This window comes from Histophilus somni (genome assembly GCF_014202395.1).
GTDB classification, from domain to species: Bacteria; Pseudomonadota; Gammaproteobacteria; order Enterobacterales; family Pasteurellaceae; genus Histophilus; species Histophilus somni.
On the sequence record NZ_JACHGQ010000007.1, the window covers coordinates 57,672 to 112,664 of the forward strand.

Here is a 54,993-nt window from a genome sequence, read left to right on the forward strand (position 1 = left end):
CACTGACTTAAAAGCAGGTATGATTTTAGAAGGATCTGTAACTAACGTAACGAATTTTGGGGCATTTGTTGATATCGGTGTGCATCAAGACGGTTTAGTTCATATTTCATCTCTTTCCGACAAATTTGTGGAGAACCCTCATGAAGTTGTGAAAACAGGCGATATTGTGAAAGTCAAAGTGTTGGAAGTTGATGTTGCCCGTAAGCGTATTGGACTAACCATGCGTTTAGATGAGAATCCGCCCAAAACCGACCGCACTTCAGTCAAAACGACCTCAGTCCATGTAAAAGAAGTGAATAAAAATCGGAAAAGTAGCAATAATGTTATGGGAAATGCGTTTGCCGATGCGTTAAAAAATTGGAAAAAATAGTTTTAGTACAGGGTATTTGGGTATTAAGTTATGATGGGTTTAATTGTATAACACAGGAAATTTTATATGAATAAAAACACTTTTTTTGTAGGCTTTATGCTGTTTGCTATCTTTTTTGGTGCAGGGAACTTAATTTTTCCTCCCAAGTTGGGATTTGATAGCGGATCTGAATTTATTCCTTCTATTTTAGGCTTTGTATTAACAGGGGTTGGCTTACCGCTATTGGGCATCGTTGTTAGTGCATTTTATAATGGGGGATACAAAGAGGCACTTAAACAAATTCATCCTGCATTTTCATTAATTTTTTTAATTGCGATTTATTTATCTATCGGCCCTTTTTTTGCCGGACCAAGAACCGGTGCAACAGCTTACGAATTTGTGATTCTACCTTTTATGGGGGAAGCAACATCAATTTCTAAACTGGTATTCTTTGCGGTCTATTTTTCATTGACTTTATGGCTAAGTTTAAATCCGACGAAATTAGTCGATCGTATCGGCTCTATTTTAACGCCTATTTTATTGGTAGCGATTATCGCATTAGTTATCCGTTCTGTTTTTTTATTAAGCGGACATGATATTCCAAGTGTAACGGTGAATACATCAGGTAGCTTTTTTAATGGCGTGATTGAGGGCTACTTTACTATGGATGCCCTAGCATCCGTTGCTTTTTCTGTGGTTGTGTTAAATGCTATACGAAATAAAACCGACCTAAGTGTTTCATTAAAACAGCAAACAATTTTTGCTGCATTTATTGCTGCCATTGCCTTGGGTTTAATTTATGTAGCATTAGGATGGATTGGTAACAATATTTCAATTAATGCGGATGTATTAGCTGATTTGCAAGCGAAAAAACAAGACCTTGGTACTTACATTCTAAACGATGTAACTACATTAGCTTTTGGTGAGTTAGGTCGTACGTTGTTAGGAATTATCGTTTCTCTTGCTTGTTTAACAACTGCGGTAGGATTAGCGGTTGCTGTGAGCGAATATTTTAATGAGATTTATCCGAAGATTTCTTACAAAACCTATGTTGTTTTATTTTGTTTAGTGAGTTTTGTAATTGCAAATTTAGGCTTAAAAGAAGTTATTAGTTTATCATTACCTGTATTGCTAATCCTTTATCCTATTGCAATGACAGTGATTTTGTTGCTTTTTGTTAATATTATTTTCCCGACGCCAATTTTAGCTCATCGCTTATCTTTAGGATTGGTGACTGTCGTGTCTGTTTTATCGGTATTTGGGGTTGGAAAAATTGAGTTTATCGAGCAACTTCCACTAAAACCTTACTCTATGGAATGGCTACCTTTTGCATTGGTTGGATTTATTTTAGGATGTTTTTTACACATATTCTTCAGTAAAGAAAAATCAGTGTTAAAAAGATAAGATATAAAAATGAGGGCATATTCAATGCCCTTATTTTCTAGTAGTAAGAGTGTTCACCCCGCTGGTGTTCAGTTACGTCTTTTACACCTGTCAATTCATCGGCAAACATTGCTAATAATTGTTTTTCAATGCCGTCTTTTAGGGTGACATCTACCATTGAACAGCCATTACACCCCCCGCCAAATTGTAAAATAGCCTTGCCATCTTTGGTAATTTCAATCAAGGTAATATGCCCGCCATGTCCTGCCAATTGAGGATTGATTTGCGTTTGGATAGCATATTCCACACGTTCAATCAATGGTGCATCATCAGCTACTTTACGCATTTTAGCATTAGGTGCTTTTAAGGTTAATTGAGACCCCATTTCTTCAGTTATATAATCAATTTCAGCATCTTCTAAAAAAGGGAAACTGACTTCATCTATGAAAGCAGAAAACTCACTGTATTTTATTTCATGATCTGTTGTTTCTACGGCATTTTTAGGGCAATAAGACACACCGCATTCTGCATTAGGAGAGCCTGGATTAACGACAAAAATTCGGATATTTGTACCTTCTTCTTGTTGATCTAAAAGACGACGAAAATGTGCTTGTGCAGCCTCTGAAATGGTAATTTGCATAAATTAATATTCCTAGCAATACTTGAGTAAAATTATCAGGAATGATACTCCTAGACCGCTCTTTTTTCCAGTAATATTACTTAGTTTTTATGTTAAGTTTTTGCCAGTCCCCATACATGAATAACGTTAATTCCTGCTTGTTTTAATAGTTTTGCTATTTCATTTAATGTTGAGCCTGTTGTAATAACATCATCAATTAAAGCGATGGAATGATATTGTTTTGCTCGCTTAATATTCACGCTAAAAGCGTTGTGTAAATTAGATCGTCTTGCTTTTTCATTTAGTCCTCGTTGCATTTTTGTGTATTTTTGGCGGACAACCAGTTTATTATCCAGTGGAATCGAAAGTTGGCGTGAAAGTTGTTTAGCAATTAAGTACGCTTGATTATACCCCCTGTACCATTGACGAAAATGATGTAACGGAACAGGAATGATGACTTCAGGCAAACTGAATAAATACTCTCTTCTTGCATCGTAAATTGCTAACAACATTAACTGTGCCAAAGTGCGGTCTAAATAATAGCGATTTTGAAATTTGAATTGATGAATAAGTGTGGATAAAGGTGGTTGGTAGCGTCCAATGACTACCATTTGTTGCCAATTCGGTGGTTGTTTTGCACAATTACCGCAAAACATCTGCCCTCTAAAGGCTTGATTTTTTGATAAAACAGCACCACAACGTCCACAATAATTTAAGCGAGAAATTTGCTTATCACATTGATAACACAAATAACGGTGTGCAAAATTTAACGGTTTTTGACAATGGACACAGCTAAAATTAAACCAGTTCACTTAAGTTATAACCTCCAGAGTGGAAAAAAGTGCAGTATTCCATTCAGGAAAATATAGATCAAAAGATTAGGGATAATTTCTCGATCTTAATCACAAAAATGCTAGAATTAGCCAAGCTAAACTAATCATTTTATGAAGGAAAATTTATGTCTTTAACTGACTATCGTGAAAAAATTAGCATGGTATTTTTTGATATTGACGAAACCTTATTTTCAAAAGAAAAAGATCATTTACCGGCAAGCACTTATTTTGCATTAAAATCTTTGCGTGAAAAAGGTGTTTTGGTAGGTATTGCGACAGGGCGTGCACGCTGTACTTTTCCTGCCAAAATCAATCAAATGATTGATGAATTAGGGATTGATATTTTTGTTACTGCCAATGGGCAACATGTTGAGTATCAGGGGCGGACATTAGCTCGTTATGCAATTGACAAAAATAAATTGTACAAACTGGTTGAGTTTTTTGATCAATATGGCATTGATTATGTTCAAGTAGCGAACACCGAGATTAAAATTTCCAGCCTCAATCCAATACTCACTGATGCTTTTAATCCAATTAGTACGAATTATCAAGTAGATCCTCGTTATTTTGAACGGCATGATGTATTACAAATTTTGTCATTCTATGAGGATAAAAGCTACGATGAATTAATTGCTCAATCTAATATTTTAGAAGGGTTAAAAACAGTGCGTTGGCATCCTAATTCAGTGGATATATTTGATAAAGACGGTTCAAAAGCACGGGGAATCCAAGTTGTTGTTGAGCATTTAGGGTTGAATATGGAAAATGTGATGGCATTTGGTGATGGGCTTAATGACATAGAAATGCTAAGTGCGGTCGGTGTTGGCGTTGCTATGGGAAATGGTCATGAATTGTTAAAACAACAAGCGAATTATGTTACTGATCATATTGAAGAAAATGGCATTTATAATTTTTTACATAAAGTTGGTTTGGTGTAATTTTAACAAGGTTAAATAACTTATAGGTCGCTTTTTATTTTCTCGGCATCATTATCCTCAGTAAGAATTCACCGCACTTTTCTATTAGCTATGATAAACTTATTGCCCTTTTAGGTTGATGATGAGTGTTTATGAAGAAAATTTTATTCATTGTATTGTTGTTTTTGTGTGGTGCAGGCGGTAGCGTTTTTTGGGCATATTGGCAAATAACTGACTTTGTAAAACAACCTGTTAAAGTCAAAGAAGAGCAACTTTTAACTGTTGTGCGAGGAACGACCGGCAATAAATTGGCAATATTATTAGAAAATGAAGGGTTAATCGAAAATGGGAAATGGTTGCCTTGGCTGCTTAAATTAAAACCCGAATTGAATAAAATTAAAGCCGGTACTTATTCCCTCGTTAATGTAGAAAATATTCAAGATCTTCTTGATGTACTTAATCAGGGCAAAGAGGTGCAATTTAATTTGCAATTGATTGAAGGGCAACGTTTTAAAACTTGGCGTAAAATTTTAGAAAATGCACCGCACTTGCGGCAAACATTACAAGGAAAATCGGAGAAAGAGATTTTTACTTTGCTGGAGTTACCGGCTTATTCAAAAGCTGTTTATGAATGGAAAACGATTGATGGTTGGTTATATCCGGATACTTATAGTTACACGCCTAACTCTAGCGATTTGGCACTGTTAAAACGTGCGGCTTCCCGTACCATAAAAGCGTTGGAGCGAGCTTGGCAACAAAGAAATGTAAATTTGCCATTGAAAAATCCCTATGAAATGTTAATTCTTGCTTCTATTGTGGAAAAGGAAACAGCATTGACTGAGGAGAGAGCGAAAGTAGCGGGTGTTTTTGTGAATCGTTTAAATAAGCAAATGAAATTACAAACAGATCCAACGGTGATCTATGGTATGGGTGATGATTATAAAGGTAATATTCGGAAAAAAGATTTATTGACACCAACCCCTTATAATACCTATGTGATTGATGGTTTACCGCCGACGCCGATTGCTATGGTAAGCGAGGAAAGTTTACAGGCTGTTGCTAAACCGGAACAGCATGATTATTTATATTTTGTCGCAGATGGAAGCGGTGGACACAAGTTTAGTAAAACATTGGCAGAACATAACCGTGCTGTGCAAGAATATTTGCGTTGGTACCGTTCTCAATCAAAATAGTGAAATAAAATGAAAACAGGAAAGTTTATTGTTATTGAAGGCTTAGAAGGTGCAGGTAAAAGTAGTACACATCAAGTTGTGGTAAATACATTGAAGGAGTTTGGTATTCATGAAGTTGTTTTTACTCGGGAGCCTGGCGGAACGCCTTTAGCGGAAAAATTACGTTATCTTATTAAACATGAAGCCGAGGAACTTGTCACGGCTAAAGCAGAATTGCTCATGTTGTATGCTGCTCGAGTTCAGCTCGTAGAGAATGTTATAAAGCCGGCTTTAGCAAGAGGCAAATGGGTAGTGGGAGATCGTCATGATTTATCTTCACAGGCTTATCAAGGAGGCGGTCGAGGTTTGGATCGGCATTTGATGACAACGTTAAAAAATGCTGTGTTGGGCGATTTTAAGCCCGATTTTACGTTGTATCTTGATATTGAACCAGAAATTGGTTTAGCAAGAGCAAAAGGAAGAGGGGAATTAGATCGTATTGAACAACAAAATTTAGATTTTTTTCACCGTACTCGAGCAAGGTATTTACAGTTAGTGCAACAAGATCCTAATGCAGTGCTAATTAATGCGGGGCAACCTATTGAGCTTGTGCAGCAAGATATTCGTAAAGCTGTGCAAAAATTTATTGAAGAAAATGTGTAATTTATATCCTTGGTTACAACCTTATTATCAACGAATTATCCAACCTTTTTTACAAGAGAAAGGGCATCATGCTTTGTTATTTAAAGCTGAACAAGGAATAGGTATCGAGCAATTGATTGAAAATATCGCAGGTTGGTTAATGTGCCGGCAAAAAGATGCCCTACAATCTTGCCGACAATGCCAAAGTTGTGCATTATTCAGAGCAGGAAATCATCCTGATTTTTATCGACTTGAATCTCTTGACAATAAGGATATTGGTGTCGAGCAAGTGCGAGAAATGAATGAAAAAGTTAGTCAGTTTGCAAAACAAGGCGGAAATAAAGTTGTGTTTATTAGTCAAGCTGAACGTTTAACTGAAAGTGCGGCGAATGCGTTACTAAAAACGTTGGAAGAGCCTAGACCGCATACTTATTTTTTATTACAAATGGACTTTTCGGCTGGGTTGTTAGCGACAATTTATAGTCGTTGTCAAGCTTGGGTTATTAATACGCCAACAGAGCAACAAGGTCTTGTATGGTTGCAACAGCAGCGTCAGGAAAAAATCGCAGATTTACAAACCGCACTTTGTATTAATTATAATCGTCCATTGCTGGCATTGGATTGTTTGGAAAAGGGGTTATTAGAACAACGAACGACATTTTTACGTCAGTTTTGGTTGTTTTATATTCGACGTTCTCCCTTGGAGTTATTACCGCACTTTACGAAAGAAAATGTTTTATTACAACTGGACTGGATGAGTGCATTTTTACATGATGCACTCAAAGAAAAATTAGGTGTTCGGCAAGGTTGGATCAGCCAAGATTTAGCTCGTGGCATTTTGCAATTTAATGAAAAGCAAAATGTGGAAGAGTTGTTAAAAGCAATTCAAATTATCCAAAAAATGCGTTTGAATCTAACGCAAATCAATGGGGTTAACCAAGAGTTAATTTTATTAGAGGGATTGACTCGTTTGGTAACCGATGTATTTGAAAGGAAAGAATAGGAAAAGAAATGTTTATTGTGGATAGTCATTGTCATCTTGATGCCTTGGATTATGAAAACTTACATACAGATATTGCCGATGTGGTGGATAAAGCAAAACAGCGTGATGTTAAACATTTATTGGCAGTAGGGGTAACTTTGAAGCGTTTTGAGCAGGCTTATGCACAATTAGCCTTATTTAAGGAAGTTTCCCTCGCTTGTGGTGTTCATCCTTTGGATTTGGCGGAAGAACCTTTTGATTATCAGCGTTTATTGAGGTTGGCACAAGATGAAAAGGTAGTTGCGATAGGCGAAACCGGATTGGATTATTATTACAGCATTGAAAATAAATCTTTGCAGCAATCTGTTTTTGCACAACAAATAGAGATTGCAAATCAACTGAGTAAGCCCGTGATTGTACACACTCGATCCGCCCGAGACGATACCATTGCCATTTTGCGAGAAAATAATGCACAAAAGTGCGGTGGTGTTTTACATTGTTTTACAGAAAATTGGGGAATGGCAAAACAAGCACTTGATTTAGGGTTTTATATTTCGATTTCAGGTATTATTACCTTTAAAAATGCACAAGAGTTACGTGATGTAGTACGTCAAGTACCATTAGAGCGTTTGTTAGTGGAAACTGATAGCCCTTATTTAGCACCAGTCCCGTATCGAGGTAAACAAAATCAGCCGGCTTATACACGTGAAGTTTGTGAATATGTTGCAACATTGAAGGGATTATCAGCGGAAGACTTTGCACAAATTACTACGCAAAATTTTGAGCGTTTATTTAAGATTAATGTACAATAAAGCAACAATTTACAGGGGGAGTTATTTATGAGAAAAATATTTAAAAAGGTAGTGTTGGGGTTACTATTCTTATTCCATGTTTTTTTATTTTCTGTGGTGCATTATGTTACGCCACATTATGATGTTACCAAAGTTACCGGTGTAGAAGTAAAGAGAGTTGATAAAGATGGACCTATTACTAAAGCTAATCCGGCTGACGGTCCGACTCGTGATGTGTATTATATTTACACGCAAAAACCGAATGAGGAAAACGTGATGGTGTATCGTAATGAAGATACACGTTGGAGTTTTCCATTTTATTTTAAATTCGGTTCCGCCGATTTACAGGCAAAAGCCCAAAGTTTTTCAGTGGATCATAAGTTAGTGGAAATTAAGTATTATGGTTGGCGTTTGGTTATGTTTGATGAATTCCGTAATGCAGTGTCAGTCAAAGAGGTGAGTGCGGATACAGAAGCTTCTCATTCCATTTTAGCTTATGTTTTTTACGCATTTTTATTGATTACGTTATTTTTCTCTATCCAATTTGTGCGTGGTTGGTTTGATAGTGAAGACTAACTTTTTGGTTTGATATGCTTCTATTCTCATCAGAAGCTACTTTGTTAGGCATTGAATATTATGAGTTTATTACAGGCAATATTAGTCATTATTGGCTTAATTATTATTAGTGCGGTCGTTTCTTCCGCTGAAATTTCGTTAGCCGGTTCACGTAAATTGAAATTGCAAATGTTAGCGAATGAGGGTGATAAACGAGCTGTGCAAGTATTAAAATTACAAGAGCAACCGGGACGTTTTATCACAGTTGTCCAAATTGGACTAAACATGGTGGCAATTTTTGGAGGGATTGTGGGTGAAAGTGCCATTCGCCCTTTTTTACAGGAGATTTTAAGTGCTTATACGCAATCTTTTTGGGTAGAAAGTGCAGCTTCTTGGCTGGCTTTTATTATTGTCACTGTTTCTTTTGTTCTCTTCGCTGATTTAATGCCCAAACGTTTAGCGATGACAAGTCCGGAAAAAGTAGCATTGTCAACAGTAGGAATAATGTCTTTTTGCATTGTTATTTTTAAACCAGTGGTCTTAATTTTTGATACTATTGCGAACGGAATTTTTCGCTTATTGGGAATTTCTACCATGCGGGAAGAGAGTATGACGCCAGCGGATATTGTTGCAATTGTAGATGCCGGTGCTGAAGCAGGCGTATTAAAAGCACAAGAGCATTATCTGATTGAAAATATTTTTGAAATGCAAGAGCGTACAGTTACGTCAACTATGACGACTCGTGAAAATATTGTGTTTTTAGACCGCTCTTTTGAGCGTGAGCAAGTCATCACCACAATTAAAAATAATCCACATTCAAAACTACTTATTTGTGATCACGGTTTAGATAAAATTTTGGGTTATGTGGAAAGTCATAATTTATTAACTTTATATTTGCAAGAACAACAAGTTTCTTTAACCGAGCCTAGAATTTTACGAAAGGCATTATTTATTCCTGATACGCTTTCCTTATATGAAGTATTGGAGTTGTTCAAGTCTTCCGGTGAAGATTTTGCTGTTATTGTAAATGAATATGCTCTTGTTGTGGGGATTGTAACTTTAAATGATGTAATGAGTATTGTAATGGGCGAATTAGTTTCTAATGAGGAAGAACAAATTGTTCGCCGTGATGAAACATCTTGGTTGATTGATGGTGCAACTCCCTTAGAGGATGTAGCACGGGCATTGGAAATTAATGAGTTTCCGGATGAAGAAAATTACGAAACCATAGGGGGATTTATGATGTATATGCTACGTAAAATTCCGAAAAAAACAGATTTCGTATTATATGATAGATATAAATTTGAGATTATTGATACCGAGAATTTTAAGATTGATCAGTTGATGGTATCCTTAAGAAAGGATATTTAGAGATTCAAAAGAGAGTAAACCACATCTTCGCTTTTTTTAGATATTATCAGTCAAATGCAATTAATGGGATTTTTCTTATAAAAATAGAAGGTTATGTAAAAGAGATAAAAAGCAATCCGAAGATTGCTTTTTTGTTCCGCTTATTGAGCAAGTGCACGTTTTAATTTTAGGATAGTCGCCTTCCCTTTATCTTCATCGACTTGTTTAAGATTGGCTCCGCCAACAAATGCACCGGGTTTAATATATTGGCGAATAAAATAATTTTTTCCGCCATCTGTCGTAATATCAAGGTGATTATCACTAAACTCTGATTCTGTTGAGAGCCTATGATTACCCGGGATTACACGCTTGTAAAAATATGTTTTGGGTGCGGATTCACCAATAAGTTTGCCATCGATATAAAGATTCTTCTTCAACGCAGCTCCAAATATTGAATCACGATAAATATAAATCCCTGATTCATCCTTTGATGGAAGCAAAAACTGTTTAGCCAAAGCATCATTTTCAGGGGTATCCATCACCGTTCTGGCACAACCGGTAAGTCCCAAAGTGATTGCCAGCAAGAGAGTTGAAAAAAATTTCATTTGATGTCTAGCCCATACGACTTAGAAGTAATAACTTGCACTCAATGACAAGCTTTGTGGCTTGAAGCGAATATCGCCTTCTATATTGCGGAGGAAGACTTTTTGATATTCAACACCCACATCAAATTTATCCGTTACGGCATATTTTACCCCTACAGCAGCACCAATACCGACAACAGAGTTTCCTTTTATGGTGCAACTATCACAAATTTTATTGGCATTAAGATCATAAAAATGACTATTTAAACTCACTTTAAGATACGGCATGAAATTGTTACTAATGCGATAGCCTTGAAGATAGCCAACACTGAAAGAAAATTTTTCTTTGGATAGTAGTTCGTTATTAGAAGTGATTTTTGAACCGCCGGTACGTAATTTTACTTCTGCCTGACCTACAAAATTACTGTCACCAAAATTAAAGCCGTAACCACCGAATAAACCAAAGCCTATTTTTCCTGATTTTTTTTGGGCTTCGTTTTTTGCTGCGTTATAAAGCGTACCCTTATAACCATGTTTTGAATGATGAACTTCTCCACCCATAAAAAAGCCAGTGAAAGTATCTTGTGCCATTGCACCACTTGCCATGCAAGATAATAATACCGTTGCAGCGATAGATATTTTTTTCATAAATAAACCCTCTTAATAAAGATTAAGTTAAATTTGAAACTATTTTATTGTTAAGAGAAAACTAAGTCCTAAGATCTTAATTTTCAAAGATATATTCTACATAGGTATATTATGAGTACCATAGACAAATAAGACATTATTAGTCTAATAAGTAGAAAAACAGTCTAAAAAGAGGAAATGAAAAAATTATCTACATATTGTCTGAAAGTATTTAAACGAAAAGAGCGGTGTAAATTTTAAAAATTCGTACCGCTCTTTTTCTATATCAGTTACTTAAAAAGAATATTCATATTTCTGCGATGTTGTAGCTGGTATTTTCTATTAAGAATTATAATTTAGGTTCACCAATTGGTAATATGGTTTTACCAAAACTTTCATTGATAATATCAGCGGCAGCGAGATAGAACGCTAAAAGTGCGGTCAATAAACCAAAGTTTCCACCTAGTTGGCTAAAGTTGTGATTACCGGTAAAATCGCCTGTAGCAAGTAAGTAGAAGGTGATGGTTAACGCTAAGAAAATAGCCTGTAATGCACGAGTTTTTGCTAATGTGCCGATAAACATCATCAATGTGAATGTTCCCCACGCCGCTAAGTACCAGCCTACAAAAGATGATGTGACACCTTGTGAGAAAAATACTTTGAATAAGGCAAAACTCCACCAAAAGGCACCATAGCTGGTAAACGCAGTAAAACCGAAAGTATTACCTTTTTTGTATTCAAACATACCGGCGATCATTTGGGCTGTACCACCGAACGCAAATCCCATGGCTAATACTAAACCTAAATTTTCACCGCTGAACATACCGTTATTGATTAAACTTAATAACCAAGTTGTTAATGCAAATCCACATAAGCCCAATGGTGCCGGATTCGCTAAGTTATCTTTTGTTGTCGACATTATATTTTGCCCTTAAATTAATTTGATAAATAAAAAAGGCGTTATTATCTATGATTTTATTGAATAAATAAAGATTGGTATGAAAAACGCTAGGATAAGAACAATGAAATTGGGAAAGTAGCTAGAAAATTAATTATTTTTTGTTTTTCGCTATTGTTATTTAGATGTAAAATACGTTCAGCTGAGTTTTAAGGGTAAAATACGATGAGCGTTTAGTCGCCACTTAGTCTGCAAAATGCGAAATGTTAAATCACAAGCATGTGAGTTTAAGGATTGGCAAGAAATGTTATCATCAAGTTAAACGTCAGTTTCTCGTTTTTACGCCTAAAGTTGCTGGAGCACATCATTGGACACAGGTAAGCTCGACATTAGAGGGGAGTTAGAATAAAACGGATTTCGTTTTCTAACAGAAGAAAGTAATTGTTTTTAAAAGGAAAATTTGTTGAATACTCAATCTAAGCAAAACGCTAGTTTTGTTTTTATTTTAACCTTAGGCATTTTATCAATGTTACCTCCACTTGGAGTGGATATGTATTTGCCGGCATTTTTAAATATTGCACAAGATTTGAAAGTAAGCCCAGAGCAAGTGCACATACTTTGACTTTTTTTACTTATGGTTTGGCAGCGGGGCAATTATTTTGGGGACCTGTGGGAGATAGTTACGGACGTAAACCGGTTATTTTATTAGGTGTGATTGTTGCGACTATTACAGCATTTATTTTAACCGGTATTAATAATATTCAAAATTTCACCGCACTTCGTTTTATTCAAGGCTTTTTTGGTGCGGCACCTGTGGTTTTATCCGGTGCGCTATTACGAGATTTGTTTAGCAAAAATGAGCTTTCTCGAATGCTATCGATGATTACTTTAGTGTTTATGATTGCTCCATTACTCGCTCCAATTATTGGCGGTAATTTGATGCGTTTTTTCCATTGGCATGCAATTTTTTATGTTATCTCGGCAATGGGAATGCTAAGTGCGGTATTGGTTTTTTATGTTATTCCGGAAACTCATAAAAAAGAAAATCGCATTCCTCTCAGATTGAATATTATCGCACGTAACTTTTTTTCTCTGTGGAAACAGAAAGAAGTACTGGGTTATATGTTTATGTCTGCTTTTGGTTTTGGCGGGTTATTTGCTTTTGTGACAGCAGGTTCAATCGTTTATATCGGACTTTATGGTATAGCCGTTGAAAATTTTGGTTATTTCTTTATGTTAAATATTGGGGTTATGATTATTGCCTCCTTTATGAATGGGCGATTGGTGTTTAAAGTGGGTGCTGAACGTATGCTACAGGTTGGTTTGATGGTGCAATTTATCGCCGGTCTTTGGTTAGCATTCGTTGCGTTTTTTGATTTAGGTTTTTGGTCTATGGCAATTGGTGTTGCTTTTTTTGTAGGGCAAAATCCATTAATCAGTTCGAATGCCATGACATCTATTTTAGAGAAATTTCCAACTATGGCAGGAACATCGAATTCTATGGTTGGAAGTGTGCGTTTCGGTATGGGGGCAATAGTGGGGACAATTGTTGCTTTATTTGAAATGAAAACGGCAGCACCAATGCTTTTAACAATGACGATTTGTTCTTTGCTTGCGGTAAGTTGCTATTATTTTTTAACTTACCGTCATTTAAAAAAATAAAGGAAGATCATGGCATTGCAACCTTGCCCTGAGTGTCGGCGTAAAATCAGTGAGTGTGCGATAAGTTGTCCACATTGCGGTTTTTCGTTACAAGAAGAAAATTTGATGCTATATCGTGAAAAACTAAAAAAACATTGTCAGTATAATCAGGAGATTAACCGAGCAAGCATTAAAATCCATTTATTTTGGTTGGCGGTGTTTTCTATAGTGATTGGGATAGTCGGTTGGTTAAGTAATTAGTCGTTAAAAGATATTCAAGCCCCTGTAATAAGGGGCTTTTTGTATGGTTTAACTTTTTGTTTTCATTGCTGGAAATAAAATCACATCACGAATTGAGTTAGCGTTGGCAAATAACATCGCTAGACGATCAATTCCTAAACCCTCACCAGCCGTTGGTGGCAATCCATGCTCAAGTGCGGTAACAAAATCTTCATCTTTAAACATAGCTTCATCGTCACCAGCTTCTTTTGCTGCAACCTGTGCATCAAAACGCTCATTTTGATCTTCTGCATCATTTAATTCTGAGAAACCGTTACCGATCTCACGTCCTCCGATAAATAATTCAAAGCGGTCTGTTACGTCAGGATTTTCATCATTGCGGCGTGCTAAAGGGGAGATTTCTGCCGGATGAGCCATTAAGAAAGTTGGTTGAATTAAATGATGTTCAGCAACTTCTTCAAAAATTGCATTGACTAAGCTACCTAGCCCCCAGGATTTTTGTACTTCGATACCCAATTTTTGTGCTACTGCAACAGCACGATCGAAATCGTATAAATCTTCTTTCACAATACCTTGCTCGGCACCGTATTTTAAGATTGCCTCGTGCATGGTAATACGTTCAAACGGTTTGCCGAAATCGAATTTTAAATCGCCGTAAGGAACAATAGTCGTACCTAAAATATCCAGTGCTAATTTGCGTAAAAGTTCTTCTGTATTGTCCATTAAATCGTGGTAATCCGCATAGGCTTGGTAGTATTCCAACATTGTAAATTCAGGGTTATGGCGAACAGAAACACCTTCATTGCGGAAGTTACGATTTAACTCGAATACACGTTCAAAACCGCCAACTACCAAACGTTTTAAATAAAGTTCAGGTGCAATACGTAAATACATATCCACATCTAACGCATTGTGATGAGTAATAAATGGACGTGCAGATGCACCGCCAGGAATAATTTGTAACATAGGGGTTTCTACTTCCATAAATCCCTTGGAAATGAAATATTCACGAATGCCTGCGATTACTTTAGATCGAATAATAAAAGTGCGGCGTGAATCTTCATTAGCAATTAAATCTAAGTAGCGTTGACGGTAACGAGTTTCTTGATCGCTCAGTCCATGAAATTTATTAGGAAGCGGGCGTAATGCTTTAGTTAATAAGTGAACTTCCGTTGCACGTATTGTCAACTCATTGGTTTTAGTTTTAAATAAAGTACCTTTTACACCAACAATATCCCCTAAATCCCAATTGCCCACATCATCAGTATAAACACCTTCAGCTAGGTTATCACGAGCAACATAAAGTTGAATTTTTCCGCTCATGTCTTGCAATGTGATAAAGGTTGCTTTACCCATGACACGACGAGTCATAATACGCCCCGCCACTTTTACTTCAATTCCCTGTGTTTTTAAGCTCTCACTTTCAATTTCATCATATTGTGTATGTAAGTCCTGTGCTAAAGCATTGCGACGGAATGTATTTGGAAAGGCGTTGCCTTTTGCTCTTAACGCAGCTAATTTTTCACGACGAACCAACATTTCGCCATTGAGATCCAATTCTTGAATTATTTCTGTCATTATGTACTCCTCTTGGAAAGTCACTTTTAGAATAAATTTGTCATTTGAATAAAATATTGTGGTTTTTGACCGCTCTTTATAGTCCGGCTTTTAAGCTGGCTTCAATAAAACGATCCAAATCGCCGTCCAATACAGCTTGAGTATTGCGATTTTCAACACCTGTTCGCAAATCTTTAATACGGGAATCATCCAGCACATAGGAGCGGATTTGACTACCCCAGCCGATATCAGATTTATTGTCTTCCATGGCTTGTTTATCAGCATTTTTTTTCATCATTTCCATTTCGTACAGTTTTGCTTTTAGCTGCTTCATGGCTTGATCTTTATTCTGATGTTGAGATCGTCCATTTTGGCATTGCACCACAATACCGCTAGGAATATGAGTAATACGCACCGCACTTTCTGTTTTATTAACGTGTTGTCCGCCGGCACCTGATGCACGATAAACATCAATACGTAAATCTGCAGGATTGATTTCTATTTCAATATCATCATCAATTTCAGGATAAACGAAGGCAGCGGCGAAAGAAGTATGGCGACGATTATTGGAATCAAATGGACTTTTACGTACTAATCGATGAATACCTGTTTCTGTTCTTAACCAACCGAAAGCATATTCGCCTGCAATACGAATAGTGGCAGATTTCAAGCCTGCAACATCGCCACTGGAAACTTCAACTAGTTCGGTTTTAAAGCCCTTGCTTTCTGCCCAACGTAAATACATACGCAATAGCATTTCTGTCCAATCCTGAGCTTCTGTTCCGCCGGAGCCTGCTTGTAGGTCAACATAACAATCACAGTTATCATGTTGTCCGCTGAACATACGGCGGAACTCAAGGGTGGCAAGTTTTTTTTCCAATTCTTCCGCTTCTGCGACAGCTTCATTAAACGTTGTTTCATCTTCCGCTTCTACAGAAAGTTCCAGTAAGCCATCGACATCTTCCAAACCTTGCTCAAGGGTTTTTATTGTATTAACAACAAGCTCTAAATTAGCCCGCTCTTTGCCTAGCGATTGAGCTTTTTCCGGTTCATTCCAAATATCCGGTTGTTCAAGTTCTGCATTTACTTCTTCTAAACGTTCAACTTTTGTATCAAAGTCAAAGATACCCCCTAAGCATATTTGTACGCTCAGTGAGATCGATTAATTTATTTTTTATCGGATTAATTTCAAACATAGCTTTTCCCAATGATAACAAGTGCTGAATTATAAGCTATTTTGCTGATGTTGGGTAGTTGCAGATTAGATTGTTCAAAGGATTTATGTTAGAATTTCGTCCGTTTTTTACTGAAAATTAGGAACTTAAAATGAAAAAATTTTTAATGGTAAGTTTAGCCATGTTGATGTCAACTTTTGTAAAGGCAGATGATAATAATGTCACAATTCGCAAAAATTTACAAAAATTAGGTATGACTGATGTAGAAATTATGGAGTCTCCCATTAAAAATATAAAGAGTGTTTTGACCCGTGAAGGTACTCTGTATGTTTCGGAAGATGGTAAATATGTTTTACATGGTGCTTTGTATGAAATTACTGACAAAGGTATTGTGAATTTAACGACAAAATCTTTATTGGTAAAACTGAATAACTTAAAAAATGAGATGATAGTTTATCCAGCGAAGAAGGAAAAATATGTTATTACCGTATTCATGGACATTACTTGTCATTATTGTCATTTATTACATCAAAAAATTAAAGAATATAATGAGTTAGGTATTACTGTTCGTTATTTAGCTTTTCCACGTGCCGGTCTAAATAGCAATACAGCAAAACAAATGGAGGCGATTTGGACATCTCGAGATCCTGTTTTCGCTTTAGATGAAGCAGAAAAGGGCAATTTACCGAAAGAGCTGAAAATTCCAAATATGATTCAGAAACATTATGAGCTTGGTATTCAATTTGGAGTTAGTGGCACACCAAGTATTATAACTGAAAGCGGCGAAGTGATTGGCGGTTATGTAGAGCCTAAAAAATTGTTGCAAGTATTAGAAGATATTCGTGAATAAGTTTATTAAACGACGTGATGTTGCGATAGATGTTCAAGTTTGTGAACATCCTTTATTGGACCGAATTTACCGTGCACGTCAAATTAAAAATCCTCAACAATTAGACCGCACTTTGAAATCTATGTTGGCACCTGATTTGCTACATGGTATTGGAAGTGCGGTGGATTTATTGGTAACAGCGAGAGAAAAACAACAAAAGATTGTTATTGTCGGTGATTTTGATGTTGACGGAGCAACCAGCACAGCACTCATTGTTTTGGCTCTTCGTCAACTTGGGTTCACAGATGTAGATTATTTAGTACCTAATCGCTTTGAGCAAGGTTACGGTTTAAGCGTGGAAGTAGCGAAATTAGCATTAGAAAAAAATGTTGAGTTATTGATTACAGTAGATAATGGGGTATCTTCTTTTGATGGTGTTGTGTTTTTAAAAAATGCGGGAGTGCAAGTGTTGATTACAGATCACCACTTACCGCCGGAAATATTGCCTCCAGCCCATGCTATTGTTAATCCAAATCTTACACAATGTAATTTTCCTTCAAAATTTCTTGCTGGTGTCGGTGTCGCTTTTTATGTCATGCTGGCATTGCGTGCAAAATTACGTGATTTAGGGATTTTTACTACGCAAACCCAACCGAATTTTACAGAGTTATTAGATTTAGTTGCCCTTGGTACAATTTCCGATGTAGTACCGCTTGATCAAAATAATCGTATTTTAGCTTATCAAGGTTTAGCCAGAATTCGAGCTGAGCGTTGTCGTCCCGGTATTCGTGCTTTGGCGGAAATTGCAAATCGTAATATGAGTCGATTGACCGCTTCTGATTTAGGCTTTTCTATTGGTCCAAGATTGAATGCTGCCGGGCGTTTGGACAATATGTCTGTTGGTGTGGAGTTATTATTGGCCGATGATATGCAACATGCTCGTCAATTAGCTTTTGAATTAGATAGTTTGAATCAGGCTCGTAAAGAAATTGAGCAAGGTATGAAACAGGAAGCGTTAGAAATTTGTCGGAATTTGACCGCACTTTCTAAGCAATTACCGCTGGGCATCGTACTATATCAGGTTGATTGGCATCAAGGTGTACTTGGTATTTTGGCTTCTCGAATTAAAGATAAATTTCATCGACCGACCATTGCGTTTGCTCAGGATCAAGTCGGAATTTTAAAAGGTTCAGCACGATCTATTGAAGGTTTACATATGCGTGATGTGTTAGAGCGTATTCATTCTCGCTATCCGGATATGATTTTAAAATTTGGTGGTCATGCGATGGCTGCTGGTTTGAGTATTCGTGAGGAATTGTTTACACAATTTCAACAAGCCTTTATTCAAACTGTGACTGAATGGTTAAAAGAAGAACAATTACAAGGTATTATTTGGACTGATGGTCAATTAGCACCCGCGTTTTTAAATTTGGAGACAGCGGAATTACTGCGTCAAGCAGGTCCTTGGGGGCAAGGTTTTCCAGAGCCGTGTTTTGATGGTGAATTTACAATTTTACGCCAGAGTATTGTGGGTGAAAAACATTTAAAAATGCTTGTTGAGCCTAAACAAGGAGGTCCGCTGTTGGATGCTATTGCATTTAATATTGATAAGGATTACTACCCTGATTTTTCGATAAAACATGCAAGAATAGCTTATAAATTAGATAGTAATGAGTTTCGTGGAAATCGTCATGTTCAGTTGTTGGTAGATTATATTGAACCTTTAGATCATTAAATTTATTTTTCGGCACTGGTACATAATAATGTTTTAGGGACAATAAAAATGACAGAAGAATATGGCGTATTTACTTATCCCTATGTCATTATTAATGGTAAATATGTTTTGACAGCAAGTACTTTATATAACGATGATTATAGTGTTGCAGTGCTTGATTTTTTAATTCATCAAATTCAAGTGGAGAGCAGGAAATGAAAGTAGGTATTGTTGGTGCGATGGCACAAGAAGTTGAGATTTTAGCGAGTTTAATTGAGAATAAAAACGTAGTTCATATTGCCGGCTGTACAATTTATCAAGGAAACATTCAAGATAAGGAGGTTGCCTTATTACAATCCGGTATTGGAAAAGTTGCAGCAGCAATGGGAACTACACTATTATTGCAAATGTTTAAGCCTGATATTGTTATTAATACAGGATCTGCCGGCGGCGTATCCTCCGGATTAAAAGTGGGTGATGTTGTTGTGTCTACTCAAACTGTTTATCATGATGCTGATGTGACAGCCTTTGGCTATGCTAAAGGTCAACTGCCTGCTTGTCCTCCAGCTTTTATTTCTGATCCGAAACTGACCGCACTTGTTGCAAATGTTGCAAAGCAACAAGGCATTAATCTGACTTCCGGTTTAATTTGCTCCGGTGACAGTTTTATTAATAGTGCAGAAAAATTAGCTTGGATAAAAGCAAATTTTCCAGAAGTTGTTGCTATTGAAATGGAGGCAACAGCTATTGCTCAGGTATGTCATAAATTCAATATTCCGTTTGTTGTCATACGGGCGATTTCTGATGTCGGAGACGGTGAAGCAAGCATGTCTTTTGAAGAGTTTTTGCCTTTAGCGGCTAAACAGTCTTCCTCTATGGTTCTAAAGATATTACAAAGTTTGTAGGGAATTGATTAATTATCAACTTGATAAATAAAGGAAAAAATCTCCAAATTGATCTGCACCCCAAAAGTTGGACTAAACAGCCAACTGATTAAGGTGCAGATTTTTTATGACTAAATATAACCAATCTTTCAAACAACAAGTCATCAAATTTTATCTTCAAAACGGGAAAAATCGCTCGCTTACTCGTCAGCATTTTCAGCTGGAGAAAAGTACATTACGTCATTAGATTAACCAATATCGTCACTATGGGTTCAAAAGGTTAGCTGTTTTAGGTAAAAAGTGTAAACCGCCGTTTTTTTTGCATAATTTAGCGTTATTTTTTGCATAATGTAATAACTAAAAACTATGCAAAATAAACTGCAAAAACAAAGCCCTTTAAACTCACTTTAAAGGGCTTTTAAATTACCTAAAATTTATAGACCAAATTATCCTCATATTTTCCAGAATAACTAGCAGAGGTATTTACATAATTCTTTTGTAACCCTCAAAAGCTTGCCAATTATGAACCTTATCCTCCTGCATATACTCAATAAAGCGAATAAACTCGGACTTTGTTGAGCTGAAGAATATACAAGGTGGTCGAGTGATGTTGACTAATCGTAAATACATCTATAATCGTCCAACCTTCGCCATCACCTTCAATATTCTCATTTAAAATTTGTTTAAAATGAGATAAAAAACATCCGCTTTTGACCTGTAAAGGGTAGCGGAGCTTGTTTAAAGTGATCTACACTTTGCTTGCTTGCTTGCTTGCTTGCTTGCTTGCTTGCTTGCTTGCTTGCTTGCTTGCTTGCTTGCTTGCTTGCTTGCTTGCTTGGCGTGATTTTAGTCATTTTTCCATTTGTCAAACCTCCATTTTGTAAAATAACCGCCAATTGATTAGGATTAAATCGCCAGCCCTCTTCGCTTCTGAATATGGCATTAAAACACCACTCTGAACAGAAGAATTTATTCTTTTTCTCACGAAAACCCAATACTAAGCCAAACACGCCTTGCCAATCATAGTTAGCCCCTTTTGTCTTCTTAAAATAGGCTTTCACTTGTTCTTCAGTGAGATTATCAAGCGGAATTAAATCCCATTTTTCTGTCTTAAGGGTCATTTCTTTTTTTCGCACACCGCCATCACGAGGACTTGAACTGTAGCAATCGTAGGTGATATACGGATAATAATCGCCACTTAAAAACGCCGTTTGCTCAATGGCAATTTCACAATGACTGTATTGACCTTTCGTGATTTTACGAATAAGCCCATCTGTAAATCGGTCATAGAGACTACCGCCTCGCCCCTTGTACAGAGCTAAATACACCTTACTCATTGCCTTGCTCCTTAATGTAGTCGTGATAACACTGTGTCCACCCGTCCGAATAATCATATTCCGCCGGATTGTCCGATTGCTCCATAGCGGTTTTATGTTTCAAGGCATTAGCATGATTACTTGTTTTAGCATTCATTAACGCCTGCCAAATTTGCATTAATTTTTCCTTATTTATCATCAAAACAGCGTTATCCGCACAAGTCCACGCAATTTCCATATCACCGAATAAATCATAACTGGCTTTGACGGATAAGATATTCCGCTCCGCCGTAGCGTCCGTATCAATCCATTTGCCCACCGCTTCCACAAACACCCCGCCATTGATTTTTTCATCTCGCAAGGCATTGATTTTCTCTCGCATTTCCGCCCGCACTTGGGTTAAATGTGCGGTTTGATTTTCAGGCGAAATAACCCACTGCCCCTTTTCAATATGATGAAATGGACTGGGTTGCGGGTCGGCTAACTGCGGATAACCCTTTTCATCTGTGATTATTTGTTTGCCTTCTGATTGACCCATCAGTAAAGAGCGGTATAAATCTTCGGAGATTTCCACCGCACCTTGGGGAATATTTTTGTGAATGTGGCTCATATAAAAGCCGTCTTTGAAGTAGATTTTCATGTGTTGTCCTTGGTTGTTGTTTTTGCTAAAATAAACTTATATTTAACTTATATTCTTTATTCATGAAGTCGGTTATTTTCCAACCCAAAGCGTTAAAGCAATTAAGAAAAATTCCAACAGGGGCGAAAATTGCACGAAAATGCCAAGAATTAACGCATTTTCCTTTTTGTTCTAATGTAAAAGCCCTTGTTAATCATCGTTACCCCTATCGTTTTAGGGTCGGCGATTACCGAGTTTTCTTTGAAATTGCCGGCGATATGATGAATATTATTTCCATTGAAGAGGTGAAAAAACGAGATGAACGCACTTACTAACATTCAATATTTACATGATGAAAGCGGACACCCTGCTTTTGCCGTCATGCCCATCGCTACCCTTGAATGGTTAAAACAACAAGCAAAACTTTCCTCTCCTTTAGATAGTGGCGTGCCTTTTGCTGTGGCGACTTTTGCCTTAGAAAATAATTGCTCCGCACTTGTTGCATGGCGTGAGCATTTAGGATTAACGCAAAAAGACATGGCAAGCCGTTTAAATATTACTCAATCTGCATATAGTCAATATGAAAAATCATCTCACTTGCGTAAAGCCACAAGGGAAAAAATCGCCCTTGCTTTAGGAATTCATGCGACGCAATTGGATTTTTAATTGTCATTATTTGTCCTCTTTCCAACGTCCGATAACAAGCCATTCTGACTTACCCAAGTACCAGTTAGTGATAATTGCTTGGGTATTTGTATCCGCGGCCATAAATATCCAGTTATATTGTCCTTTACCACTCGCTCTATCTTCGTATTTTTCTGTTATGAAACATCGGTAATTTTTATCCACAAAGGCAATTGGAAATACCACGTGATTTTTCACGGTATAACCTTCACTTTTATGAGTGAAAATACCAGTCTGAATCATCGTACCATCAGGATATTTGCGTACCTCAACATTACCGATTTTTTGATAGCTAAACTGAGAGGCAACGGCACTGTTAAAATCGGTAATGTGGTTTGCTGTGTGCAAATGCCCTAAATCCGATTTGCCCTGCAACGCTACAGCGATTTTACTTGCGTCCATCATTCCTTGATTATCGACAGTTCCGAACGCCTTAATCCAAAATTGTACATCGTCAAAGGTATTTTGGGCTTTAATGCACAATTTGAGAACAAGAGACTTAGGACGAGTTTCTTCGGCACCTGAATAGAATATTGCTCCGTTAGTGCGGATTTTATAATTATCCGCAGTTTTATTATTCCCAGTAGCAATTGTGTCATTATTGTCTACATGGTACTGATAATTACTTGAATTATGGTTTGTGCCATAATTTAAGTAATGCGTTTTAATTGCATCCTCTTGTACCCTCCCCACAACCAGCTCATTTGCTGCATTACGCAAAAAACGGTCTTCCGCTTTGGGAACATTTTGAATATCGCCGTATTTTTTAGTTAGGTATTTATGTAATTCAGGGTAGGTATCTTCTTTTACCTTTTCCTTGATTTCATCAAACGCAATCCAGCCCTCAGGAATCTCATCTGTCGCAAAATACGCCGTCATACCGACATCTGAGCGAGTTAAATTGGGTAAAGTGTTTTTATTGCCTAAAGTGCGGTATAAATCGGGGTAGGTGCGTTGGTCAATAGTCGTTCCATCGCATTTTAAAAAGCCAGTGGGATTTTTAACTTCTTTCGGAAACGCCACAATCGCCCCCAACCGGCAAGCCTTTTTTACCGGCTTCGTCGAGGGCTTCTTGTAAGCCTTCAATATCCGAAGTCGGGTGTTTGTGTGACAACGGTGCTTTTTCAGCAATTTTCTGCAGTAACGTCCGTCGTAAATCCCCATTTTCTGCCAACATTGCCGCAAGTTCTTCCAATGTATTTAATTCTTCAGGGGCAGATCCGACTAATTCGGCAATGGCTTTTTTTACAAATGCTGTCGTGGCGATTTGCTGATCATTAGTCGATGGTAATGCTGTCGGTGCAGTTGGTGTGCCGGTAAAATTTGGGGAGACCAAGGCAGATTTTTCACCTAATTTCGCCAACAATAAGGTCGCAATTTGATTCGGTATTTTTTCATCAATATGCCCACCCAGTGCGGTCACTATATTCACCAATTCATCTTGCACTGCATTAAGCCATTCAGCAGTCACCACAGTCCCCATTTCATTGCGACCGTTGCCGTTATGAAAACGTTTGTCGCTAGTGTTAATCTCACGCATTGTTATTCTCCATACTCAAAGCTCACATAGGTGTGTGCGGGTTTTAGTTCTTCAAAAAGTGTTTCAATTAAACTATCGCTATAACTATTCAACTTATCGCCTGCTGTATTCATTCCCGCTCGAAATAAGATAACTTGTTGTGTATTACTGAAAACGCGAACTCGCCATGAATAAATCACCTCTTCAGCTTCCAAACAATCACCGCAACGGTTTATTCCGGCTCGAAACGGCTGAGGCTCAACAATCTTGATGTGATAACCGGCAAATTGTGCAAGTTGAGTAAAATAAGGAATACTTAAACCGCCTATTTCGTTTATTTTGGCAATTACCGTCAGTACCCGCTGTTGATAAGGTTTATCAACATTGGTTATTCCTAAAACCCGCTCCCAATCAATAAGCATTTGTCCCGATGTAATAGGATTAATCACATTAGCAATCTGTTCAGCGGAATCTTGCAAACGGTCAAAACAAGCTCCATCAACTACACATTGAGAGGTAAATCGTTCTGCGTTAATATCATAAGAAACAGGCGGATATAACCCTGTTAACAACTTGGCATGTCGCATTAACTCATTACCTCCACTTGAACCTTACCCAATCTAAACCATTCCAAATGCTCATGAGTATCGGCTTTTAAGTTAGTACGAGGTGTGACAATCTTGCTATCGACTACACCGATTAAATTACTGATCGTCGCTTCGCATTTAGAAAGCACTAATTCTTCTGTCGGTTGTAATTGGTTAAAATACTCACCAAGTGCGATAGTGATTTCTTGCGTTATTTCGTCTAAAGCAACACTGCTTAGTTTTACGTTAATAACAAAATCAACACGACGAGCGGTAGGTTTAACTACACTAACCCCTTTTGCCGTCACTGGTCGCATTTCATCAATATAAGCTTGTACTCGTTGCACCGTTTCATCACTAGGTAAATCATGATTGCTTGTGATCACAATATCAACCGTACCAAGTCCACGACGTAACGGATAAACAAAAGCAGATTCCACCCCGTCAACATCTAATGCCCATGCTTTATAGTCGTATTTGTTTCCACCTGCTGCAGGTCGGCGAATACGATTAAGTAACCGTTCAAGCAAGGAAGTATCAGTCTCATCATTTGTACCACCAACAATCTCTCTCAACTCACATTCAGTTTGTACGCCAACAGGTGCGGACATAAAACTTGCCTTGATTGGTTGGATAATATTTTGACTTACACCGCTATTAAGCGACCGCACTTTAAGCAATACCGATTTATCGGCAATTTGTCCTTGCTCAATGACTTCATAAAAACGACCGTCAGCAGTAACAACCTGCTTACCGACATCAATAACAGAACCGGTATCACCAAAAACTTTTAGCCCTTGCCCGCTGGCATAAGTTGCCTTACGTCGGGAAATGCCACGCAATGTCGCGTGTTTTTCTAAAAATTCAGTATCGGCAGTATCGGGGAAAAATTGTTTGATGATCCATTTTTGATGCGTGTAAATTCCCTCCGCCACAGCGGCAATACTACTGGCTCGTGCATAATTGTCAGAGTCGACAGCCACATCTGCTGTAGGATTTAGGGAGACTACATCACGCAAAATCGCTTGGCGTATCTCGTCTAAAGTGGGCGTTAAAAACATATTAAAACCTCTTTAAATCACCTTAACGTGATGTTCAAATTCAAATACATTCCCCCCATTATCAGTCACGACAATATGCAAAAGCAGTGTGCCGTTATGAGGTTGTTTATAGGTAATTTGAATCGATTTAGCACGCCCGTCATCAATTAACGGCTGTAATGCTTCCTCGGCATATTGTTGTGCTAACAAGCCGACACGGGCTAAATCTTTTTCACGTTGAATAAGATGAAGCAGAGAGCCTACACGCCCATCTGCCCACCAAGAGCCTAATGGTGTGGTCAATCTGATATACACGGCATTTTGCAGTGTACTGATTTGTCTATCGGTATAGTCCCTAGTAAGCGGGCTGATCTCTCTGTCCATAATGAGAGAATAGCGACTTTGTAGCAAAAAGAAGAGAAGAGAGGTTTCCACTGAAGAGCGGTTGATTTTTACAGCTTAAAATCCAATCAACCGTTTTTGTTTTTATAAAGGTGCAGAGGTCGGACCACCGTCGCCTTGTTCGTTATGTGTATGAGTAACAAGCGATTTACCGCTGGCAACCACATCTCCCTCCGTAGTATAGTTTCCGCCTTGTTGTGTAATATTACCGCTAAAGGTAGCCCCCTCTCCGCCTTGTACTGCCATACCGCCGTTGCCGTTAATTTGCCCCTGTGCAGTAAAAACCCGATTGGTTTCTAATTTGGGGGTATTAAAATTAGCACCATCCGTTGCTTCCACTGAGTAAGATTTGCATTTAACCTTAAACTGATCACAATCCACCTCAACGACACGCCCTTTTTTAAGAATAATAGTTGAACCACTCTCATCATAAACAGCCACCTCGCCACTCTCCAACCCTACAACACGAAATGCCCCATTTTCAGTAGCCACAACAATTCCATGTGTCGTTTTACCGCCCAACGGAATAACCACTGCTTGCGTACCGACAGGCGGTACGGAGGTAAACCCGAAATGTTGCATTAACTCCACATCATGCAACACTTCACCAGACAACCCCGACACTTGCATAAGTTGATGTGGCGGTTTACTCTTAACTAAGTTGATCACACCACGAAATGCAGTGCGAGAACCGTTTTGTACATTTTTAGCAATATCTTTTAACTGCTTACTAAACCGTCTCATTGCAACTCCCACGAACCGACCAAATCCTCTTTACGTTTCTTGCCTTTGCGTTTACGTGCCTTATCCGCTTTACTTTTATAAGCGTCCGGTGTCCAAATACCATCTTGTTTAAAACGTAATTCCGTTTGTGTACCGGCGGAGCGACTTAACGTAAAACGTCGTCCCATCAAAAAAAAGATGGCGTCAATATCATATTCCTCAATGACAATATGAACCCTCTGCCCCGGTTGCCAAAGTTGCCCACCTTGGGTTTTATGATCGGATACCATCACAGTCAGGTTAAAATTATCCAGTTGCCAATCTGCAATCTGTTTTTTTGCTTGTTTTTTAAGTGCTTCAAGGTTATCGACATCACTTAACACCACCGTTTTAGGCTTATACACACCAAGACCGGGATGTTGATAAGTCCACTTTAAATTATGCTTACCGTGATCATTTTCTCGCCCGTGCGTTTGGGCTAAAAACGTTACCTCGGAATAACTTTGCGACACATCAAAAGTAAGATTGGCTTCACTAATATTGTTTTTACTCGGCTCAGTTGCCGACAAATAAAGCGTTGCTACCGGTGAACTACTATAATCCGCTCCTCCTATCATCAGCACACCTTTTGGCTCAAACCAACAATGCAATCCAGCAAAGTTAGCACAACGCATAATCGCTTCCCATGCACTTTCACCAACATCAATATCTACTTTATCCAGTGTTGGATTATGCTCCGCTTTAAGCACTACCTGCTTAATCCCGAGCGGATTAACGATTTTTTTAACCGCCTCCAATAACGTCAGCCCTTTAACATTGGTCAGCGGTGCGGAACAATCCAACAATAACGAAGCTTTGTCTCTACCGTTAAGTGAATAACCCCGTCCGTTTTTACTGAGGCGATGATGAACGGTATCTACAATACCAGTAAGTATCGTCTCTCCATTGATTTTAACCACCGCACTTTTACCGGCAAAATTAGGCAACGTCTGCATTTGAGCAGATTTACCCAACTCAAAATTAAAACTATCGGCAGGAATTAAAAAATCACTGTCAATATCATAACTCTGCCAATGTTTATGTTGCCGACCGTCAATTTCCAGCACAATCTCGTTTTCAATCATCTCGCCCCTCTCATTTAACATACGCATTTAACAAGGTACCTTGCTCAATAAAATTCGGCTGGTTGAGTTGTGGATTAAGTCGCAATAATTCCGTCGAACGACGATAATTACCGTAAAAATCAAAGGCAACCTGTTGAATACAACTGTCAAACCGCACTTCACGCACCATAAGAGGTGGTTTTTGATTAATAGCAACAACCGCCATTTGCATTATCTCCCCCGCCATTGTCCGCAATCGCTCGGCAACGTGATACCCAGTAGCATAAATATCGTTGTTAGACTGAGATTGTTTCTCGTCTTGTTTTGCAAGTTGCTGTAACGCTCGTACTAAATTAAGTGTATGTAAAATTTGAGTGCGAATTTGTTGGCAAATATACTCAATTTCCGCCGGTGTCAAGTTTTCCGCCTGTTGTTCAATAATCTCTACACCCGCTTTGGCAAGTACGCTACAACTCATCAAGTGCAAAGCACAATCAAGGTTTTTTACCTCTTGGATTGACAAATGCGTATTAATTTGGCGTTGCGGATTTTCCCGAGTCGCAAAAAACTGGGCAGCAGTCGTGATTTTTTGCTGTTGTCCATTCACTAAATGACGAGGAATATTACACGCCTTACCCAAATCTCGCATTAACTCGTTAAATTCGGCTTTTACCCCGAGTTGCGAGGCAAATCGGCGTTTTTCAGCAGTCGATTGCAGTATTTTGTAGCAATGCGTTAATGTTGTAGTAGATTGCTGCGTAAACTCTTTTATACTCACATTTATTGATGGTTTAGCGGAAGCATTATTTTGTCCGAACATACCGGCTAATTGCTCATAACACCCATAAATCGCCGACCATTGTTTCAAAAGTCGACTTTTCATATGATGAGAAAATGCGATCACTTCCATGCAACTTACCCAAAAATCCGTCACCTCATTCATAAAATCCTCAAGCAAATTAAGGTAACGATCTATGATTGACAGCAAACTATGTTCAAACACAAAAATCGGTTGCATTGGCGTCGCCTCGGCAAAAGTTAAATCCAAGGTAACATAATTGATATTGTCGGCATCGTGGCGTAAATTGGCTGAAAGAAGTAACATATTCAGCATTCGCCCACGCACAGGATGCACTAACACATCCGCCCCTTCGGATTGGATAACAGCAAGGAGTTTTTTATAATCCGTGTAATATCCCTCACCGAAACAGACCGCTTGCAGTTTAACCGTCTGCTTATTAAGCCCCAAATCTTCCAAGTCCGCTCCATTGACAAAAGGGTAACTATGCTCTGCAACAGCTCGCTCAAAACTTTCATCCACACTAATAACATCAAATTTCACCCCTTTAAAAGAGGCTTGTCGTATTGGTACCGTCCAACCCATAATAATTACATCCGTTTGTTAAGATTAAATTGTTGTTCAGAGACCTGTTCGGCAATGACACGTCCGTCCAGCTCTACCGTAATATTGTTAGCAATAGTGTGTGATTGAGAGGCTAACCTCACCTCAATAGCGGAAGACAAGGTTTTACCTACCACATCTGTATCCATACGGATTTTTTCAGGTAATGTAGCCAAAATTGGGGCTAATGCTCGGTTATATTCTGCCTGTTGTTCTTGGGTAAAAGGCATTTCCTGATGGGCTTCTCGACGTTTTCGTCGCTCTTCAATATCTTGCCGTGTTTTGGCATACATCGCATCCGCTTGAGCAAGTTCTGTCGGCGTTGCTTCACCTGAAGCAACTTTATTCATCAGCAACACCTTATCCAATTCCCCCTCATTGAGTTCTTTGGAATAAAATAATCCGAACGCACCGGCAACAATAGGGGCTAAAGCACCCGCTCCGGCACTTGCTCCGGTAGAAACTGCCGAGGCTGTTGCCGTTTGCGTAGCGACATTTACTCCCCCTCTAAAAATATTGCCTAATCCCCCTCTTCCTAACGGAATTTTTCCGCCTAACATTTTCATCAGCTCAGAGCCAATTAACGCCGCACCAAATGCTTTTACCGCTTCCGTTGCACCTACCAAAGCGTGATTCAAATTAGGAAATTCCTGAGCAAAACCGGAATACTCCTTTGCCACTTCCGCAGCGATATTATTCGCTTTGTTAAAATTTTCTATTTGCTCCATTTCGTAATTATTTTTTGCCTGTTGGAAAGCAAAGGCACTCTGCTGACTGATATACTGAAAACTATCATTGTTATAATCGCCTTTATCCGCAATACCATATTGTGCGGTAACATTTTCCGCCGTTTTTTGGTCGTTACGCATTGCATAAGTTGCCAATCCAGCTTGTAAATCCGGCATAATTTCAGCGACTTTTGTCCCCTCAATATATTTCGCGATTTTTTGCATAACCGCTTTCTTATCTTTGTCTTGTGCCTGTCGATATTTTGTTAACAACGCCTGATACTCTTTATCATGCTTTAACACATCACCAATAATAGACAGCATCGCCTCGGAAGCGTTTTGCCCTTGATTCATATAATGTTGCATGGATTTTTTCATATCAATACCCACTTTTTTACCTTTAGCATCGGTAAATTCCAATTTTTCAAGGTTATTAGCTGTACTGACCGCTTTTACTTTAGCGTAATAGTTGTTTAAATTTGTAGCCGTTTCGGAGGCTCCGCCGGATACACCGTAAACTTGTTGTAAATTAACCCCCACCTTTTTTAAATCTTCTAACCCGCTCAATCCCGCATACCCTGCATTGGCTAAAACTTGCGGAAAATATTGTGCCATATCCTTTAGCTCAAAACCGCCTGCCTTACCGGATGCGTTCATATAATCAAGTGCAGTTTGAATCTCGCTCTCTTTTATTCCAAATTGCAACATTGCATTGACCATATTAGTCAATTCAGCACTTGATGCACCTGTCGCCGTTGCGTTTTTTTGAATAGTCGGCAATAACGCCAACGCACTTTCTACGCTCACTTTACCTTGTGCCATTAATTCATTAATCGCAGACAACGCTTCTTCTTTTGTTCCGCCATATTGGGTAACCGATGTTTTAATTGCTTGGTGAATTTTTTCTTTTCCTAGGTTTTTTTCCTCAATTGAACCGCCCGAATACCCCGTATCGGCAATACGAGCCAATGCCATATCATAATCAGCTGCTGCCATCATTTTAGGGGCAACAACCATAGACCCTGCCACAATACCTGCCCCAATATTCATTATGCCACGTCCGACACCACGCATTTTATCCCCAAAGGATGTTTTTCCCAGCTCCGTGTTCAGTTCTTGTACACGTTTTTTAGTTACTTCCGCTGCACGTTGTAACTCATTTTGTGAAGCCACACCGGAACGTTTTAATCGCTCATAGGCTACACGAGTTTGTATAAGTTCACGTCGAATAGTGCGTTCCGATCTTACCCCTAATATCTCACGAGCTTGTGCCGTTTTACGTGCTGCCTCGGTTTGAGATTTACTGCTTTGTTGTGCCGCCTGTTCTGTTTGTTTAAAAGATTTTTTTGTCTCTTGGGTCGTTTTATTGATGACAGGTGCGGCACTGTCTTTTGCCGTTACCTCAATTTCTACTTTCATATTTTTACTCATTTTAAAACCTGCTTAAAACGGAGTTAATTTATTAACCATATAAAAAAGAGGCTTACGCCCCTAATTTTCCTCGATGTGTAAAAACAAAGCTCTTATGCGATACCAAAGGGGTGAACTCTTGTGGTTTGCAAGGCTTAACCCCTTCCAGTTCAAGATAATCTCTTATCCAAGCGGACAACTCCAATACCGGCATTTGCCACACCTGCTTTGCCGTCATAGCAAATTTTGAGAGTAAAATTACCGCTTGCCGATATTGCTTATACGCCGTGGCTACACTGTATTTTTGCTGTTTTCCACCTCTGGCGGGTTGAGGCTCTCCCCATCGGCTGATAGCTTTTTTCGTAAGGCAATCAGTGCTTCTAAAATTTGCCAATAATCCTCTTCCAAAAGGTTATCCAACAAAAATTGCGGGGTTAATTCTTCTTGCAAAATCCCCTGAATACGCAACTGTTGACTTAAATACACCATATCCAACAATCTTTTTTCACGCTCACTAAGCACTTCTTTATCCAAGCCAAGTTCAACAATGAACTCTTGAACGGTGCAATTACCACCAATCGTTAATAAGTTCACTTCAAATGCTTGATGATATTTTCCTTGATATTTAATCCCTAATAATTTCGCCATTATTCAATCACCTCTTGCAACGCACCCAACTGAATATCACGTGACATTTCATTATCCACCGAATAAGATTCACCTACTTCAATCGTAAAACACCCCAAATAAGACGTGCGTTTTTCCGCATTGTTAAGTGGATACTTGGTCAGCTTCGCATCTTTGATATTTTTCCAATCAATCACACGCCCATCTTTCGGCTCAACAGCGGTAACAGAAAGTGTAATTTCCTCAATACCCTGTGAATGTCCTTTAGCACGCCCCGTACTGTTCATTGTTTTAACTAACTTACGCCCTGTATTGATTTTGACGTCTAATTTAGTGACCTCAATCTCCACACCGTCCACTTCAAGCACACAAGAGCCTTCATAAATTTCAGCCATTCTTTAACTCCTTATAAAAGTAACGTAATTTGATTGCGAATCACATGTAACCCATTAACCACATCCGCAGGAATTTTTAAATCTAAGTAGCTCGGATCTTGCGGATTTTTCACGACTAATAAGCGGTCTTTCCAGCGATCCACGTTTTCAATGATTTCCAACTGCTCCAACTTATACAACACATCTAACACTTCCGACCGCACTTTTTTCGGCATGCGTGGCGAATTTTTTGCACGAGGGAAACGCAAACGCTGACGGTCTTGAATCGCTTTACGTACAAAATGAAGTGTGCGAATAGTGGTTAAATCCAAGTAGCTTGGGTCGTCCGTATTGGTAACCGACTTGGTATAAGTGGTAATAGCACGTGTGATTTGTACACGATTAACCACCACACCCAACGGACTTAACCCATTAAATAACGCCTGATTAACCTCACTAAATAGCGGTTTTTGTGCGTCATCGACCAAGCTCAACCCCTTAATTTCCAACGTATTGAGAGGACGAGCCGGATCTTCTTCTCCCGCAATCACCGCACCGTAACCGGCAGCAATCATGGCATTAGACTGAAGACACCCCTTATACCAACCTATTGTAATATGTTCAGAATTTAAGCGAGAAGCGAGTGTTGTCCCCGTGGCAAAACTGCTACGCCAGCCCATCACACCGATTGCCGGTTTATCTTCAATCGGATTGGCTAAGGTTTCCAAATGATGACGTAATGCTGTCGCATTTTCATCATCGGAAAATGGCGAAATGATAATGTTATAATGTGTACCGGCAACACTGGCTAATGCCGAGGCAATTTGTGCATTACGCTGTCCACCTGTAAAAGACGTAACGGTTATTGCAATGTCTTTCGCAGTTGTTTTTGCTGATAATGCAATTTCATTACCGATTTCCCCTTTGCTTTTTGCGGTGAGTTTTATAGTGGTTTTCTCTTCAATAGTTGCGTTCACCGGACAAAAACGAGAGGCATTCACTACCGCAACCAAACGTGTTGCCAATTGTTCCGCACTTTCGCCTTTATTCGCCGCAATTTCATACACTTCACCGCCAATATAAAGACTTACTACACCGGAATAACTCACTGTACCGGCTAATTTAATCGAACCGCTTGCAGCAATACCTGCGTCATGATCTTTCAACCCAATCACGGTTAAACGAATCGTGGTATTGTTGCGAATAGCTTGACGTACCATTAAATGTGCCGTTGAACCTGTACCAAACAATTGTTCCGCTTCTACATCACTAAATAACTTCACCGGTGCGGTAAAAGCCGTTTCACTCTCCGTTGTCATCGGGGCAATAATTAACACCTCTTGCTGATTGGTAGGCAACGTTGTTACCGCTTCACGATTGTTATACTCGGTATACACACCCGGATTACGGATACTGTTTGGAATTTTGTCAAATTCAATATTCAACTCAGACATTATTTAATCTCCCTTTGTTGGACTTTATCTGTGACAACAATTAAATCACCGTCTGCAATACGACGTTGGTAATAGAGGCTGTTATCCACCTCAACCACCTCTTGCTCAATATAGCGATGCGGACTGTCTTCATAAGGTACACGCACATCTTTGGCTGCTTTAACTTTTAACATTATTTGCCTCCTCATAGCGTTTTTGTGCCAACAAATACCCTTCAAGCTCCCAGATTTTTGAGACTGCCTTGGCATGAGCGACACTTTCGCCAATCTCTACATCAAAGTTGGCTACATCTAAACAGGCACTTTCGCCAGTGACTTTATAACCATTTTTGAGTGTTAATACGCAAATTGTTAATGTGCCATTAACAACATATTGCTCATTAACAATCACACCTTTAATGTCATCAATAGTGAGTTTATTTTTCATTTTTCCTCGCTTACCACCGTAACTGCGGTGGCTGCATTGTTCGTTGGATCAAATATCCGGTTGTTTAGTCCCAGCAAATCAGGATGTGGCTCATCCAGCTTGCCTTTGTACGCTTTAAACACCTGCTCTTGTGGGCTTGCCCCCTCAGGGTAGCGACCGTCCTCTAAATAACCGGTGTCGTGGTAGCTCATCTCAAACTCTAAGGCGAGAGCAGAGTATTTTTGCTTTTTCACCTCGGCGTTATTAAGAATAGTGCGGATACGTTTTGGTGCAATCGGGGTAACCAAACCATCTAACGTCTGATTAATCAGTAAGTATTTAACCGCATCGGCAAGTTGATTAACCCCTACCTCTTTATCAGTCACCCCACCAACACGTCCTGCAACAGTGGAACGCATCGAACGCACCAACAACAGCACCACAAAGGTCTCAGTGGTGATGTAACGCTTAGCTTTTGCCCCCATTGCCTTCACTTCAAAATCCGAACCGGCATAGGAAACCAAACAAGCGGGGAGACGTTGAGTACTGATCTGCTCCTCGTTAATTTCGCCACTATAACTGCCCACGGAATAAACCATCGTACCTAAACCTGCTTCAAGACGGTTAATTAATGCTTGCTCAATTTGGTTTATCATCGGCGGTTACGCTCAAAAATACGGTTGCCTGTGTTAAAAAACTGCACTGTGTTATCCTCATTCCCCCTCGAACTGTTAAGCTCTTCTACCCCAAGCGACACCACACCTTTAGAAAGAGACTCTAACTCCTTAATACAAAGTTTGTAGCGAGTTTCAATTTCTTCAGTTATCGGCATGTGCGATACACCGGCTAAACGATAACGAGCTAAATCACAGCAAATCCGCACTAAATTTTGTGGCACAATCACCAAAGGCAGTTTGTAACGTCCACTTAGATAACCGTCGATTTGACTTGTCGAATCGCTTAATGCCGTTTCCAGCACTGTACTATTTATCTCACCCACCGCTTCTCGGTCAGTCAGTTCAATAGTTTCTAACTCTCCGACACGAGCGACAAAGTCCTTTATCGTGGCATACATCTTTACTCTCCCTTTCATTTATTGCCCGTTCTCGTTACGTCTTTTTAAACAGGGCGTATTGCTACGCCCAATAACCGATTACTCCACAATAAACGGACTGACTTCAACTTTCAAAACGCCCTTAAGAACATTAGTTGTTCCGTTGATTACATCCGCTTCGACTAATTGACGTGCGGTATATTCCAATGATGGCGGAACAAGCAATACATTTGGACGAATATTTAACAACTTACCGCCATCACCTTTTAAATGACGCATTGTCGTTATTACCTCGACTAAAACCTCTTTGGTCATTTCGCTATTTTCTACACGGTGGATAAGCTGCCAAAATCCGAAACCTGCATTACCACGTGCACGCACACCCCATAAATAAATATCCTCCATAAACACTTTGTCGGATTTTGACGGATCGAATTTCGGTTCAATTTCCGGTTTAGTACGCTCTTGCCAAATTAACGGCTTAATTGCATTGGTCGTATCTAAAATATAAAATGCCGGTTTATCGGTTTTACCGTTTTCAGACGCACCGTCAGCTACACCAGCTCCGCTCGGTTTAGTGCTTTTGCCAGCTTTACCCGTCGTTAAGTTACGTTGATTTTCAGACTTGCCTGTACCATCAACGTTTTCATAAACCGGATGGTCTATACCAAAAAACATCTTACCGTCGTAACATTGCGTCGTTTTCCCTTTTTTGAGCAAGCTAAAAACTAAATCATCCGGCAATTCCGCCGCACTTTGCCCCGCTTGTTTTGATATGGTCGAGAACATACCGACTTGGTCATCTTCAATATTGGTTCGAGGCACGGAAACTGTCGATTCAAACAGTTTATTTTCAATGGTCATACCTTGAGCCTGCATTTTTTGAATTTGACGTTCACCCACCCATTCACGCATTTTCGGGAAATGCCCCAACCAACCGTATGTATTGGTTTGTGTACTGGACGGAATCGCCATAGCAACAACTTCCCACTGCGGTTTCATCAACCCTAAACCATTTTTAAATTCTTTTTTAAAAACCGTATCTAAGATGTTCAACTGTTCAGATTTTTTAAAGCTCATTATTTACCTCCATTTTTGTACTGTGCGACAAACTCTTCAGCACTTAAGCCAAGCGATTTTGCTGTGGCAATTTCAGCATCGGATAACGCCACGATATTTTCTGTCGGGTTCTCTTTTGCTTGCAACTGTCCGCCTAATGCCGGATTTGGCGAGACTGTTTTCAAATAGTCCGATAATGCTTGCAAATTGGTTTTACCCAAGTTTTCCGCCCATTCTTTTTGTGCCGGCAATAAACGTCCGTCTGAAAGTGCGGTTTGAATTAGCCCATCACGCTCTTTATCGTTAATTTGCTGCTTTAAGCTGTTTAATTCGGTTTGCACCGTTTGTAAATCACTTAACGCCACAAATTTTGCTGGATCGGGATTATTCACTTTGGTAGAAAGCATGACCACTTGTTTTTTTTCTTTCGCCAATTCAATATAGACATCACTTAACGCCACGGAACTGTCCCCTTTGGCTTTATCAAGTGCGGTCAGTTTTTCTATGATTTGCTCATCGGGTGCATCTGCCGAGAGGGCAAATAACTTAATTAACAGTGTTTTCATTTCGGAATTTTCCTCTTGAAGGGTTAGAAAATGGGAAAATTGACTAGACATCGCAACCGCCTCTTGCAAATTATGCAAAGCGGGGCGGTTAGTCAGTGCAGCATTCAATACCTTAATCACCACGCCGTTACTATCAGCCAAAAACAACGGGGAAATATAACGGTAAATCCCCTCTTTAATTTCCGACACAGCTTTGTTTGTCCACTTCACATCAGCAAATAATCCCTGACCTGAAATATATTCCGCCCTGTTAATCCAGCCTGCAGCAGGATTACCTTGACCGTTTTCGGCAATAAAGAGGGTTTGATGCTCATAGTCAATCATCAACTCAACATCGGTATTATTAATCTCATCAGCTAATTGATAGCCGTTTGAATCGCCTACATAAAAACGTCCTCCACGTCCATCTTGTGGCTCAAACCAACCAAAAGGGAAAAGTTGAATACGTCCATTTGCCTCTTGGCTCAGGTTGAAGCTACACGCAATCGGATTAAGTTTGAATTTCATCTCATCACCTCTGAATTCTTGATGAGGTTACATAATAAAAGGAACGGATAACAGAATAATGGTGGGGAATTTCCACGCTGTATCAAAGAAGAGGGGAGGGGAGAAAAAAGCGAAAAGTGCGGGAGAAAAAACGAATTGACAAATTATAAACCAAAACCCATTTTAAAAACCATTTAAAACCATTTTAAAACGTTTTAATTTATTTTAAAAATTTTCGCTCAATAAATCCTACACCTAAACCAAAAAACGCAATAGCGAGCGATTTAGAGGGGGTAATTTAACACATGCCGACTGACTACTCCAATACTTGTTGAAAATAGTCCTGTATACCTTGCAAAATATCTTCTTCATCTTGCAACGTTAAAACCAAAAACGGACGAGCGGGGATCTCTACTTTACGCCCTCGTCCTGCCATACCGCCGAATTGATGGATAGCTGCATAATCTTCATTTGTCCCGACTACTGCCGAATTATTATCATACTCGGAGGTAATACTGCTCTTTAAAATTCCGCTATCAATCAGCGGCGTACCTTGACGATGTTTAATGCCTAGCCATGTCGGACGACCGCCCTCATTAAAATTGGTCAATACCGCTTTCTCCATTATAGCAGCAATATCACGCATTAACGGTTTACGATGTTTAGCTTTACCGGCAAGCTGATTAAGGGTTGCGGTAATTTCGGCAATGCCGTGGGTTTGGATTTTAATCATTTTTACTCCGCATAGTTGATTTTAAAAATAAACAGAGGTATATTCGCAAGGACCATTAGAAAAGCGATGAATTCTGCCGATCGCAGCCTATCTGAGATGACCGGTTCTGCTCAGATGTCCGAGAGCGTGTGGGGAAGTGGCAGTACCCCCTAATGGTCTTTAAATACTTTTTTCCATTCTTTTTCATTCTGAATTCTAAATGATTGTACAAATAGCTCATTTGGCTTGATTTACCGCTTCTTCCAACTTGTTAAAAGCCAATTTAAACTCACCACCGCTCATCTCCGCTTTCGCAAACTGATGAGCCGACATCGTTTCTTACTCCGCATAGTTGATTTTAAAAATAAACAGGGGTATATTCAGCTAGTATTGCATGCAGCAGGAAATCTTGGAAACTGCTAAACGAAGGCTATTGGAGCTGGGAAACATTCGTGGGGACACCGAGTCCCACCGTGCAATACTTAATCCATTCTGAACGACTGCATATAAATTTCTTTTGCTTCTTCCAATACCTTAATAACAACTAAATAACGCCTACCATTGATTGTTTTATAAAATTCAAAGTGTTTGTCTTTTTTACTTTTTACTTCATCAGGGAAACGCAAAATTTCAGGTAAAACATTGTACGTTTCAATTCCAAATTGCCCCTCTCGGTGAGCAATTTGCTTAATTAACGAATCGTCAGATAACCAAACTGTTTTAAGTTGAGTGTTTAATAATTTTCTAGTTTCGTCAGTAAGTAATCCGGAAGCAAACTTAAAATTTCGCTCTAACGTATTTCGTAAGTTTTTCAGGTAAATCTCACGCTGATCACGATTTTTTAATGCCTTGTATTCAGGTAATTTAGGTGCAATTTTATCTTTAAGCCAATCATAAGCCCGCTTAAATTCTCCACCGTTCATCTCCGCTTTCGCAAACTGATGAGCCAGCTTTTCAGGGTATACATCCAAATTCGGCTTATAGGTCAAACGCCCTACATTATAATCAAATCCCTTGTCCGCCAATCGCACCGTACCGTCCGGCAATTTAAAACCAATCGTCTCTTCTTGATGACCAAATTTATCTTGCGGACGTTTGGCGTTGACCAGTAATGCCTCGCTACTCCCGACCTCATCAATCCCTTTGCGTTTTAAATCAAGCTCACCCAAGGCAATGACAGTACAGCGACAGTTAAAACCGTTAGGTGGAAAAAAAGTCGCCCAAAACGGATCGTCATAGCGATAAATTTTGCCGTTTAAGGCTTGATGTGCTGGGCGAGAGCGTTGGTCGCTCACTGCCGAATATTGCCAATAAGGGGCGTTATCCACATTTTCCATATAACGTTGATAACGTGCTGCGGAATAGGCTTGTTGCATATTCGTGCGGTAAATTATTTTTAAACGACGAGGGGTACCGAAATACTCCCCTGTTTTCGGGTCGGCAAGTAATTTACCGTCAATTCCACGACTAATTCCTTTGTCATGCCCAAATACCCAACCTTTACGCTCAAACTCAGCCGTCAGCGTTTTTTTCCATTGATGGAAGGATTTACCTTCTCGTCTCGCTTTTTCCATCGATTCGTAAATATCACGGGTCATCTCAAGGCTGGTGAGTTTGCTAATGGTCGTTGCCCGAGCCAATGCACTATCAACCTGTTCCTGCTTAACTACCTTAGTTACCAGTTGCTTTTTTTGGTGTAAATACGCAATTGCCTGTTTAGGCTCAAGCCCGATAGCAAAATTAACTTTCTGCATTTGCAATCCCTAACAAATCCGCTAAAAATAACGCATTGGATAAATAACGTTCATATTCTTCACTGACTAAATCGGGGTAAGATTCCGCTAATTTTTCCGCAGCTTCCTCATAAGAATTGCACGCCATGATTACAGCTACCGCTTTTTTCATTATAGGATCCAGTTGGGCGTTAAAATCAGGTACAGCAAAGGCTTCATTAGCTAAATCATCTAAGATATCCTGCTCTTTAATCCCGGTCTTGTGCCGGTCAGATAATGCGTACAATTTACCACCGCAACCGCAAGAGCAGGTTGTTTCTTTGGCAACATGTGCCGATAGCCCCACTGCTTGCGTAGGTATTGCACGAGCTAAAACCGCTTCCCCCTCTTGCACTTCAGGAATACCGAGTTTATCTCTTGCCCATTCCACAGGAATAGGTAACCCAACATCAACTAATTTTGGCAAACTGTCGGCAAATAATGCCAAGTCCGCTGGCTCTTTCGTGTCAAATTCAAACCGTGGAATACGGCTCGGATCAATGTTCCCGAAGTTAATTTGCAAAAACGGGAGAATAATCTGTCGGGTAAAGGTTTGCTCTAACTGTTTTACATCAGACACTAACAAATCACGACGTACCTCGTTATGCACATTACCAAGGGCATTAGTTGAACTTTTACCGTCTGCACCTGAGGTTAAGGTTTGCCCTAAAATCAAACGAGCAATAGATTTTTCGCACCAATCCACCATTTGCAAAAACGGATTATTTCCTCCCGCACTCCCCGCACTTGCCACATCATGCAGTTCAATACTCATCGACTCCGGCATAATACCTGCTGCATTGTGTCCGATTTCTGCTAAGGCACGTTTAAGCGTTTGTTTTTCGTTTGAGGTTGCCCCTGCTCCATATTTTCCAATACGAATAGGCATACCATACACTTCTAAAAACTTGGCAAAATCGTAGATACTGTAATATTTAAACATATACAACCATGCCAAGGTGCGGAATAAATTATTACGTGCCACCTGTGTAGAGCGGGATTTGTGCGTATGTACCACCCAACCATAAGGACGTAACGGCTCCCCCTCGTGGTTTTGTGGGGTTTTGAGTAATAAGCTATCGTGTTTGTCCCACTTAAACCACGATGGCGGGCGATGATGAAAAGCGTTTGGATACCATAGTCTGCCGTTAAATCCCCATTCAATTTCCAAGGCAGCGAAACCGTGTCCGACGGCATCCATACAATCCATGACCAAATCTTCAAAGTTACCGAATTGGAAAAATAACTCATCAACTTCATCACGTAGCTTTTCCTCTTGCGGTGTTGCATTACGAGGGGCAACAATCGCCCAATCCACCCCAAGTGTCGCACGCTTACGGGTTTGGATATTGGCAAAAATCGCACTATCCCGCTCTTCAATATCCATAAATAATTCGTGTTGAGCGGTTATATCGCCACTTTCCGCTTCGTCAAAAATGGTTTTCATTTTGGCGGGCGTAATAAAATTGCTTGGGTGGTCGGAAAGCACTCGCCCTGTCGCAGTAATTTCAGCTAAGTCTGTTTGTGGTGGGCTTAAAACCTGTTTTAAATTTTGTTTAACATTGGGCTGTTTTTTCTTTTTGCTTATTTTTTGTCCTGTTTAGCGGTTTGTTGTTGTGGGAGGCGAATATGATTCATTCCTCGGGGTTGTGTTTACGTTTTTGTGTTAATGTCGCCATTTACTCCCGCCATATTCACTATCATCTATGCTTTCCCATTCAATTGGTGCCGATGAGCTCACTGCATTACGCCATAACATTTCCAACGCATCGGGACCGTCATCGTGATCCGCTTTCGGAAAATGTCGTAACTGACTTTCAAGCGTCGATTGCGAGCGATGTAACAAAATTAAACCGTTGGCGATATGCGGTTGGAGGCTTTCAATCCGCAACATTTTGTCGCTGTTCGGTTTGGTCGCCGTTGCTGGTACAGGTTTTCCTCGTTGAGCGGAGCGTTTAACTAACTCGGTTTGCAGAAACTCCTGAAATTGTACTGTCTCCACAAACCAACGATGGCAGTTATATTGCGTGTGCAGTCTGATCACATCTTCAATAATCAAATCAGGTAGCCGTTTTTTAATTTGTGCCTCAACTACATAGAGTTTTCCGCTTTCACGATGATAACCGCCGACCAAAATCGCTGACGGGTCTCGGCTTGCCCCCGCTTTTCCCATTGAGGGATCTAATGCCCCGAAATAAATGAGGTTATCAGGTAATTCTGTCCAGTATTGAATACTATGTGCAAAAATTGCTTCATCACCAGAAACAGGGTCATTTTGATATTCGGAGTCAAAAGTCGCATGTCCTTCTCTTGCTCGAATTTTCATTAAGTCAAGCAATGGGCGAGCTGCCCAAGAGACAATCGCACCTTTGTTCATTTCAGCTTTGTTTGTGTGATAAAAGGCCTCTGCCACCGCTTCGCCGTCACGCAAATAGAGGTCTTCCCATCTGTCCCACAATGCCATATTATCGGGAAGTTGAATAATTGCTTTAAAGTGTGCCGTATTCCATGCTTTACTTGCCAAAGTGCGGTTAAGTACACTGTCATAGTGCAAAATTGTCCCAATGTAAATAACATCTAATTTATCGCCTGCCGAGCCGAGAGGAAGGACGGTTTTTTTTAGCCAGTTATGTAATTTATCCCGTTGCTCAGGATTGCGGACTTGTTCGTCATTTTCAATATCATCTAAAATCACTAAATCAGGGCGGTAAGCACCATGACGCAATCCCCGCAGTTTTTTACCTGAACCTGCTACCTGTACTTTTTGATTCATACGGGTAATAATTGTCCCCGCTTGCCAAACACGCCCTTCTCCAAAAATGTCGGGAAAATCGGTGCGAATACGGCTGTTAAATTCCAACTCTGCCTTAATCGCTTCTAACATGGGGTAGGCTTGGTCGATACTGTCCATCACTAACAATACATAGCGTTTTCGCTGAGTGACTAAACACCATAGGGTGGTAAGTTGGGTTACAATGGTCGATTTCGCTTCACCCCGAGGTGCTGCAATGGCATCTAAACAATTTTTTTTAGTCGCAAAAATCTGTGGCAAACGCTGAAATAAATAACGGTGCAACGCTGATTTTTCAGGTGAGCGGACATAGTGCGGAAAGTAAGTATTGATAAAAAATTCCAGCCCTGTTTTATCATTCATCACCGATTTTCGGCGGTTTGCCACTGCTTGCGGACTGTCGTCCCAGCCCTCAAAGGAGGCTTCTATTTTCTGCCGTAGGCTGTCTGCATAGGCAGCAAGTTGTTGCAAAAACTCCTTACTACGCATCTACTTATCTCCAACCAATAACGCTACAAATAAAAACCAACCCCAGCCATTATTACCGCTACACGCAATGATGCAGGCACAAACTAAACACAATGTAGCCATTTCTACTTACCTTTTTTAAAATTTTGGTCTAACACCGCCCCAAACCCATTCAACGCTTCTAAAAAATCACCCAGTAAATTCGGGTGGGTTTGCTGGATAAAGTCGCCAAACAGCTTAATCGTCCGCATTGCGACAGCAAGCTCTGAGACTTCCGGCAAGATTTTTTTACTTGCAGCGGTCATTTTGGCAAAACTGTCGGCAAGCGTGCCAAGTAGCAATACTTTATCTTTACTGCTTACCTCTGCATTGCTTTGTAATTCTTCCATAGTAGAGCGATACTGCACGATAAACCCTGTGAGCAAACTTTGGGAAATATCCGTCAGCTCACCCCCTGCCATAATCTGTACATCACGTGCCTTATCCCAATCATCACCGTTTTTAAGTGCTTCTGCTTTCCAGCGACGAGCCGTATTAAACGATACACCGGCACGCTCTGCAGATTGCTCAAGAGTAAAACGATCAAATACATAATAACGTCGCACATAGGCTTTCACTTTTGGATTATGTGCCATTATTACCCCGCTAAACTTACCCGAATAAGTTCAATCCCGACAGCAACCAATCCACCGCTGATTCCTCCGGCAATCAATGCGGTATTGCGGTTTTTGCGTGCCATTTCTTGCACTAACCGTTCTAAGGCTTGTACATCATTTTTAATTTTGACCAACTCTTCATTTTGCTTATCTACTTTTTGGTTAATAATCTCTGTTATCGCCAAAATTTGATCTAATTTTTCTTCTGTTGATTTTCTGTATTGTCGCTTACTCATTTGTCCACCTTGTTATCTAGTTTTTGTTCAATTTGATTTAATTTCGAGAGAATACGGTCAAGCTGGGTTTCAACACTTCTATTGATCTGTTGTGCCATTTCTTTACTTTGATAATCCTGCTTGATATCTTTGATTTCTTGTTGTAATTCGCCAAAATCCTTATCTAGCCGTTTAAACCAAAGCCCAATAAAAAATACAGCAACACCGACTAACAAATTAAATATCATCATGCCGTCAATCTGTATTGCCATGTTTTCGCTCCTTACAAATCTCTCGGTACGTTTTGTTATGTACCATAATCTGTCGCAGGGTTTCGGTGGTGTCTTGGCGACTGGCTTTAATCACCGCAAAACCGGCACAGCCGGGGTTAATCACGGAGATCGTTGGACTGTTGCAAGCGGTCAATAATGCCGTTACGGTCAGTGCGGTTAGCGTTTTCTTCATGGCGTTTTCTCACTTCAAAATGGTTTATTTGGGTTTGTGCAATTTTCTGTTCAGCTTGTAAGGTTTTATTGGTTTCAAATAGCCGGTTGATTTCGTTATTGGCTTGTTTTAAACGGCATAAGAGATAACCGGCAATCAACACGACCGCTGAAGCTATAATGGCAATCAGGTGTAACATCATGGTTCTTCTCCTTTGTTGCGTTGTTTGAATACATTGACCGCCCCTTTTGTTGCTGCGGTGCCTACGCAGGCAAAGAGAAACGTACTGAATAATTCGGGGACGTAATGTTTGTCCATATAAACGCTGTAAAACATGATAAAGGTTGCCACTAAAAAGCCGAAAAATTGGATTGTGCCTGTGGTCGAAAGACGACCGTCGGCGTTAGTAATTAATTCGTTGAGTTTCATGTTGTTTTACTCTTTAAATAAATGTGCTTCGTTGATAATTTGTTCACTGTCCAACCATTCCCACACATCAAAACAGGGACAATGTTTAAGCCATTCATTCGGGCTGATTGTGCCGTCGCCGTTTTGGTCAGGGGATAAATCACGATGTCCGCAGATACGAGCTTCGGGATATTCGCTTTCCAGTTTTCGTAATAAATGGTGTAGGGAACGCCATTGTCGGGCGGTAAATCGTCCGTAATTTTTGCCGGTAATACTGATACCGCCGACTAAACAAATGCCGATAGATTGTTGATTATATCCTTTGACGTGAGCACCGACTTCCCCGACTTTGCGACCTGTTTCCACTGTGCCGTCCGTATCAATGACATAGTGGTAGCCGATATGTTTTAAGTGCGGGTTAAATTGTGTGAAATTTGCATAAGTACGCTTAAAGCCACGTTCTGCATGCCAGCGGTCAATCACTTGAGCTGCTGTGTGGGCTTTATTGCGTAAAGGTTTGCCGTTTTGCGTAGCGGAGCAATGGATAACGATTTTTAAAATAGGGAACATAAAAAATCCTCTCTAAGTATGACCTAAAGAGGATTAAAACACATTTAATGCAACCGGTAGCGAGGAGTTTTTTCCACGCACTTTATCGATTATATTAATGCTATTTGTTGCATTTTTCTGTTTTGTTGATAATAGCGAATTGCTTCCCATGCGGTACGATCTGACACTCGGTATTTAGGACATAATGCCAATACAGCCATACGACCACTCATCTTTTTATTTTCCGTTAAATAGCAAAACTCCGCATAGATTTGTTGATTTCTTAAGATACGTAATGCCGTCTCGCAACGAGGAATATAAACTTCTCCCACACCGATATAACGCTGTAATTTAACCGCACTTTCTTCTCCCAGCACGTCAACCAACCGCTCAAAACATTTCGCCGAACCGGAAAATTGAAAAGACACGCCGCCAAAAGCTTTGACTAATTTTTCCGTATCAAGCAATCCAATTACTTCTACAATTCCTTTGATGCTTTCCGGCAAATAATTTTCTACACCCTCAAAATCCATTATTTCCCCTTAATGACAAAATTAAAGGGAAGTATCCGGTAAGATTTTGAAAATAGTGAACCTGTATAGGAAAATTTTGCAGAAAAGAAAAAAAATAGGGCGAATCACTTCGCCCGATAACCACGCATTAATTATTTAAGGTGAGTTTGGCTTCCTGCAAGCGGTATTGCAAACCGTCGCCCATTAAACGCAACAGATTGGCAAGATGGTAGTAGGAAATTTGGTCGTGGGTGTTATCCGCAATTGCCAATAAATGACTGACGCTATATAACGCATCGCCGACGGTGTCGAAGTTGTCCAACATGTCTTGAAGTTGGATAGATAAATTTTTCATGGTGTTCTCCTTATGCGTTAAAAGTGAGTAACAGTTGTGTTTTTGTGGTGAATTGATTTTGAGCCTTACGTTCAATCAGCTCAAATTCAAACAATTTAACTAAACGACGTTTTAATGCCGTTGGGCTTAGCCTTAAAAGCGTACAGATTTCCGTATTGGTTAATCCCATGTCCCGATAACGCAAAATTTCTTTGTATTCGGGGTGGGCGGTAAGTAATGCTTGTTGGGCTTGTTTTTTGAGTTTTAACAACATGTCGGGATTTTGGCGTAAAACGGTAGGAATGCCTAGCAATTGTTGCTTTAAGACATGGTTTTCCGCTTGCAGGCGGGGAATTTCAAGAATTGCCTTTTTTTCCATTTTGATAAAATAACGGCGGACTGCTCGCCCTAATTTTGTACGTTCAATCATACAAAGCTCTTTTACCATATCAATAGTTAAATGGTAATCTCTAACAACTTTTTCACGCTTGCCAAGAAAACCAGCCTCGGTAATGATAATATTATCAACACCGATAAAATCAAGGTTTTCCATAAATTCATATTCAGAAATACGGTGCTTTATCCAGTTGGAAAACTCCTGCTTGCTCTGTAGTTCCTTATGCAAATCACGAGCATTTACTAATTGAGTAGGGATGTTGAGAATTAAACCAGTAAAGGTTTTAATATTGAAGTGTGTCATTTTGTGTTTCCTTTTCGAGGAACCTATTGTTTGGCGTTCGACAGCTCAAAAATCTATGCTCATTTCAGATTTTCATCTCTACAACCTGCGTATTTAACCTACAGGTGTCCACACACGAAACATAAACCAGAGTTATTCCCCTTTCGGGTGTTGTATTCCTCGCACTGTCGAACATAACAGATAGGGCGGTCGGGAGCCGAAAAGTAGCACAAAATCTACTGGACTTATTCCCCTTTCGAGTGTTGTATTCGCCGCACTCCCGACCATTGTTTAAAAAGTTTGATTTTTTCGACCGCACTTTTAAAAGTTGCAGACAAAAAAATACCACGAGATAACGGTTGTGGCTTCCGTTTTGTGTTGGTTTTTCGAACCTGATCGCAAAAATAAAATAAATTTCCGCAAAAATCAAGTCCAAAAAGCGATTTTATGCAACATATTTTATTCAAACTATTTTGTATTTTTAATAAAAAAGCCCACAATCTTTTTTGCGGGCTTCGTGAAATTATTCTTGGCTTTATTGGCTAGCTAACTTATAATATTCTCACTTTCAAGGGAGAGCTTGAAAGTGAGTGTAAGGCTTAATCCTTATGCTTGAAGAGGATAACAAGATGTTTAAGTTAATTATCCTTATCACGTTGTTGTTAGTGAGCTTGCCGGCTTACTAAGTGATAATCCGGGGTGTTCGTGCACCCCGGTTCTTCAAACAATCACATTATGAGATAAATCAAATGGCATTGTCAAGATCTGAAATTGTCGCTAGAAGCGATTTAAAACGAGGCTATAAAAATAAAGCGTTGAAGTTACCGCTCACTACCATTGCTGAAATTGAGCGTTTGGCGGAAGAAAAAGGGCTTTCACAAGCTCAATTTATTGTGCAGCTGGTTGCACAATTCGGCGAACAGGTAAAAGGGGCGTAAGCCCTTTTTGGTTGCTTGAGGTTTTAATATTGAAGTGTGTCATTTTGTGTTTCCTTTTCGAGGATTATCTATTATGGCGTTCGACTTAAGCGATTATTTTTCCGTTCTTTGTTGCCATTTTTTCAACCGTTCCAACACGAGGCTTGCCATTTGGTCATTCAACGATTGTACATTTAATACAATGGGTTGCTTTCGGTTTGCTAAAATGGGGTTTGCAATACCACGAACCCATTTATTTAACGCCTGTTCCGAGCCGTCTCGAATAATGCCTTGTTTGTGCATGTCAATCCAAATCGCCCTAATTTTGGTCGCAATCTTGCTTTTTGCCACCGCACTTTTTGTACTTGGCGAATGTGTTGGATTTTTTGCGGTTTTTTTGAAGCCTTTTTGTTCCAATTCGTGCATAACTTTCATCAATTCCGCCAAGCTCATTTGGGTTGTGCTGTGTTTGCCGGTGATATGTTTGAGCATTGCCCGATAGCTATATTCATCTATCGCTAATTTTTGCTTGGCAATGTGGATGAGTTGGATATATTTTGCTTTGCTGTGCATTGGATTTTCCTTGTTAAAACCTATTATTCAGCCCACTTTGCTAAATGGGCTGTAAAGGAAATTTAATGCTAAAAATATGACATTGGCTCATGTGAATAAAATCACTGTTTTTCATAAGGTTTCTCCTGTGGTTTGGGTTAAAAAGTCGTTTTATTTGTTGGCTTAGCGGTATTAAACATAAATACTCGCAATCGCCGTTCTTCGGTTTGTAAATCTGCTACGGCTCGTTTCATTAATCGGCAACTTTCGGTGTAATCTCCGTTAATTAAGGCGTCTTTTGCCCATTCGAGGGTTTCTAAGCTACTGATGATTTCATCCAGTATTTTTTGTTTCTGTTGATATTCGCTGGGAATAAGGTCGTGCATTATTGGGGTCTCCATTTTCCTTTTTTGGTTTCTTCCGCCTGTTTTCGGCAAAAGGCTTGGCGGCTTTCGCACCAGTGTTTGTTGCGTGGTCGGGCGTTAATGGCGGCGACTTCCCAAGCTTTTGCCGCTTCTGCCCATTGGGCTTGTCTTTCTAGGTTTGCCGCTTGTTGGCTGTAGTGTTTAAAGCGGTCAAATTGGATGATGTGGTTTGTCATAATGTTTCCTTTTTTGGGGTTAAAACACTTTATAAATGCCCCTTAAATTGGGTTTAAAGGGCATTGAAAAGGGTTTTAATATTTACAGATTAGCCAACATATAAAGCAGAAGGCAGCAACATAACCAAGCATAATAATCGTGTGTTCGTTCATTTATACCCCCGCCATATCTAAACTGATTGGTTGATACTTGCCTTGTTCGTCTCGTTCGTAAAAGCGGATATAGTCTTTGCTGCCCACTACTTGCACGCTGTCGGCAATGGCTTGCATGGCTTGTGTCCAGCGTTCATCTTGGATATCCACTCGACGCAGGGACAAAATGCGAGCGGTGGAAAGGTTGCCCTCTTTGTCCACTCGGAAGGCGTTATCAATTAATGACCGCAGTTCAGGTCGGGCTTCTGCCGACCATTCGTGCAAGCACTCGTCAATTTGGGCTTTGGCGGCGTGAATACGTTCGTCAAAGCGGATATGGTCTGCAACGGCAACTTGTAATTTGTATTTACCGTCAAAGCTGTAGAGTGTGATATTGCCTTTACGTCCGCCGATGCTGACGTTGTATTTTTCGGCGGAGAGTTCGACAAACGCGGCGATGTCGGTTAAATACGTTGTGTTTAAACGTGCGTATTTGATGTTGTAACGCTGAGGCGGATTGGATCAATTCGCTGATTAATTCGTCCCTCGTTTTGTCAATGTCTTTAATCAGCTCTTCGGCAACTAACGCCCCTTTTGCATCTTGCCAGTAGATTTTGCCGTTGATTTCGGTTTTTATGGTCATGTTTTTTTTCCTCTTGGTTGGTTAATGTAAATGGGTTCGCCAGATGACTTTGATGCCTTCTACTAGCATTTGGTATTCGCTATAACGTTGCGGGTCGTTGCCTCGGATATAGCAAATTGCCTGTTTGTTTTTTTGTAACATTTGGGTAATCGCACAAGGTTGTACCCGCACTTTGGGTTTGATGTGTTCAAAATGTACGTTGATTACGTGTAATCCCATTTTGTCTAGGCGTTTGATACATTTTTGTACTTGGCTTAAATAATCAATCGTTAAGCTGTTATTGCCACATAGGGCTTGGTTTGGGTGTGCTAGGGGTTGGTTGTTCATTTCACTTCCTCTTTGTCTAATTTTACGATGATAATTTGTTGTCCTTTATTTCTGCGGTGGTGGCTGGGCGTTGCCCACTTGTATACTGTTTTCGTTTTAACACCGAGCTTCATTGCTAATTCTTCTGCTGTACCGTCTGCCACATTAATTTCGCCACGGTACGCTGCATAAATTTGACGGTACATAAGCCTCCTAACTGATTAACATTTTGCTATATTGTTCAATTAACTCTTTGGTAATCGGAATTTGATTAATTTCACTTGATCGCACTACACCTCGCATTAACTTACTTAATCGGCGGGCGTTGCCGTTACAGGCTTTAATTAATGGTGTGTTAAATTCAGTTGTTCTTAACGCACTTTCTGCTAATAACCCTAAATCCTCTTCACTTAACGCATTACCCAAATCACAAGCAAAACCTACTCGGCTATAGAGCTGTGCTAACTCGTTATTTTTACCCTTGAGATTAACCAACAAGCGAGGCATGCCAGCCAACACCACTCCAATCCCTGATAAATCATGGATGCGGCGGATAAACTCTAATGAGCGAGTAGAGAGCAACTCTGCTTCATCCACCATTAACAACCGCTCCGAGCCTTTAAGTTTGCTTACAATACTGTCTAAGAGCTCGTTATTAATTCCACGAGCCGTTGCCCCGACCGTTTCTGCAATCTTGCGTAGTAGCACTTTCGGCGTACAACTCGGATCAACCTCAATTAACACCGCAGAGCTATTTCTTCGAGCGTACTCTTTCAACATTTGCGTTTTTCCTAAACCTGCTGCCCCAAAAATCACATTAATTTCACCTTCAACGTGGGCAAACTGCATCACTTCCATTCCACGTTTTGCCGCTAAAGTTGGTACAAATTCAGCGTTATATTTAGCCTCAACCACTTTAGCTTTCTGGCGTTCGAGCATTTCATCTACTTTGCGATCTAATTCTTCGCAGTTGCCTTGATATTTACCGCTCAAGTATTGGCTCACTGTTGCCACAGATACACCAAAGGCATTCGCTACTTGCTTTTGTCCTAACCCTTGGGCTTGCATAAATTCTTTAAGCTGTTGGTTTTTCATTTTTTAGCCTCCTACCGCTAACTTTTTTTCGTAATCTTCTCGTTCTGCCTGTGTAAAAAATAACGGCACTGGCTCTTTTTTCGGCTTACTTGCTGTTGCCAACAAGTTAAAATCAGGTTTATGCTCAATTGTAATAACAGGATTAAGCTCCGCATCAATCTCTGCCAGTTGTCGCTCTTTAAGCTTACTGCGACGTTGATGGCGTTCTTTACGCTGCTGCTCCAGCATCGCCACTGGAAAGGCTTCTCTTGTGTTACCATTCCAAATCGCATCACACACAAATCTGCCGTCTTTGGTTCGCACCTGTATGCTTTCGGCGTTATGGATATCAATTCCAATCACTACTTCTTGCCCATCTACTGCTAATAATTTGGTATTAAAATATTTGTTGTTACACCAACTTATCCAACCTCGCTCAGGCGTGCGGATAAACTCAGGTCGGCTCATATCACGCAATTCAATATCCGTCAGCATGACCACATCTTCCGGGTGTAACATCTGCTGATATTTCTTAGCTGGTATACATCTAATTTCGCTATGGATATGCTCTTGGTTGTACCAATCGACCACTTGTTGCACCATATCCAGTAACTGTTGCCAACTTGGGAGCTTGCCTTTCGCTCTTTTTTGCACCGGTGTAAGCGCTGTGCCTTTCGCATTAGCCAAAGAGTTCACACCGTAAAGCACCTTGCGAGTGGTTTCAGGGTCTGCCCCTGTGCCGTAGTAAGTCTCAAACTGGCGTGCAATCAATAACCCCCCCCCCCACTGTTTTGTTTAATCTTTCGATAATCCCACGCCCTTGCGGATTACCTGCAATCCCTGTTTCGTGCTTGATACCCAAGCGGGGTAACATCCCCGTTACTTCCGCATCTAAAAATTTATTCTTTTCCCCACCACCGTTATCTGAGTAGTAGATAGCTGGGACACCATGTGTTGATATGGCGTGACGTAGGGCATCTGCTACTGCAAAAGCGTTTTCCGCTAATGCCATCGACCACCCCACAATTTTTCGACTTGCACCATCAATAATCATGGTTAATTCAGGGGTAAATGGCTTGCCATGTATTGGGTGAGCCACTTTCAGTTTCATGGCGTGACCGTCCCCAATCCACACATCATTTGCTCTTAATGCTGACCAATCCCGTTTCACATAACTTAATAACGTTTTGTAATGTGAGCCTGTTCGTCTGCCATACTCTTTTACATAGAGCGGTAGCTTTGCCATCGCTCGTTGCACTTGGCTCAAACTTGGCATTTCTGCGAGTAAAATCGGGTTTTCTTGATAATTACTTGCCCATTCAACTTTAAATTGACGATAGGCTTCCGTTAAACAAATCCCATTTTTCTGACGGTAAACACCTAAAAAAGAGGTTAGCCACCAAATCTCTTCAGGCTTAACCGCCTGTTTCACTTGTGGAGCAAGCAATTTCAAACGTTGCTCTACATTCTTGGCTTTGCAGTAATCCACCACCCAACCATTTAAGGTACGCACACTTAGTGTCCGCTTAGCTGATTTCTTAGCATTCGCCACTTCAATTAGCTCTGCAAGGTGTGCAGGCAACTTGCCATTTTTTGCAAGATCACATAAATAAGTCACCGCTTTAATTCGACTCATTGACTGTTCAAGCTCTAGCACATACTGCACTAACGCCATTCGAGCATCTGCTATCTCGCGTTGTTTTGTAGTTAGGTTCGCCAAATCCACTTCTGCACGCACTGAGAGGAGTTGTTTCGGTTGAGCTTTCACTACATCGACCACAAATTTCTTACGGATTTCGGTTTGGATAACTTCGGGCATTGAGGCTAGGGCGTATTCCAAACCACCGCCACGTCCCTCACGTTTGCGAGATTGCCAGTTTTCACGTTTGGCTTTATCTGAAATTCTTCTAATGCTGCCAGGTAAGCTTGAAACATTGAAAGTTGATAATTCCTGAACGCTATAAAACTCTTTTAGCTCAAACATATAATTCACCTAAATTTGAGCAAATTTTTTTCTTAATTGGGAAATTTTCTCTTCCCGAAGAGCTTTCTTTTGTTGATTTTGAGCGTAATGTGGAAAAACCTGATCTAAAGGTTTTTCAATGGCGAGAGATATTGCCTTTGCAATCCGTTGGCTATTCTTTCCTTGCTTGATTACAACAGAAACAGCCTGATTTGATACTCCCAATGACTCCGCAATCATTGCAACATTCAGATTTCGATTTGTTAGTGCTTGATAAATTTCATTTGGACTCATAAAATCACCTATTACAACAACTTAATTCAATTAGTTACATCAACTAATTGTTTCAATAATTTTATTACATGCCAAATATTTTTGGCATGTAAAATATTTTTGTAATTTATTTGAGGTTTTTTATGGAATTGGCAATTACACGCGAAGATATGGGAATTCGCTTAGTAGAAGAAAGATCCAGATTAGGCTATTCACAGGCAGATTTTGCCCATCAAACAGATGTTAGTCGTGAGTCGCTTCGATTAAATGAAATAGGAAGAACTGGGATTTCAGCCGAGTTTTTAGGCAGAGCAGCTCAGCTAGGGGTTGATGTTCAATATGTAATTACAGGGATTCGCTCTAAAAGTACAGAGGAGACTTTAGCCCCATCAAATAATTCTTCTGTAACGGGAGATAACAATAATGTGGTATACGGAAATGGGACAATAAATAATATAAAGACCGAGAAGCTTGTTACAAAAACAAAAGCAGCGGTTGAACCTAATAAAACTCATATCAATGAAAAAATGGCAAGAACATTACACGATCTTGTTGACGAAATCGTTATCTTAGAGCAGAAACTAAAACAAAAACCTAAAAGTTATCAAGCTGTATGGAGTACATTAAATAGACATTGTAAGGTTACTGCATATAGATTAATTCCGATAGATATGTATGATAAAGCAGAGCTTTACTTGCGTAAATGGATTGGACGCTTAAACTCTGCTAAATCAGCTCCTAAAAAGATTGGTAATGAATGGCGCAAGAAAAAATATAGTTATATTCACACTAATGTAAAACAAATGGGAATAGAACCTTTGCTACGAGCTCATCTTGAAGAACGTTATGCAGTTGGTAGTTTGACAGAACTTAGTGACGATCAGTTGGATAAAGTTTATCGTTATATAGCGAGTAAAAAAAGAACGTTAAATAAAGTTTGACATTATTACGTCTAGGTTAGAGTAGTGTATTAAAAACATAAAAACTCTCTAATATATTGATTATTAATAATTTTTAACTAACTTTGACGTTAGTCACTATTTTGTTTTAAACGTCCAAGTTAGGTATGCCTATCTTAGACGTTCTAGTTATATAAATGTAGATAGCTTGAAAGTATTGTACTATAAAGCAAAAATAAAGGCGATTTCACCTGAAACCGCCTTGCCTAATCTTTATTGCCATTTTTAAAGATTTAAACCTGTTTTAAAAATCTTTTAAAAACCATCTAAACCCCGATCACTTTTATGCAAAAAATAATGCAAAAACCACCCATTATTTACCATTTTTAACCATTCTTATTTTTTGCATAACTCCCCCAAACAAAAAACGGCAAAGCCTTGCCACACAAAGCCCACCGCAATTTTTCCGACCAAATTTTTTGTTTTTTATCTATGTAAAAATAGTTAGTACCTCACAAAAGCAAATGTTGTAAAGGTACTGCGAGAGCAATTTCCGCTTTAAATCCTGTTGCCACTTATCGACTTAAAACGCAGTACTTTCTTTTATCACCTTGCAGATAAAGTGGATAAAAATGCGGAAATTAGGCAGAAAGAGGCCGAGATTTATCACGAAAACAACGGTAACTATGGCTATCGTCGTATCACGCTGATATTGAGAAAAATCTGAACAATCAACCATAAAAAAGTCCACGCAACAAAATGCTACTTCGGCAAGCGGTTTGACACGCTTGGC

General features: G+C 39.7%; 67 protein-coding genes and 7 pseudogenes (2 of these 74 running past the window's edge). 22 read left to right on the top strand and 52 right to left on the bottom strand.

All coding sequences use genetic code 11. From position 1 onward, the window contains the following. Together HNR69_RS05875 and brnQ are read left to right on the top strand one after the other, a co-directional pair. Positions 1-248 (top strand): annotated as a pseudogene (locus HNR69_RS05875) (Tex family protein); its annotated part reaches 1,934 nt to the left of the window's first position; the annotation flags it as partial. Positions 249-436: 188 nt separating this feature from the next. Then, positions 437-1,753, top strand: a complete 1,317-nt coding sequence (brnQ, locus tag HNR69_RS05880) for a branched-chain amino acid transport system II carrier protein (RefSeq protein WP_075294453.1) — start codon at positions 437-439, stop codon at positions 1,751-1,753. Between the two features lie 37 nt (positions 1,754-1,790). On the opposite strand, the gene nfuA is transcribed toward brnQ, so the two are convergent. Continuing rightward, on the bottom strand, positions 1,791-2,372 hold the full coding sequence (gene nfuA, locus HNR69_RS05885; RefSeq protein ID WP_011609642.1) for a Fe-S biogenesis protein NfuA: 582 nt from the start codon (positions 2,370-2,372) through the stop codon (positions 1,791-1,793). 92 nt (positions 2,373-2,464) lie between these two features. Then, on the bottom strand, positions 2,465-3,163 hold the full coding sequence (locus tag HNR69_RS05890) for a ComF family protein (protein WP_075294454.1): 699 nt from the start codon (positions 3,161-3,163) through the stop codon (positions 2,465-2,467). A gap of 146 nt (positions 3,164-3,309) precedes the next feature. On the opposite strand from HNR69_RS05890, the gene HNR69_RS05895 reads away from it, so the two are divergent. From HNR69_RS05895 to paeA, 7 genes are all read left to right on the top strand, one after another. Continuing rightward, positions 3,310-4,122: a Cof-type HAD-IIB family hydrolase gene (locus tag HNR69_RS05895; RefSeq protein WP_012341346.1), complete on the top strand. Its 813-nt coding sequence runs from the start codon at positions 3,310-3,312 to the stop codon at positions 4,120-4,122. Positions 4,123-4,253: 131 nt separating this feature from the next. Continuing rightward, positions 4,254-5,294 (top strand): endolytic transglycosylase MltG, encoded by a 1,041-nt coding sequence (gene mltG, locus HNR69_RS05900; RefSeq protein WP_075294456.1) that lies wholly within the window; start codon positions 4,254-4,256, stop codon positions 5,292-5,294. Between the two features lie 9 nt (positions 5,295-5,303). Further along, the gene (tmk, locus tag HNR69_RS05905) at positions 5,304-5,936 is read left to right on the top strand and encodes a dTMP kinase (protein ID WP_075294457.1); all 633 of its coding nucleotides are present in this window, start codon (positions 5,304-5,306) and stop codon (positions 5,934-5,936) included. Further along, positions 5,929-6,918, top strand: a complete 990-nt coding sequence (locus HNR69_RS05910) for a DNA polymerase III subunit delta' (RefSeq protein WP_075294458.1) — start codon at positions 5,929-5,931, stop codon at positions 6,916-6,918. The genes tmk and HNR69_RS05910 overlap by 8 nt, the downstream gene beginning before the upstream one ends. A gap of 8 nt (positions 6,919-6,926) precedes the next feature. Further along, a complete protein-coding gene (locus tag HNR69_RS05915) occupies positions 6,927-7,709 on the top strand; it encodes a TatD family hydrolase (protein ID WP_075294459.1) in 783 nt (260 codons plus the stop codon). Between the two features lie 27 nt (positions 7,710-7,736). Further along, positions 7,737-8,264, top strand: a complete 528-nt coding sequence (locus tag HNR69_RS05920; RefSeq protein ID WP_012341351.1) for a DUF1523 family protein — start codon at positions 7,737-7,739, stop codon at positions 8,262-8,264. 60 nt (positions 8,265-8,324) lie between these two features. Further along, on the top strand, positions 8,325-9,614 hold the full coding sequence (gene paeA, locus HNR69_RS05925; RefSeq protein WP_011609634.1) for a polyamine export protein PaeA: 1,290 nt from the start codon (positions 8,325-8,327) through the stop codon (positions 9,612-9,614). A 140-nt stretch (positions 9,615-9,754) separates the two neighbouring features. On the opposite strand, the gene HNR69_RS05930 is transcribed toward paeA, so the two are convergent. From HNR69_RS05930 to HNR69_RS05940, 3 genes are all read right to left on the bottom strand, one after another. Beyond that, positions 9,755-10,198 carry a DUF2846 domain-containing protein gene (locus tag HNR69_RS05930; protein WP_075294460.1) on the bottom strand — a complete coding sequence of 148 codons (444 nt, stop codon included), beginning with the start codon at positions 10,196-10,198 and terminating at the stop codon, positions 9,755-9,757. A 21-nt stretch (positions 10,199-10,219) separates the two neighbouring features. Continuing rightward, entirely contained in the window at positions 10,220-10,825 is a 606-nt protein-coding gene (locus tag HNR69_RS05935; RefSeq protein WP_075294461.1) for an outer membrane beta-barrel protein, read from the bottom strand. Positions 10,826-11,153: 328 nt separating this feature from the next. Beyond that, positions 11,154-11,723, bottom strand: coding sequence for an acetate uptake transporter (locus tag HNR69_RS05940; protein WP_075294462.1), 570 nt, complete (start codon positions 11,721-11,723; stop codon positions 11,154-11,156). 442 nt (positions 11,724-12,165) lie between these two features. On the opposite strand from HNR69_RS05940, the gene HNR69_RS09590 reads away from it, so the two are divergent. From HNR69_RS09590 to HNR69_RS05950, 3 genes are read left to right on the top strand one after another with little or no spacing between them, the layout of a single operon-like run. Continuing rightward, on the top strand, positions 12,166-12,324 hold the full coding sequence (locus HNR69_RS09590; RefSeq protein WP_247618152.1) for a hypothetical protein: 159 nt from the start codon (positions 12,166-12,168) through the stop codon (positions 12,322-12,324). Then, positions 12,267-13,364, top strand: coding sequence for a Bcr/CflA family multidrug efflux MFS transporter (locus tag HNR69_RS05945; RefSeq protein WP_247618153.1), 1,098 nt, complete (start codon positions 12,267-12,269; stop codon positions 13,362-13,364). The genes HNR69_RS09590 and HNR69_RS05945 overlap by 58 nt, the downstream gene beginning before the upstream one ends. A 9-nt stretch (positions 13,365-13,373) precedes the next feature. Beyond that, complete coding sequence (locus HNR69_RS05950; protein WP_012341357.1) at positions 13,374-13,604, top strand: zinc ribbon domain-containing protein; 231 nt, start codon at positions 13,374-13,376, stop codon at positions 13,602-13,604. 48 nt (positions 13,605-13,652) lie between these two features. Here the strand turns inward: HNR69_RS05950 and lysS are convergent, their stop codons facing one another. Both lysS and prfB read right to left on the bottom strand, forming a co-directional pair. Further along, positions 13,653-15,161 (bottom strand): lysine--tRNA ligase, encoded by a 1,509-nt coding sequence (gene lysS / locus HNR69_RS05955; RefSeq protein ID WP_075294463.1) that lies wholly within the window; start codon positions 15,159-15,161, stop codon positions 13,653-13,655. Between the two features lie 76 nt (positions 15,162-15,237). Then, a protein-coding gene (gene prfB / locus HNR69_RS05960) for a peptide chain release factor 2 (protein WP_135026534.1) occupies positions 15,238-16,336 on the bottom strand; the annotation gives its coding sequence in 2 pieces (ribosomal slippage) (positions 15,238-16,260 and positions 16,262-16,336; 1,098 coding nt in all). A 130-nt stretch (positions 16,337-16,466) separates the two neighbouring features. On the opposite strand from prfB, the gene dsbC reads away from it, so the two are divergent. The 5 genes and pseudogenes from dsbC to HNR69_RS05985 all read left to right on the top strand — a co-directional run. Beyond that, positions 16,467-17,165, top strand: coding sequence for a bifunctional protein-disulfide isomerase/oxidoreductase DsbC (gene dsbC, locus HNR69_RS05965; protein WP_075294464.1), 699 nt, complete (start codon positions 16,467-16,469; stop codon positions 17,163-17,165). Beyond that, complete coding sequence (gene recJ / locus HNR69_RS05970; protein ID WP_075294465.1) at positions 17,158-18,879, top strand: single-stranded-DNA-specific exonuclease RecJ; 1,722 nt, start codon at positions 17,158-17,160, stop codon at positions 18,877-18,879. The genes dsbC and recJ overlap by 8 nt, the downstream gene beginning before the upstream one ends. Before the next feature lie 42 nt (positions 18,880-18,921). After that, positions 18,922-19,077: pseudogene (locus tag HNR69_RS05975) on the top strand (thiol:disulfide interchange protein DsbA/DsbL); the annotation flags it as partial. Further along, a complete protein-coding gene (mtnN, locus tag HNR69_RS05980; RefSeq protein WP_011609624.1) occupies positions 19,074-19,763 on the top strand; it encodes a 5'-methylthioadenosine/S-adenosylhomocysteine nucleosidase in 690 nt (229 codons plus the stop codon). The pseudogene HNR69_RS05975 and the gene mtnN, both read left to right, overlap by 4 nt. A 106-nt stretch (positions 19,764-19,869) precedes the next feature. Continuing rightward, a pseudogene (locus tag HNR69_RS05985) lies at positions 19,870-20,049 on the top strand (helix-turn-helix domain-containing protein); the annotation flags it as partial. Positions 20,050-20,169: 120 nt separating this feature from the next. Here the strand turns inward: HNR69_RS05985 and HNR69_RS09595 are convergent. From HNR69_RS09595 to HNR69_RS06000, 3 genes and pseudogenes are all read right to left on the bottom strand, one after another. Further along, positions 20,170-20,369, bottom strand: a pseudogene (locus tag HNR69_RS09595) (hypothetical protein); the annotation flags it as partial. A gap of 56 nt (positions 20,370-20,425) precedes the next feature. Then, positions 20,426-21,079 carry an enoyl-CoA hydratase gene (locus HNR69_RS05995; protein WP_311735926.1) on the bottom strand — a complete coding sequence of 218 codons (654 nt, stop codon included), beginning with the start codon at positions 21,077-21,079 and terminating at the stop codon, positions 20,426-20,428. Beyond that, positions 21,072-21,698: a DUF4376 domain-containing protein gene (locus tag HNR69_RS06000; RefSeq protein WP_075294466.1), complete on the bottom strand. Its 627-nt coding sequence runs from the start codon at positions 21,696-21,698 to the stop codon at positions 21,072-21,074. The genes HNR69_RS05995 and HNR69_RS06000 overlap by 8 nt, the downstream gene beginning before the upstream one ends. Positions 21,699-21,760: 62 nt before the next feature. Here HNR69_RS06000 and HNR69_RS06005 point away from each other — a divergent pair, with 62 nt between their 5' ends. Continuing rightward, positions 21,761-22,012 carry a type II toxin-antitoxin system RelE family toxin gene (locus tag HNR69_RS06005; RefSeq protein WP_012340329.1) on the top strand — a complete coding sequence of 84 codons (252 nt, stop codon included), beginning with the start codon at positions 21,761-21,763 and terminating at the stop codon, positions 22,010-22,012. After that, positions 21,996-22,343: a type II toxin-antitoxin system RelB family anti-toxin gene (gene relB / locus HNR69_RS06010; protein ID WP_012341722.1), complete on the top strand. Its 348-nt coding sequence runs from the start codon at positions 21,996-21,998 to the stop codon at positions 22,341-22,343. Before HNR69_RS06005 ends, relB begins: the two co-directional genes overlap by 17 nt. Before the next feature lie 6 nt (positions 22,344-22,349). On the opposite strand, the gene HNR69_RS06015 is transcribed toward relB, so the two are convergent. The 33 genes from HNR69_RS06015 to HNR69_RS06170 all read right to left on the bottom strand — a co-directional run bounded on the left by HNR69_RS06015 (position 22,350) and on the right by HNR69_RS06170 (position 46,861). Continuing rightward, a complete protein-coding gene (locus tag HNR69_RS06015) occupies positions 22,350-23,384 on the bottom strand; it encodes a phage tail protein (protein WP_157665525.1) in 1,035 nt (344 codons plus the stop codon). Further along, on the bottom strand, positions 23,362-23,901 hold the full coding sequence (locus HNR69_RS06020; protein WP_075294227.1) for a hypothetical protein: 540 nt from the start codon (positions 23,899-23,901) through the stop codon (positions 23,362-23,364). The genes HNR69_RS06015 and HNR69_RS06020 overlap by 23 nt, the downstream gene beginning before the upstream one ends. 2 nt (positions 23,902-23,903) lie before the next feature. Beyond that, the gene (locus HNR69_RS06025) at positions 23,904-24,467 is read right to left on the bottom strand and encodes a YmfQ family protein (RefSeq protein ID WP_075294226.1); all 564 of its coding nucleotides are present in this window, start codon (positions 24,465-24,467) and stop codon (positions 23,904-23,906) included. Continuing rightward, entirely contained in the window at positions 24,467-25,528 is a 1,062-nt protein-coding gene (locus HNR69_RS06030) for a baseplate J/gp47 family protein (protein WP_075294225.1), read from the bottom strand. The genes HNR69_RS06025 and HNR69_RS06030 overlap by 1 nt, the downstream gene beginning before the upstream one ends. A gap of 12 nt (positions 25,529-25,540) precedes the next feature. Continuing rightward, complete coding sequence (locus tag HNR69_RS06035; protein ID WP_075294224.1) at positions 25,541-25,891, bottom strand: phage GP46 family protein; 351 nt, start codon at positions 25,889-25,891, stop codon at positions 25,541-25,543. 102 nt (positions 25,892-25,993) lie between these two features. Next, positions 25,994-26,653, bottom strand: coding sequence for a phage baseplate assembly protein V (locus tag HNR69_RS06040; protein ID WP_075294223.1), 660 nt, complete (start codon positions 26,651-26,653; stop codon positions 25,994-25,996). Then, a complete protein-coding gene (locus HNR69_RS06045; RefSeq protein WP_075294228.1) occupies positions 26,650-27,756 on the bottom strand; it encodes a phage baseplate assembly protein in 1,107 nt (368 codons plus the stop codon). Before HNR69_RS06045 ends, HNR69_RS06040 begins: the two co-directional genes overlap by 4 nt. 10 nt (positions 27,757-27,766) lie before the next feature. Then, complete coding sequence (locus HNR69_RS06050; protein WP_221265083.1) at positions 27,767-29,119, bottom strand: DNA circularization protein; 1,353 nt, start codon at positions 29,117-29,119, stop codon at positions 27,767-27,769. A 5-nt stretch (positions 29,120-29,124) separates the two neighbouring features. Continuing rightward, a complete protein-coding gene (locus HNR69_RS06055) occupies positions 29,125-31,296 on the bottom strand; it encodes a phage tail tape measure protein (RefSeq protein WP_135026528.1) in 2,172 nt (723 codons plus the stop codon). A 52-nt stretch (positions 31,297-31,348) separates the two neighbouring features. Next, positions 31,349-31,513, bottom strand: coding sequence for a hypothetical protein (locus tag HNR69_RS06060; RefSeq protein ID WP_167591115.1), 165 nt, complete (start codon positions 31,511-31,513; stop codon positions 31,349-31,351). 53 nt (positions 31,514-31,566) lie between these two features. Next, complete coding sequence (locus HNR69_RS06065; RefSeq protein WP_075294220.1) at positions 31,567-31,923, bottom strand: hypothetical protein; 357 nt, start codon at positions 31,921-31,923, stop codon at positions 31,567-31,569. Then, positions 31,923-32,297, bottom strand: a complete 375-nt coding sequence (locus HNR69_RS06070; protein ID WP_075294219.1) for a phage tail protein — start codon at positions 32,295-32,297, stop codon at positions 31,923-31,925. Before HNR69_RS06070 ends, HNR69_RS06065 begins: the two co-directional genes overlap by 1 nt. 11 nt (positions 32,298-32,308) lie before the next feature. Next, positions 32,309-33,730 carry a phage tail sheath subtilisin-like domain-containing protein gene (locus HNR69_RS06075; RefSeq protein ID WP_075294218.1) on the bottom strand — a complete coding sequence of 474 codons (1,422 nt, stop codon included), beginning with the start codon at positions 33,728-33,730 and terminating at the stop codon, positions 32,309-32,311. Beyond that, positions 33,730-33,903 (bottom strand): DUF2635 domain-containing protein, encoded by a 174-nt coding sequence (locus tag HNR69_RS06080; protein ID WP_075294217.1) that lies wholly within the window; start codon positions 33,901-33,903, stop codon positions 33,730-33,732. The genes HNR69_RS06075 and HNR69_RS06080 overlap by 1 nt, the downstream gene beginning before the upstream one ends. Then, positions 33,890-34,156: a Gp49 family protein gene (locus tag HNR69_RS06085; protein WP_075294216.1), complete on the bottom strand. Its 267-nt coding sequence runs from the start codon at positions 34,154-34,156 to the stop codon at positions 33,890-33,892. Before HNR69_RS06085 ends, HNR69_RS06080 begins: the two co-directional genes overlap by 14 nt. Then, positions 34,153-34,791: a phage protein Gp37 gene (locus HNR69_RS06090; RefSeq protein ID WP_075294215.1), complete on the bottom strand. Its 639-nt coding sequence runs from the start codon at positions 34,789-34,791 to the stop codon at positions 34,153-34,155. Before HNR69_RS06090 ends, HNR69_RS06085 begins: the two co-directional genes overlap by 4 nt. Further along, the gene (locus tag HNR69_RS06095; RefSeq protein WP_075294214.1) at positions 34,788-35,210 is read right to left on the bottom strand and encodes a gp436 family protein; all 423 of its coding nucleotides are present in this window, start codon (positions 35,208-35,210) and stop codon (positions 34,788-34,790) included. Before HNR69_RS06095 ends, HNR69_RS06090 begins: the two co-directional genes overlap by 4 nt. Before the next feature lie 78 nt (positions 35,211-35,288). Further along, on the bottom strand, positions 35,289-36,269 hold the full coding sequence (locus tag HNR69_RS06100) for a Mu-like prophage major head subunit gpT family protein (protein WP_075294213.1): 981 nt from the start codon (positions 36,267-36,269) through the stop codon (positions 35,289-35,291). Continuing rightward, positions 36,269-37,321 carry a phage protease gene (locus tag HNR69_RS06105; RefSeq protein ID WP_135026526.1) on the bottom strand — a complete coding sequence of 351 codons (1,053 nt, stop codon included), beginning with the start codon at positions 37,319-37,321 and terminating at the stop codon, positions 36,269-36,271. The genes HNR69_RS06100 and HNR69_RS06105 overlap by 1 nt, the downstream gene beginning before the upstream one ends. A 295-nt stretch (positions 37,322-37,616) precedes the next feature. Continuing rightward, a complete protein-coding gene (locus HNR69_RS06110) occupies positions 37,617-38,033 on the bottom strand; it encodes a phage virion morphogenesis protein (RefSeq protein ID WP_135026524.1) in 417 nt (138 codons plus the stop codon). 461 nt (positions 38,034-38,494) lie between these two features. Next, entirely contained in the window at positions 38,495-39,766 is a 1,272-nt protein-coding gene (locus HNR69_RS06115; RefSeq protein ID WP_075294212.1) for a phage minor head protein, read from the bottom strand. Next, the gene (locus tag HNR69_RS06120; RefSeq protein WP_075294211.1) at positions 39,753-41,372 is read right to left on the bottom strand and encodes a DUF935 domain-containing protein; all 1,620 of its coding nucleotides are present in this window, start codon (positions 41,370-41,372) and stop codon (positions 39,753-39,755) included. The genes HNR69_RS06115 and HNR69_RS06120 overlap by 14 nt, the downstream gene beginning before the upstream one ends. Before the next feature lie 78 nt (positions 41,373-41,450). Then, positions 41,451-43,064 (bottom strand): phage terminase large subunit, encoded by a 1,614-nt coding sequence (terL, locus tag HNR69_RS06125; RefSeq protein ID WP_183405654.1) that lies wholly within the window; start codon positions 43,062-43,064, stop codon positions 41,451-41,453. 104 nt (positions 43,065-43,168) lie between these two features. Next, positions 43,169-43,678 (bottom strand): DUF1804 family protein, encoded by a 510-nt coding sequence (locus HNR69_RS06130; protein WP_075294210.1) that lies wholly within the window; start codon positions 43,676-43,678, stop codon positions 43,169-43,171. Between the two features lie 2 nt (positions 43,679-43,680). Further along, the gene (locus tag HNR69_RS06135; RefSeq protein ID WP_075294209.1) at positions 43,681-43,935 is read right to left on the bottom strand and encodes a hypothetical protein; all 255 of its coding nucleotides are present in this window, start codon (positions 43,933-43,935) and stop codon (positions 43,681-43,683) included. Further along, positions 43,932-44,186, bottom strand: a complete 255-nt coding sequence (locus HNR69_RS06140) for a hypothetical protein (RefSeq protein WP_075294208.1) — start codon at positions 44,184-44,186, stop codon at positions 43,932-43,934. Before HNR69_RS06140 ends, HNR69_RS06135 begins: the two co-directional genes overlap by 4 nt. Continuing rightward, entirely contained in the window at positions 44,170-44,379 is a 210-nt protein-coding gene (locus tag HNR69_RS09810; RefSeq protein ID WP_075294207.1) for a lipoprotein, read from the bottom strand. Before HNR69_RS09810 ends, HNR69_RS06140 begins: the two co-directional genes overlap by 17 nt. Then, a complete protein-coding gene (locus HNR69_RS06145; RefSeq protein WP_075294206.1) occupies positions 44,303-44,560 on the bottom strand; it encodes a DUF2681 domain-containing protein in 258 nt (85 codons plus the stop codon). The genes HNR69_RS09810 and HNR69_RS06145 overlap by 77 nt, the downstream gene beginning before the upstream one ends. Beyond that, positions 44,557-44,787: a DUF2644 domain-containing protein gene (locus HNR69_RS06150; protein ID WP_075294205.1), complete on the bottom strand. Its 231-nt coding sequence runs from the start codon at positions 44,785-44,787 to the stop codon at positions 44,557-44,559. Before HNR69_RS06150 ends, HNR69_RS06145 begins: the two co-directional genes overlap by 4 nt. A 6-nt stretch (positions 44,788-44,793) precedes the next feature. Then, positions 44,794-45,336: an N-acetylmuramoyl-L-alanine amidase gene (locus HNR69_RS06155; RefSeq protein WP_075294204.1), complete on the bottom strand. Its 543-nt coding sequence runs from the start codon at positions 45,334-45,336 to the stop codon at positions 44,794-44,796. A gap of 89 nt (positions 45,337-45,425) precedes the next feature. Next, a complete protein-coding gene (locus HNR69_RS06160) occupies positions 45,426-45,848 on the bottom strand; it encodes a Mor transcription activator family protein (RefSeq protein WP_221265084.1) in 423 nt (140 codons plus the stop codon). A gap of 127 nt (positions 45,849-45,975) precedes the next feature. Further along, positions 45,976-46,182 (bottom strand): hypothetical protein, encoded by a 207-nt coding sequence (locus tag HNR69_RS06165; RefSeq protein ID WP_075294202.1) that lies wholly within the window; start codon positions 46,180-46,182, stop codon positions 45,976-45,978. A 10-nt stretch (positions 46,183-46,192) separates the two neighbouring features. Further along, a complete protein-coding gene (locus HNR69_RS06170; protein ID WP_075294201.1) occupies positions 46,193-46,861 on the bottom strand; it encodes an antA/AntB antirepressor family protein in 669 nt (222 codons plus the stop codon). A 728-nt stretch (positions 46,862-47,589) separates the two neighbouring features. Here HNR69_RS06170 and HNR69_RS06175 point away from each other — a divergent pair. After that, positions 47,590-47,778 carry a ribbon-helix-helix protein, CopG family gene (locus HNR69_RS06175; protein ID WP_075294200.1) on the top strand — a complete coding sequence of 63 codons (189 nt, stop codon included), beginning with the start codon at positions 47,590-47,592 and terminating at the stop codon, positions 47,776-47,778. A 93-nt stretch (positions 47,779-47,871) separates the two neighbouring features. Here the strand turns inward: HNR69_RS06175 and HNR69_RS06180 are convergent, their stop codons facing one another. From HNR69_RS06180 to HNR69_RS06220, 9 genes and pseudogenes are all read right to left on the bottom strand, one after another. Continuing rightward, complete coding sequence (locus tag HNR69_RS06180; protein WP_075294199.1) at positions 47,872-48,330, bottom strand: gp16 family protein; 459 nt, start codon at positions 48,328-48,330, stop codon at positions 47,872-47,874. 137 nt (positions 48,331-48,467) lie between these two features. Then, on the bottom strand, positions 48,468-48,710 hold the full coding sequence (locus HNR69_RS06185; RefSeq protein WP_135026520.1) for a hypothetical protein: 243 nt from the start codon (positions 48,708-48,710) through the stop codon (positions 48,468-48,470). After that, positions 48,695-48,910, bottom strand: a complete 216-nt coding sequence (locus HNR69_RS06190) for an ANR family transcriptional regulator (protein WP_075294197.1) — start codon at positions 48,908-48,910, stop codon at positions 48,695-48,697. The genes HNR69_RS06185 and HNR69_RS06190 overlap by 16 nt, the downstream gene beginning before the upstream one ends. A 153-nt stretch (positions 48,911-49,063) precedes the next feature. Next, positions 49,064-49,685: pseudogene (locus HNR69_RS06195) on the bottom strand (DUF3164 family protein). Between the two features lie 21 nt (positions 49,686-49,706). Then, entirely contained in the window at positions 49,707-50,012 is a 306-nt protein-coding gene (locus HNR69_RS06200) for an HI_1482 family protein (RefSeq protein WP_136122266.1), read from the bottom strand. Continuing rightward, positions 50,009-50,197 carry a hypothetical protein gene (locus HNR69_RS06205; protein ID WP_075294195.1) on the bottom strand — a complete coding sequence of 63 codons (189 nt, stop codon included), beginning with the start codon at positions 50,195-50,197 and terminating at the stop codon, positions 50,009-50,011. Before HNR69_RS06205 ends, HNR69_RS06200 begins: the two co-directional genes overlap by 4 nt. 7 nt (positions 50,198-50,204) lie before the next feature. Then, entirely contained in the window at positions 50,205-51,086 is an 882-nt protein-coding gene (locus HNR69_RS06210; protein ID WP_075294194.1) for an AAA family ATPase, read from the bottom strand. Positions 51,087-51,089: 3 nt separating this feature from the next. Continuing rightward, positions 51,090-53,049: pseudogene (locus HNR69_RS06215) on the bottom strand (transposase). Between the two features lie 9 nt (positions 53,050-53,058). Further along, positions 53,059-53,322 carry a DNA-binding protein gene (locus HNR69_RS06220; RefSeq protein ID WP_075294193.1) on the bottom strand — a complete coding sequence of 88 codons (264 nt, stop codon included), beginning with the start codon at positions 53,320-53,322 and terminating at the stop codon, positions 53,059-53,061. Between the two features lie 122 nt (positions 53,323-53,444). Between HNR69_RS06220 and HNR69_RS06225 the strand changes: the two genes are divergently transcribed. Then, a complete protein-coding gene (locus tag HNR69_RS06225; RefSeq protein ID WP_075294192.1) occupies positions 53,445-54,242 on the top strand; it encodes an ORF6C domain-containing protein in 798 nt (265 codons plus the stop codon). Positions 54,243-54,717: 475 nt separating this feature from the next. Further along, positions 54,718-54,993 (top strand): annotated as a pseudogene (locus HNR69_RS09600) (IS3 family transposase); its annotated part runs 111 nt beyond the window's last position; the annotation flags it as partial.

What these genes read in the sequence shown, in the direction of transcription:
- HNR69_RS06055 (WP_135026528.1), bottom strand. Translation starts at nt 31,296, where the DNA reads ATGAGTAAAAATATGAAAGTAGAAATTGAGGTAACGGCAAAAGACAGT.
- HNR69_RS06060 (WP_167591115.1), bottom strand. Translation starts at nt 31,513, where the DNA reads ATGACGGCAAAGCAGGTGTGGCAAATGCCGGTATTGGAGTTGTCCGCT.
- HNR69_RS06025 (WP_075294226.1), bottom strand. Translation starts at nt 24,467, where the DNA reads ATGCGACATGCCAAGTTGTTAACAGGGTTATATCCGCCTGTTTCTTAT.
- relB (WP_012341722.1), top strand. Translation starts at nt 21,996, where the DNA reads ATGAACGCACTTACTAACATTCAATATTTACATGATGAAAGCGGACAC.
- HNR69_RS06160 (WP_221265084.1), bottom strand. Translation starts at nt 45,848, where the DNA reads ATGGATTTTGAGGGTGTAGAAAATTATTTGCCGGAAAGCATCAAAGGA.
- HNR69_RS06030 (WP_075294225.1), bottom strand. Translation starts at nt 25,528, where the DNA reads ATGTTTTTAACGCCCACTTTAGACGAGATACGCCAAGCGATTTTGCGT.
- terL (WP_183405654.1), bottom strand. Translation starts at nt 43,064, where the DNA reads ATGCGTAGTAAGGAGTTTTTGCAACAACTTGCTGCCTATGCAGACAGC.
- HNR69_RS09810 (WP_075294207.1), bottom strand. Translation starts at nt 44,379, where the DNA reads ATGAAGAAAACGCTAACCGCACTGACCGTAACGGCATTATTGACCGCT.
- HNR69_RS06190 (WP_075294197.1), bottom strand. Translation starts at nt 48,910, where the DNA reads ATGACAAACCACATCATCCAATTTGACCGCTTTAAACACTACAGCCAA.
- tmk (WP_075294457.1), top strand. Translation starts at nt 5,304, where the DNA reads ATGAAAACAGGAAAGTTTATTGTTATTGAAGGCTTAGAAGGTGCAGGT.
- HNR69_RS06220 (WP_075294193.1), bottom strand. Translation starts at nt 53,322, where the DNA reads ATGAGTCCAAATGAAATTTATCAAGCACTAACAAATCGAAATCTGAAT.
- HNR69_RS05995 (WP_311735926.1), bottom strand. Translation starts at nt 21,079, where the DNA reads ATGAGTAAGGTGTATTTAGCTCTGTACAAGGGGCGAGGCGGTAGTCTC.
- HNR69_RS06100 (WP_075294213.1), bottom strand. Translation starts at nt 36,269, where the DNA reads ATGAGCTTTAAAAAATCTGAACAGTTGAACATCTTAGATACGGTTTTT.
- HNR69_RS06155 (WP_075294204.1), bottom strand. Translation starts at nt 45,336, where the DNA reads ATGTTCCCTATTTTAAAAATCGTTATCCATTGCTCCGCTACGCAAAAC.
- HNR69_RS06150 (WP_075294205.1), bottom strand. Translation starts at nt 44,787, where the DNA reads ATGAAACTCAACGAATTAATTACTAACGCCGACGGTCGTCTTTCGACC.
- HNR69_RS06020 (WP_075294227.1), bottom strand. Translation starts at nt 23,901, where the DNA reads ATGCGTGAGATTAACACTAGCGACAAACGTTTTCATAACGGCAACGGT.
- HNR69_RS06180 (WP_075294199.1), bottom strand. Translation starts at nt 48,330, where the DNA reads ATGCACAGCAAAGCAAAATATATCCAACTCATCCACATTGCCAAGCAA.
- HNR69_RS06225 (WP_075294192.1), top strand. Translation starts at nt 53,445, where the DNA reads ATGGAATTGGCAATTACACGCGAAGATATGGGAATTCGCTTAGTAGAA.
- brnQ (WP_075294453.1), top strand. Translation starts at nt 437, where the DNA reads ATGAATAAAAACACTTTTTTTGTAGGCTTTATGCTGTTTGCTATCTTT.
- HNR69_RS06000 (WP_075294466.1), bottom strand. Translation starts at nt 21,698, where the DNA reads ATGAAAATCTACTTCAAAGACGGCTTTTATATGAGCCACATTCACAAA.
- HNR69_RS06145 (WP_075294206.1), bottom strand. Translation starts at nt 44,560, where the DNA reads ATGATGTTACACCTGATTGCCATTATAGCTTCAGCGGTCGTGTTGATT.
- HNR69_RS06090 (WP_075294215.1), bottom strand. Translation starts at nt 34,791, where the DNA reads ATGATAAACCAAATTGAGCAAGCATTAATTAACCGTCTTGAAGCAGGT.
- HNR69_RS06080 (WP_075294217.1), bottom strand. Translation starts at nt 33,903, where the DNA reads ATGTTAAAAGTTAAAGCAGCCAAAGATGTGCGTGTACCTTATGAAGAC.
- HNR69_RS06185 (WP_135026520.1), bottom strand. Translation starts at nt 48,710, where the DNA reads ATGGAGACCCCAATAATGCACGACCTTATTCCCAGCGAATATCAACAG.
- HNR69_RS06200 (WP_136122266.1), bottom strand. Translation starts at nt 50,012, where the DNA reads ATGAACAACCAACCCCTAGCACACCCAAACCAAGCCCTATGTGGCAAT.
- HNR69_RS05935 (WP_075294461.1), bottom strand. Translation starts at nt 10,825, where the DNA reads ATGAAAAAAATATCTATCGCTGCAACGGTATTATTATCTTGCATGGCA.
- HNR69_RS05940 (WP_075294462.1), bottom strand. Translation starts at nt 11,723, where the DNA reads ATGTCGACAACAAAAGATAACTTAGCGAATCCGGCACCATTGGGCTTA.
- HNR69_RS05895 (WP_012341346.1), top strand. Translation starts at nt 3,310, where the DNA reads ATGTCTTTAACTGACTATCGTGAAAAAATTAGCATGGTATTTTTTGAT.
- HNR69_RS06140 (WP_075294208.1), bottom strand. Translation starts at nt 44,186, where the DNA reads ATGGCAATACAGATTGACGGCATGATGATATTTAATTTGTTAGTCGGT.
- HNR69_RS06165 (WP_075294202.1), bottom strand. Translation starts at nt 46,182, where the DNA reads ATGAAAAATTTATCTATCCAACTTCAAGACATGTTGGACAACTTCGAC.
- HNR69_RS06175 (WP_075294200.1), top strand. Translation starts at nt 47,590, where the DNA reads ATGGCATTGTCAAGATCTGAAATTGTCGCTAGAAGCGATTTAAAACGA.
- HNR69_RS06170 (WP_075294201.1), bottom strand. Translation starts at nt 46,861, where the DNA reads ATGACACACTTCAATATTAAAACCTTTACTGGTTTAATTCTCAACATC.
- dsbC (WP_075294464.1), top strand. Translation starts at nt 16,467, where the DNA reads ATGAAAAAATTTTTAATGGTAAGTTTAGCCATGTTGATGTCAACTTTT.
- HNR69_RS06075 (WP_075294218.1), bottom strand. Translation starts at nt 33,730, where the DNA reads ATGTCTGAGTTGAATATTGAATTTGACAAAATTCCAAACAGTATCCGT.
- paeA (WP_011609634.1), top strand. Translation starts at nt 8,325, where the DNA reads ATGAGTTTATTACAGGCAATATTAGTCATTATTGGCTTAATTATTATT.
- HNR69_RS06105 (WP_135026526.1), bottom strand. Translation starts at nt 37,321, where the DNA reads ATGAAATTCAAACTTAATCCGATTGCGTGTAGCTTCAACCTGAGCCAA.
- HNR69_RS06005 (WP_012340329.1), top strand. Translation starts at nt 21,761, where the DNA reads ATGAAGTCGGTTATTTTCCAACCCAAAGCGTTAAAGCAATTAAGAAAA.
- HNR69_RS06070 (WP_075294219.1), bottom strand. Translation starts at nt 32,297, where the DNA reads ATGGCTGAAATTTATGAAGGCTCTTGTGTGCTTGAAGTGGACGGTGTG.
- HNR69_RS06095 (WP_075294214.1), bottom strand. Translation starts at nt 35,210, where the DNA reads ATGTATGCCACGATAAAGGACTTTGTCGCTCGTGTCGGAGAGTTAGAA.
- HNR69_RS06065 (WP_075294220.1), bottom strand. Translation starts at nt 31,923, where the DNA reads ATGGCGAAATTATTAGGGATTAAATATCAAGGAAAATATCATCAAGCA.
- HNR69_RS05950 (WP_012341357.1), top strand. Translation starts at nt 13,374, where the DNA reads ATGGCATTGCAACCTTGCCCTGAGTGTCGGCGTAAAATCAGTGAGTGT.
- mltG (WP_075294456.1), top strand. Translation starts at nt 4,254, where the DNA reads ATGAAGAAAATTTTATTCATTGTATTGTTGTTTTTGTGTGGTGCAGGC.
- lysS (WP_075294463.1), bottom strand. Translation starts at nt 15,161, where the DNA reads ATGACAGAAATAATTCAAGAATTGGATCTCAATGGCGAAATGTTGGTT.
- mtnN (WP_011609624.1), top strand. Translation starts at nt 19,074, where the DNA reads ATGAAAGTAGGTATTGTTGGTGCGATGGCACAAGAAGTTGAGATTTTA.
- HNR69_RS05910 (WP_075294458.1), top strand. Translation starts at nt 5,929, where the DNA reads ATGTGTAATTTATATCCTTGGTTACAACCTTATTATCAACGAATTATC.
- HNR69_RS05930 (WP_075294460.1), bottom strand. Translation starts at nt 10,198, where the DNA reads ATGAAATTTTTTTCAACTCTCTTGCTGGCAATCACTTTGGGACTTACC.
- HNR69_RS06210 (WP_075294194.1), bottom strand. Translation starts at nt 51,086, where the DNA reads ATGAAAAACCAACAGCTTAAAGAATTTATGCAAGCCCAAGGGTTAGGA.
- HNR69_RS06045 (WP_075294228.1), bottom strand. Translation starts at nt 27,756, where the DNA reads ATGATTGAAAACGAGATTGTGCTGGAAATTGACGGTCGGCAACATAAA.
- nfuA (WP_011609642.1), bottom strand. Translation starts at nt 2,372, where the DNA reads ATGCAAATTACCATTTCAGAGGCTGCACAAGCACATTTTCGTCGTCTT.
- HNR69_RS06115 (WP_075294212.1), bottom strand. Translation starts at nt 39,766, where the DNA reads ATGCAGAAAGTTAATTTTGCTATCGGGCTTGAGCCTAAACAGGCAATT.
- HNR69_RS06035 (WP_075294224.1), bottom strand. Translation starts at nt 25,891, where the DNA reads ATGGACAGAGAGATCAGCCCGCTTACTAGGGACTATACCGATAGACAA.
- HNR69_RS05920 (WP_012341351.1), top strand. Translation starts at nt 7,737, where the DNA reads ATGAGAAAAATATTTAAAAAGGTAGTGTTGGGGTTACTATTCTTATTC.
- HNR69_RS06085 (WP_075294216.1), bottom strand. Translation starts at nt 34,156, where the DNA reads ATGAAAAATAAACTCACTATTGATGACATTAAAGGTGTGATTGTTAAT.
- HNR69_RS06135 (WP_075294209.1), bottom strand. Translation starts at nt 43,935, where the DNA reads ATGAGTAAGCGACAATACAGAAAATCAACAGAAGAAAAATTAGATCAA.
- HNR69_RS06050 (WP_221265083.1), bottom strand. Translation starts at nt 29,119, where the DNA reads ATGGGTTGGACGGTACCAATACGACAAGCCTCTTTTAAAGGGGTGAAA.
- HNR69_RS06040 (WP_075294223.1), bottom strand. Translation starts at nt 26,653, where the DNA reads ATGAGACGGTTTAGTAAGCAGTTAAAAGATATTGCTAAAAATGTACAA.
- HNR69_RS06110 (WP_135026524.1), bottom strand. Translation starts at nt 38,033, where the DNA reads ATGATTAAAATCCAAACCCACGGCATTGCCGAAATTACCGCAACCCTT.
- HNR69_RS05915 (WP_075294459.1), top strand. Translation starts at nt 6,927, where the DNA reads ATGTTTATTGTGGATAGTCATTGTCATCTTGATGCCTTGGATTATGAA.
- HNR69_RS06205 (WP_075294195.1), bottom strand. Translation starts at nt 50,197, where the DNA reads ATGTACCGTCAAATTTATGCAGCGTACCGTGGCGAAATTAATGTGGCA.
- HNR69_RS06130 (WP_075294210.1), bottom strand. Translation starts at nt 43,678, where the DNA reads ATGGCACATAATCCAAAAGTGAAAGCCTATGTGCGACGTTATTATGTA.